Consider the following 53520-nt stretch of genomic DNA (forward strand, 5'->3'; position numbering starts at 1 on the left):
GGGGGGGTTTCTTTGTTTTGGTTTTTTTTTTTTTTTTTCCCTTCTTCGGGCTCTGTGGGGGGGCACCCCGGCGGGGGGGGGGGGGGTCCCCTCCTCCCCCCCCCCCCCACCTGGGGATCAGGACCGCGGGGCTTCGTCTCGCCGCGGTTCCCCTCCGTCGTCCTCGTTCGCGATGCGGATGCGCCGACCCTCTTCGATGTCCTTCCGCTCCTTCTCCGCCCGCTTGTCGCTCTGGCGGGTGTCGCGCGCGGGAAGCTGGATGTCGCGTTCGGCGGCGATCCCGGCCTGGAGCTGGCGGCCGCGTTCCAGTTCGGCGTCGAACTCGGCGCCGAACAGGAGGGCGAGGTTCGCGATCCACAGCCAGAGCAGGAACACGATGACCCCCGCCATCGATCCGTAGGTGCGCTCGTAGTTGGAGAAGGTGGTGACGTAGAGCACGAAGCCGAGGGTGGCGACGGCCAGCACCACGATCGCCACGAGGGCCCCCATGCTGATCCACCGGAACTTCGGCTGCTTGGCATTCGGGGTCGCGTAGTAGAGCATCGCCACGAGGAAGACGACGACGAACAGCAGCAGGGGCCACTTGGCGATGTTCCACGCGAGCTGCACGCCCTCACCCGCGCCGATCGCGTCGCCCAGTGCCGACACCATATCCCCGGAGAGCACGAGCACGATGGCGACGATCGTCAGGGAGACGACGGTGATGAGCGTGACGAGCAGCTGCATGGGGCGCAGCTTCCAGAACGGCCGCCCCTCCTCGATCTCGTAGATGCGGTTCATCACCCGGCTGAACGCTCCGACGTACCCCGACGCCGACCAGAGAGCAAGGAGTATTCCGAACACGAGCGCGATCCCGGCGCCTGGCGCCTGGGAGATCTGCTCGATGGGTCCGCGGAGGGCTTTCGCGGTCTCCGGCGGGGCCACGTCGCCGATGATGCCCAGCACCGCGTCGGCGGCGGCCCCGCCCTGGCCGAACACGCCGAGCAGCGAGAAGACGGCGATCATGGCGGGGAAGATCGAGAGCACCGCGTAGTACGTGAGGGCCGCCGCGCCGTCCATGCACTGGTCGGCGGAGAACTCCCGGACGCTCTTGACGAGGACGTACTTCCACGACCGCTTCTGCAGATCGGTCGGGCTGTCCGGCTTCTCGTCGTGCTCGGGCGGTGGAGCGGACGCGGATCCGCTGCGTGCTGTGGCTGCCTTCGACATGGTTCCTCCTCGCGCCGGCGCGAGCGCTGCTCCCGCGATCCAGTCCTATGAGGAGAGGAGGTGTTCCGGCACGGGGGTTGCGCGAACCCGAGTCGAGGGGGATCCTCTGCCGGCCTCCACTGACCCTTGCCCTGCCGCGGTCCCCGCACCTACGGTGAGGTGACGGGTGGGGATCCGCACCCGGGGCGGGGGCCGTTCGATGAGTAAAGTCCGATTCGGAGTTCTGGGCGTGCTGCTGGCCGCGGTCGTCGGCATCGGTGGTGCTCTTCCCGCCGTCGCCGCCGAACCCACTGCTCGGCTCTCGCTCTTCAAGGCGATCGAGAACCTCGACACGGGGGCCAGTCTCGGAGACCGCACGCTCTGGACGATGCACGCGGTCAACGTGGCCACGGGGGAGACCTTCACCGGCGACGGCCTCAACGGCATGCAGTCGCGCCTCATCCCACCCGGCACCTACCGCATCTTCGAGACCGGCGGCGTGGCCGGGTACGCCTTCTTCTCCTGGAACTGCGACGGCGACGTGACGACGCAGCCGGAGCGCACGATCACCATCACCGAGAACCAGTCGATGACGTGCACGGTGCAGAACAACGCGATCCGGAGCAGCCTCACGCTCGTCAAGAACGTGCAGGGCGGTGGCGCGGCCCCGTCGGAGTGGACGCTGCGGGCCCAGGGACCGTCGACCATCGAGGGGGCGGGAGGCTCCGCGGCGGTGCAGAACCAGCCGGCGCGGATCGGCACCTACACGCTGAGCGAGTCCGGCGGGCCGGGAAGCTATGTGGCAGGACCGTGGACGTGCGAGCGGCGGGATCTGACGACCGGCGCGATCACCGCCGTCCCCGTGGCCGGTGATCAGTTCGAGATGACCCTCGGCGGCGCGGTGACCTGCCAGATCACCAACACCGGGGATCTGCCCCACCTGACGCTCGTCAAGGAGGTCGTCGATCCGGCGGCGACCGGATACCCGCTGGCCGCCCCATCCGACTTCGTCCTGACCGCGAGCGGACCCGAGCGGATCTCCGGCCCTTCCGGGTCGGACGCCGTCGACCACGCCTCCATCGACCCCGGTGCCTACACGCTCGCCGAGAGCGGTCCCGCCGGATACAGCGGTGGCGCGTGGACCTGCGTCGACGCCACGAGCGACGGCGGGATCGACGGGGCGCTCCTCTACGTGCGGGAGAGCTCCGACATCACCTGCCGCATCACCAACACCTTCGCGGGCGGTTGGCTCACCCTCGTCAAGAACGTGGTGGGCAGCGACCAGCCGCCGTCCGACTGGACCCTGACGGCCGCCGGACCGGAGACGGTGACCGGTGCCTCCGGATCCGCTGCGGTCACCCGCGTCCCGGTGCCGGTCGGCGACTACGCGCTCGCCGAGGCGGACGGACCCGCCGGATACGCGGCCGGGCCATGGTCGTGCACGGGCGGCGCCCTGGCGACCGACACCGTGACCGTCGGCGCCGGAGCGGACGTGACCTGCACGGTCACGAACACCCTCGAGGTCGGCCAACTCACGCTCGTGAAGAACGTCGTGAACGCCGGCGGCGGTCCCCTCACCGCGCAGGACTGGGAGCTCACCGCGACATCGGCCGACACCGTCATCAGCGGCGTCTCCGGCTCCGGCAAGGTGAGCTTCGCGGCGGTGGCTCCGGGGACCTTCACCCTGTCGGAGGCGAGCTCCGCTCCGGAGGCGGGCTCCTATGTGAGCGAGGGCTGGTCGTGCGTCGATGACGAGGGCACTCCCGTCGGCTCCGGCGACACCGTCGAGGTCGTGCCGCTGGAGAGTGTGATCTGCACCGTCACGAACCGGTGGACCCAGTCGACTCTGACGCTGCGCAAGCAGGTCGCCTCCGCCTTCGGCACGCCGGCGTTGCCCTCGGCGTGGACCCTGACCGCAACCGACGGTGCCGCCACGGTGTCGGGACCCGCCAATTCCCCCGCCGTCACGCAGGCGGCCGTCGCCCCCGGCGCATGGACGCTGAGCGAGCAGGACGGCCCCACCGGCTACGATCCGCTCGGCTGGAACTGCTCGGGCGGGACGGTGACCGGCGACGTGGTCCAGGTGCCGCCGTCCGCAGACGTCGTGTGCATCCTCACCAATGCATCGATCACGCCGAGCCTGACTCTCGTCAAGCAGGTCGTGAACGGCGAGCGCGGACGCGCGGTGCCCGGCGACTTCGAGTTGAAAGCCCGTGGTCCGGGCAACGCGGCGCTCTCCGGCCCCAGCGGCTCGGAGTTCGTCACCGATATGCAGCTTCCGCCGGGGGAGTACATCTTCTCCGAGGACGGCCCGAGCGGCTATGAGGGTGAGTGGTCCTGCACCGGCACGACCTGGGACGGGACCACGGCGACGCTGGGATTCGGAGAGGACGCGATCTGCACCGCCACGAACACCTTCGTCGGCGGCACTCTGACGCTCCGGAAGACCGTCGTCGGGGATGGCCCGGGAGCCCCGGCCGGGCCCGCCGACGCCACGGACTGGACGCTGCGTGCGATCGGTGGCGGAGAGTTCCCGCGCCCGCGCATCGAGGGAGCGTCCGGCGAGACGGCGGTGACCCTGGCTCCGCTCGGGGCCGGTGCGTTCCGTCTCTCGGAGCGGGCGGTCGCGGGCGCGCCCACAGCGGACTACCGCAGCGACGGTTGGGAGTGCACCGGGGGCGTGCTGGAGGGCGACATCGTCCAGGTGACCGCAGGGGTCGACACCGTGTGCACGGTGACGAACGTCTACGACCCCCGCTCCGGTCCCGACCCCGAGCCCGAGCCGGAACCCGAACCCGAACCCGAGAATCCGGATCCGGGCACGGATGTCGACCCCGGGACGGCGACCGGGGCGGACGGTGGGGCGGCCTCCGACCTGGCCACGACGGGTCTCGCGCCGGGCGCGGCCGCGGCGGCAGGCGCCGGTGGTCTGCTCGTGCTCCTCGGTGCCGGACTCCTCGCGGCGCGGCGGCTTCGGCGCGCGCGGCACGGGCATCCCGGATCGCGCTGATCCGACCCCTCCGCCCACGCACGGCGGGTCCGCCCTCGAGAGGACGGACCCGCCGTGCCGAGGCTCAGCCGGCGGCCGGTGCGATCTCGTTCGGCGTGACCTCCAGTTCGGTGCTCGCGAGCACCTCGCCGGTGGTGAGGTCGACCGCGTGCACGCTGTCCGCGGCCGGCTCGGTCACGTACGCGATGTCGCCCGCGACGACGATGGCGGGGTGCGGGTCCTGCCACTCGGCGGGCCCTTCCCACGCCTCGATCACCGGGTAGGAGTCGGTGATCTCGCCGGTCTCCGGGTCGAGCACGTGGATCGCGCCGTCGGCGCCGAGGATGTAGGCCAGGTCGCCCGGGCCGCGCGCGACGTCCCGGAAGGTGTACTCGGCCCCTTCGGGCAGGGACACGACCTCGGACGTCATCGCCGCGGTGTCGATGAGCGTGACGGCGCTCAGCAGGTAGCCCTCGGCGTCGGGGTCGTTCTTGTAGTCCCCGACGATGATCGGGCTCGTCTCGCTCACGTACGCGTTGCCCATGCGGCCGTACGGCTGGTCGGGAGCGGCGAGCTTGGTGATCTCGCCGTCCTTGTACACGAGCGCGCCGTCCTCGCACCCGAAGACGACCACCTCGTCGGCCGCGGTCCCTTCGCCGTGGACGCCGGGGCACTGGTCGGACGAGGCGATCTCCGTACCGTCCGCATCGCGCACGACGATGCCGCTGCGACCGTCCGCATCGCCCACCGTGGTGAGGAACGTGCCGTCCTCCAACAGCACCGAGACGCCGTGGTGTGCCTCGACGCCGTCGACGGTCTCCACCTCCGGGAGACCGCCGTCGCCGAGGTCGGCGGTGTCGAAGATCGTGGTGTCGCTCGTGCCGTCGGCGTAGAGGATGGTCTTGCCACCGTGGCGGACGACGTGGCCGGGGGCGTCGGCCGCGAACACCGTGTCGGTCAGGACCGCCTGGTCGGCTGACCCGGCCCCGGTGTCGAGCACCTGGAAGCCTTCGCTCATCGTCACCATGACATGGCGACCGTCGCCGGCCGGGTTCAGGCGGGTGAACGGCTCGGAGTCGAAGTCGGCGACGGTGTCGAGGGTCTCGCCGTCGAGGACGAGGATGCCGCCCTCATACGAGATGGCAACCCGGGGGCCGGCGTCCGGTTCCGGGGCGTCGCTCGCGGCGGAGCCGGCTCCAGCCGTGGTCGAGCAGGAGGCGAGCGTCACGGCGGCGCCGAGGGCGACGGCCCCGACCAGCGCCCGGCGCAGGGGGAGTGTCTTCATGCGGTGCTTCTTTCTTGTGAGGGATGGTCTCAGCGGGTGAGACCGGAGGTGATGCGCTCGGTGTTGACGCGCATCATGGTCAGGTAGTCCGGTGCGCCGCCGTCTTCGGCGGTGAGCGACTCGGTGAAGAGCTCGATCACTTCGATGTGGACGTCGGCCTCGTCGGCGAGCGCCTGGACGAGCCGGTCGGGGGAGGAGGACTCCGCGAAGACGGCGGGCACGCCCGTCTCCTCCACGGCACCCACGAGATCGGCGAGGTCGGAGGCCGAGGGGGCCGCGAGCGTAGTGCCGCCCGGGATGACGGCACCGACGACCTCGAAGTCGAAGCGGTCGGCGAGGTAGCCGAAGACGTGGTGGTTGGTCACTAGCGCCCGACGGTCGTCGGGGATCCGGGCGAACGCGCTCGTCATCTCGTCGTCGAGCGCCGTCAGCTCCTCGCGGTAGCCGGCGACGTCCGCCGCGAGGGTGTCGGCGTCGACCCCGTCGAGCGCGGCCAGGGCGGGCTGCAGGGCGTCGACGACGTCGATCATCCGCGCCGGATCGGTCCAGAAGTGGGAGTCCGGCATACCCGCGGCGTCGCCGTCGCGGTAGTCCAGGACCTCGATCGCGTCGCCCGCGACGAAGGACGGCACCTCGGCCGCGACGGCCGCGTCGAGATGCTGCTGCAGGCCCTCCTCGAGCCCGAGCCCGTTGGAGACGAGCAGGTCGGCGTCCCGCAGCGTGGCGGCCTCCTGCGCCGAGATCTCGAACGAGTGCGGGTCGGCGTTCGGCTTCATGAGGGTGACGACGCGAGCCTGAGCGCCGATGAGCTCGCCGACCACATCGCCCAGGATGTTCGTCGAGACGACGACCACCGGCCGCGTATCGGCGGGAGGGGCGCAGGCGGTCAGAGCGGCGGCGGTGAGCGCGGCGAGAACGGCGGCGAGGGGGCGAAGGAGGCGCATGTCAGCGTCCCGTCTCGGCGACGAACGCCGGGGCGTCGGCGGTATCGAAGGTCCGCGCGAGGCGGGCGTCGTCGGCGTAGTCGATCTCGAACAGCCGGTGCTCCGCCGGGCCGCTCAGATAGGCGCGGTGCTGATCGGCGATGAGGGCCGGAGCCTCGCCCGCCGCCAGCGATGCCGCCACGAGCGGGGTGGTCTCCGCCCGCACCGTCCCGTCGAGCGCGCTGAGCACGAGCACGCGTCCGTCCTGCGTCAGCGCCAGGAGGGTGTCGTCCTCATCGCCGACCGCGGTGACCTGCGCGAGGGGAGTGGGGGCGGTGAGCACCGTCCAGGCCTGCGCGCGGGTGTCGAGGACCCGGATGTCGGTCGGTCCGGCGAGGCCGGCGACCGTGGGGCGCCCCTCGCGGTTGCGGAACGCGGACACGGCTCCGGCCGGCGCTCCGTCCGGGTACGGGATGCGGTCCACGGTGAGAGCCCCGGCCTCGACGCGGGCGAGCAGGGCACCGTCGGCGCAGCCGATGACCGCCCCGACCCTGGTCGTGATCGTGCCGGTCGGTGCGGCGCAGTCCTGCCGGAGGCCGGTGCGCTCGCCGTCCGCCGTGTAGCCGACGACGACTCCGCCCGCCTCCCCGTCGGCCTCGGTCACCAGTGCGAACGCCCCGACCGGCACCACCAGCCCCTCGTGCGGGGAGCGCTCGATGCGGAACAGCTCACGGATCTCCCCCTTCGACAGGGCCTCCGTGTCGAGGAGGACAGCGTCTCCGGATCCGGAGAAGGAGATGCCGGTGCCGCCGGTGGTCGAGCTGTTCGTCGTCGCGACCGTCGCCGCGCCGTCGCCCTCCACAGTGCCGAGCAGGGCGGGATCGGCGCGGTAGTAGTGGAAGTGGTCGACGTGGTCCCACGTCCAGACGCCGCTGTCGACGACCTCGACGCCGTCGCCGGTGTCGGCGAAGAGGTACCGGCCGTCGGTCGTCATGCCCTCCGGGGCGGCCACCGTGCCGATGTCGGTGACGCTCTCGTCCAGGAGGTCGAGGTGGGTGACCCGACCCTGCGCGTCGATGGTCGTGAGTCCGAGCTGCGGTTCCGCGACCTCTTCCGCTCCGGCGATCGCGCCGTGGCCGTCTCCGGCGGACGAGGAGGTGGCGGGGCTCTGCGCCGCGGGCCCGGCACAGGACGCGAGGGGGAGAGTCAGGGCGGCGACGGTGATGAGGGGAAGGAGGCGGGAATGCACGAAGAGCCTTTCGGGACGAGTCAGGAGGCGGCGACAGGGACGGGAGGGGCGATCGGCCGTCGGGTTCGCACGGCGACCCGCGCCGCCCAGGACAGACCGGCGAGGGCGATCGCGGCGGCGGCGACGGACGCTCCCGCGGCGGTGGCCGCATACCAGGACGCGAGGAGACCGGCGAGGACGGCAGCCACGCCGAAGGCGCACGCGAGCGCCATCCGCGTGGGCAGGCGCGACGTCCACTGTCCGGCGGCGACCGCGGGGGCGAGGAGCAGACCGACGACGAGCAGCGAGCCCACCGCCTGGTACGACGCCACCACCGCGAGGGTCACCAGTCCGACCAGGGCCGCCTGGGCCCACCGGGGGCGCAGCCCGAGCACCGTCGCGATGCGGGCGTCGAGGGCGAGCGCGACGAACGGCCGATGGCAGAGGGCGGCGACCGTCACTCCCACGACCGCGGCCGCGGCGAGCAGGAGGAGATCGGCGCGGGTGATCGCGAGGATGTCGCCGAAGAGGATCGCCGTGGCATCCGTGGCGAAGCTCCCGGAGTGGGAGATGACGATCACCCCCAGGGCCAGCATCGCGACGAAGAGCAGTCCGATGCTCGTGTCGTAGGAGAGCCGGGCGCGTCGTTGCAGGGCCCCGATGCCGATGCTCATCGCGACCGCGCTGACCGCCCCGCCGACGAGTACGGGTGCCCCGAGCACCGTGGCCAGCGCGACGCCGGGCAGCATTCCGTGCGCCAGGGCCTCACCGAGGAAGGCCATCCCGCGGACGACGACCCAGGTGCCGACGACCCCGCAGAGGACCGCGACGAGAGCACCGCCGATGAGTCCGCGCTGGAAGAACTCGAGCGTGAACGGGGTGAGCAGGGCGGCGAGCGAGGGGGTCACGGAACGCGAGCCTATTCGTAGTTGAGAATGATTATCAAATTCATAAACTGGAGACATGACGAGAACCCTCCGTGCTGCCGACCGCGCCCTGCGTCTCGACGGCGTCTCCGTCCGGCTCGGCGACCACGAGGCCCTGCGCGGCGTCACCCTGGAGGCGGAGGCGGGTGAGTTCGTCGTCGTCACCGGTCCGAACGGCGCGGGGAAGTCGACGCTCCTGGAGGTGGCCGCCGGGGTGCGCTCACCGACCAGGGGGTGGCGGAGTGCGACCGGTCCGATCGCCTTCGTGCCGCAGCGCGCCACGGTGCCCCCGGGCCTTCCGCTCACCGCGCGAGACGTCGTGACGGTCGGGACGTGGCGTCGGCTCGGGGCCTTCCGGCGGCGGGATCGGCGGGCGCGTGCGGCGGTGGCGGCGGCGATGGAGCGCACCGCCGTGTCGGCTCTGCAGCGCCTGCCGTTCGCGACGCTGTCCGGCGGCCAGCAGCAGCGTGTGCTCCTGGCTCAAGGGCTCGCGGGGGAAGCAGGCGTCCTGCTCGTGGACGAGCCGACGACGGCCCTGGACGCCGCATCGGTCCGTCGCATCCGGGCAGTGCTGCGGGAGGAGGCGGATCGCGGGGCGGTCGTCCTCTGCGTCACACACGATGCGACCCTGATCGCCGATGCCGACCGCGAGGTCGCGCTCCGCGACGGCATGAGGCTCTCTGCGTCGCGCTGAGGGGAGCAGCCGCTCAGCGGAGCGCGATCAGAGGCCGTGGCCCATGTCGAAGTCGGAGAGCGCGGGGACCTCGATGTCGCCGGGAGACGACGAGTCGCTCCGCGGCTTCGGGAACAGGCGGTGGGCCTGCAGCTCGTCGACCTCGGCGGAGAAGTCGGGATCGGGTTCCCCGGTGTGGTGGGGGCTGACGAGCACGTCGTTGCCGACGCCGACGAGGAGGTCGGCCCAGTCCTTCTCGCCCTCCAGGAGGATCGGGATCTCGACCGCTTCGGACTCGCCCTCCCTGGCGATGGCGGCGGCCAGGGCGAGCAGCGTCTCCGCGACGTCGTCAGAGGTGATGAGCTGCTGGCCGGCGTAGGAGACGAGTTTCATGAGGGCATCATCGCCTGCCCGCCGCCGTCGCGCACGGGGGTTGCGCTCGCGGGCGAGAGCGGTTAGATCGCTCCGCCTTCGAGTATCTAACTGGGTGAGGTACCGCACGTCAGCGCAGGTAGGCATCGACGAGGAGAGCGCCACGGATGTCGCGGAGCCGGTCGACCAGCCGGGTGATGCCGCTCGCACCGAGGGAGGTGAGCGGGAGGTCGAAGGGCCCGAGGGGCTCGAGCTTCCCCATCCGCACCCGCACGACCTCCCAGCCGGCGCCGCGCACCGCGCGATCCTTCCGGCGATCGGTCTCCTCCCTCTTCCCGACGTGCTCCAGCCCGTGTCGGCCGACCGTGTCGTACTCGATCGCGATCCGCAGTTCCGGGAGCAGGATGTCGGGCCACACCTCCGTATGCCGGAAGAACGGCCGCGCGACCTTGATCGCGTTGACGTCGTCGGGGAACACCAGTCGCGCCGCCAGTGCCTGCCGCAGCTTCCCCTCCGCCGCCGAAGCCGGCTTCGGAGCGCACGCGCTCAGGAACGCCGTGCCCGTCGGCAGCGCGGGAGTCTTCGTGCACAGCGCCGGCGCGGGCTTCTTCGGGCGAGCGGGGAGTGCCCGCGCCTCTCCGAGGATCACGGGCTGCGGACGCGCCAGCGCCGCGCATTCGGGGCACCAGGACGAGCGCCGTCGCACCCGCCCCGGGCGTTCGCGCTGCTCGGTCGGCGTCGCCGCGAACAGATGGCCGACGGCGCATTCCCAGCAGAGCAGCACATCGGCCGCCAACGGGATCTGCGAGAGCGTGATGCCGTGGTTGAGCTCCGGGTGATACTGCCGGATGAGCTCGGGGTAGGCCGCCCACGCCGCCCGGTAGGTGCCGACCGCGTAGGGCACGTCGAGTCCGCGCGAGAACTGGCGTCTCGCCCACCACTGCTGCACGGGCTCGGGCACGACAGCGACGGTAGGCGAGGCCACGGACATCGCCGCTGCGGAGTCACCAGGGTGAACATCGACGGCTGCTCTGTCGTGTCCGCAGGGGCGCGCCTAGGGTCGGTGGCGAAGACCGGTGCCTCTGCGCGCGTGGAGAGCATCTCCGATCGCAACCGAAAGCAGGAAACCATGGCTGAACTGATCGTCATCTCCTATGACACCGAGAGCGACGCGGAGGGTGCTTACAACCGCGTCCAGGCCCTGCAGGACGACCTCGTCGTCGAGCTCGCCGGCCTCGCGCTCGTGAAGGTGGACGGCGAGGGCAAGACGAAGGTGGAGTACCCGGGCGCCGGGAGCAGGATCGGCCTCGGCGTCGCCTCCGGCGCTCTGTTCGGTGCGCTGATCGGCATCCTGTTCTTCATCCCGGTCGCCGGCCTGGTGTTCGGCGGCCTCCTCGGGGCCCTGTTCTCCGGTCTCGACAAGACGGGAATCGACGCCGAGTTCCGCGACCGCGTGAAGGCCACCGTGACGGCCGGCAAGTCCGCCGTCGTCATCTACGCGCTCAAGCTCACCGAGGACAAGTTCGCCGAGGCGCTGGCCCCGTACAACGGCACCGTCGTGCAGACCTCGCTGTCCAAGGAGGACGAGGCCGAGCTGGTCAAGGACCTCGGCGGCCACTGACCGTCGACCGATGCGCCCGTCGTGGATCCGTCCGCGGTGGGCGCATCGTCGTGTCCGGTGTCGGAGGGGCGTGACAGGCTGCGAACGTGGACACGCTGAGCCTTCGGCCCTGGTCGGCCGACGATCTCCCTCTCCTGCACGCGGCGAACGCCCCGGAGATGACGGTGCACCTCAACGGGCCGGAGAGTGCGGCGGAGGTGCAGGCGCGTCACGAGCGGTACCTGCGTCTCGTCGCGGGGGACGAGGCCCTGATGTTCGCGATCATCGACGACGAGGGGCAGCCTCTCGGCTCGATCGGCGCGTGGCGGATCACGTGGCACGACGAGCCGGCGTGGGAGACCGGCTGGTTCGTGCTGCCTGCTGCACAGGGCCGGCGAGTGGCCGCCCGGGCTCTGGCTCTGCTCGTCGATGTCCTCCGCGATCGCGCAGGGGAGGGGCGTTCGCTGCTCGCGTTCCCCGCGGTCGACAACCCGGCGTCGAACGCGGTGTGTCAGCGGGGCGGATTCACCCGTCAGGGAACCCTCACGGAGCAGTTCCGCGGGGCCGAGCTCACGGTCAACGCGTGGGTGCTCGACCTTGCCGCCGACTCCTCGGCGGGATGACCTCGTCGGGTCAGCGGCGCACGCGCGCCCTGGTCTTCGCGACGCCGGCGAGGGTCGCTCGCACCGGCGTTCCGAGGTAGAGGCCGAGGGAGGCGCCGGAGGCGAGCGCGATGCCGATCACGGCGGCGTCGATCAGCGATCCGCCGACGGTGAGCATCCCGAAGGAGGTGCCCGCTGCGTGCACGACTTCGAGGAGGCCCTGGAACACCGCGACACCGGGCACGAGCGGGACGATCGCGGCGGTCGTCACCGCGACCGAGGGCACGTGCAGATTGTGCGCGATGAGCATGCCGACGAAGCTCGCCAGCAGCGCTCCCACCGCGCTCGCCGCGGCCGGGTGGAGCTGGAGGGCGATGGTGCCGGCGTACCCGGCGAGGGTGACGGCGCTGAGCAACGCGCTGACGAGGATGATGCGGATGCCGGCGCCGTTGAACACGGCCACGGCGATCGCGATGATGATGGCCCCCGCGAATTGGTTGAGCAGGGGCCCGAAGGGCGCGGGGTCGTCCGGCAGCTCCATCGTGAAGCCGAGCACGCCGCCGAGCTCCAGCCCGACGAGGATGCCGATCACCACCCCGAGCGTCTGCATCGTCAGGTCGAGGATGCGGCCACCGGCGGTGAGGGCGAAGCCGTCGATGGCATCCTGCGCGGCGCCCACCACCGTGAGCCCGGCGAGCATGAGCACGATGCCCGAGGCGACGATGATCGACGGGCGGATGCCGACGAACGGTTCGATCCCCGCGCTGCCGAGCGCCGAGACGGCGACCGCGACGACCGTGGTGACGAGGCCTCCCGCGATCTGGCTGAAGAACAGCGGCACCCGAAGCCGGGCCAGGCCCGCCTGGGTGAGCGCCGCCCCCAGCGCGGCGACGAAGGTGAGGCCCACGATGAGCGGGGAGGCGCCGAGCATGATGCTCACGCCGACCGCGAGGAGCGCCCGTGCGACGATCACCACGGACTGCTGATAGCGGAAGGGCACGCGACGGATGACCCGGAACGCGGTGCGTGCGGATTCCAGATCCAGGCCGCCGTCGATGTCGGCCACGAGCGCCTGCACGCGCTGCAGCTTGGCGTGGTCGGGGGCGGCCACGCGGACCACGCGGACGAGCGTCTCGGGCCACACCTCCCCGCTGAGGTGGAAGGACACCGTGATCGAGTTGTAGGTCACATCGACCTGGACGCCCTTGAGGCCGTACGCCTCGCAGACGCGCGTGATGGCGAGCGTGACCTCGTGCGCGGAGGCGCCGACCGCGAACATCGACTCCCCGATGCGCGTCGCCAGATCGAGGACCCGCGGCACCGTGTGCTCGTCGATCACGGGCATCGCCTCGGTGTGGGCGACGGAGGACGGATCCGTGTGCAGCAGCCGGCGGACGGACAGGAGCAGTCGCTGGGGGGAACGCGCGGGCATATCTCCCATTCTCCCGCGGACGAGGGCCACCCGATCGACGGCCCGTCTGTCAAGGCCCGAGACGGCCCCCCGGCCCTGCTTCTACAGTGGGGTCTCGCCGCGCCGCTCCCGACGCCGTGGCAGGAGGATTCGACGATGACGGATGACTCGCTTCCCACGGAGGCGCTGCTCGATGGGCGCTACCATCTCCGGGAGTGCGTCGGGCAGGGCGGGATGGCCCGAGTGTACCGCGCGGAGGATTCGCTGCTCGGGCGCACGGTCGCCATCAAGATGCTCCGCGCGGAGACCGAACAGGGTGCCGCCTCCGAGCGCGCCCGCGGCGAGATGACCGTGCTCGCCTCGCTCAACCACCCCGCGCTGGTCACGCTGTATGACGCGCAACTGCATCCGGGACGGGCGGAATACCTGGTGATGGAGTTCGTCGACGGCCCGACCCTCGCCGAGCGGATCGCCCAGGGGCCGCTGCCCTCGGACGAGGTGGCGGCGCTCGCGGCTGATCTGGCGGAGGCCCTCCATGTCGTGCACGGCGCGGGGATCGTCCACCGCGACATCAAGCCCTCCAATGTCCTGCTCACCGGGCGCTCCCTCGCCGGGAGCCGGTCGGGCGCCAAGCTCGCCGACTTCGGGATCTCGGTGCTCGTGGACGCGGCCCGGCTGACGTCTCCCGGAACCGTGATCGGTACCGCGGCATACCTGGCGCCGGAGCAGTTGAACGGCGCGGCGCCGGCGCCTGCCGCCGACATCTATGCGCTGGGCCTGGTCCTGCGCGAAGCGCTCACGGGAGAGCGCGCTTTCGCGGAGGCCGAGGGGATCGGTGCCACCCTTGCCCGCTTGATCGATCCCCCCGCGATTCCGGAATCCGTGGGTCCGGCATGGTCCGCGCTGCTGCAGCGGATGACCGCGACGGATCCGGAGGACCGGCCGAGCGCCGCCGGCGTCTTCGCAGCGGTGTCCGCCCTCGCGCACGACCCCTCGATTCCGCCGCGGCCCCCGGTTCCGGCTCCGATCGCCGCCGCAGCGCTCGCGGAACGGGAGCCGGCCGGTCCGTCTGCTCCGACACGAACCCTCGTGCTGCCCGCTCCTCCGTCTCCCGAGGTCGGGATGCTCCGCTCCCGGACTCCTCGCCTGCAGCGGGCTCGGCGACGCCGCGGACTCCTGACCGGAGCCGTGGCGGTCGCGGTCGCCCTCACCGTCGCCGGAACGCTCTGGGCGGCCGGAGCGCTCAACCCGAACCCTGTGGTGACCCCTGTCGACACCGAACCGACCCCGCGCTCGTCGCCCACGCCGGCGGTCGTCGTGCCCGTCACCGTGCCGGAAGAGGCGGACACGCCGGCGACCCCGGTCGAGGCCCCGGCTCCGGAACCGGCGCCCGACGTGCCGGACGACAAGAAGGCGGAGAAGGCTCAGGAGGCAGCTCAGAAGGCCGCCGACGAGCAGCGGAAGGCCGAGGAGGACGCGCAGAAGAAGGCCGAGAAGGCTCAGGAGCGCGCCGAGAAGGAAGCGGAGAAGGCCCAGGAGAAGGCCGAGAATGCGAAGGGGGAGGACACCGACCTCGAGGACTGAGTCCTCGGGCCTGTGCGTTCCTCTACGGCGGAGCCGGTGTCAGACGGCGAGATCCGCGAGCTGCCGGGAGGCGGTGCTCGTCTCCGTCGGCTCCGGCACCAGATACAGGCCGTTCGGCGTGTTCGCGGTGAACGCCAGCGCGTCCACCCACCGCCGGTTGATGGCCGGAGGCCTGCTGCCGAAGAACTTGAACACGATGTTCGAGTGCGCATGCACCCAGACCGTCGTCCGGCCGCCCCCGACGGAGGCGTCTTCCTTCCACGAGAACGGCATCGGTTCGCCGCGCCGGAGCTTCGTCGTCATGACGAGCTGGATATGTGTGAGAGCGCGGTCCTCGATCTCGATCTTCGGACCGCCCTCATAGATGAACTTGCCCATTCGATGGATCCTTCGTTCCATCTCCACAGGAACCCGTTGCCAAGAGGCGCAACCATGCCGATCGCTGGTGGGGATGTCTCCACGCTCTCACCGATCCGGGCTTTGTACCACCCCTCCTTCGTCCATCCGGTCGCGGCGGACGTCCCGGTTCTCAGATGCGGCGGGGGCCGGGGCCGCTCTCGCCGAGGGCGTCCTCCGGATTGAGCAGGCGGCAGGCCTTGAGGGACAGGCAGCCGCAGCCGATGCAGCCCGCGAGCTCGCGCTGCAGATGCTCGAGCTGGGTCCGCCGCTCCTCGAGCTCGGCGCGCCAGCGCTTGGCCACGCGGCGCCAATCGCCGTGCGAGGGCGGGGCGTCGACGGGCAGGGTCTGGAAGAGCTCTTGGACCTCGCTGAGCGGGATGCCGATGCGCTTGGCCACCACGATGATCGAGATCCGTCGCAGCATGTGGCGGCGATAGCGTCGCTGATTACCCGGCGTGCGCGTCGACGCGATGAGGCCGAGCTGCTCGTAGAAGTGCAGCGCGGAGGGCGCGACGCCCGTGCGTCGGGTGACCTCCCCGATCGGGAGGAGATCGTCCGGTTCCATCCGCCGCCCTTCCGTAGACCTCAACAATAGTTGAGGAACGGGCGGAACGGTCAGCGCGAGGTCGGCGGAAGCTTGTCGACGCCGTGGCGGTTCGGCTTGTCCGGCTCGGCCGCGGTCTCCGGCGTCACGTCCGGGCTGTCCGCCGGCGCGCCCGACGTCGGATAGTGCGGCTCGTCGATCTCGACGGCCTTGTCCCTCTCGTCCGCCGGGGGCAGGTGGTCCAAGGGCTGCTTGATGTCATCGGGGTGGTGGCTCATGGCCCCAGGGTGCGCTGTGCCGCGTGCGGCACCCAAGGGGGTTGTCATCCGGCCCGCCGTGTGGTCGGTGGGTGGCGCTACTACGGGTCGAGCGCCATGCTCCGCGCCGAAGGCGGTCCGGATCTCATGCTCTGGGAGGCGCCGGGGCACGCGCCGATGAAGCTCACGGTGTCGGGGGAGGAGCGGCCGCTCTTCTTCCTGCGCACGACCGAGATCCACGCGCTCGCCGAGCGGTTCGCGGCAGAGGGCGTCGAGGTGGTGAGCTTCGACGACGGCGGCTTCGCCCTCTTCCTGAAGTTCTTCGACCCGGACGGCACCCTGCTCGGACTCATCCAGCACGCCGCCTGAGCCCGGCGTCGCGAGCGGGTCGTCGGGCTCCGCGGCCCTGTCGGTGGGTGCCGGGCTGGGCTATCGTCGGGGCACGGCTCCGCGCGGAGGGGCTGCGAGGAGGGGCGCATGGAGCAGGTCGACACGGTGATCGTGGGCGCGGGCGTGGCGGGATTGACGGCGGCGCGGCTGCTGCAGGATGCCGGGCGGACGGTCGTGGTGCTCGAAGCGCGCGACCGGATCGGCGGCCGGGTGCACACGGATCGGACCGACGGCATCGTCGATCTCGGCGCCTCGTGGATCCACGGTGTCGACGGCAGCCCGGTAGCGGCGGCTGCCGAGGCCTTCGGCATGCGGACCGTGGAGTTCACCGTCGGCGGTTTCCAGGTGGACAGCCGGCCGATCGCCTATCACGGCCCCGACGGGCGCCCGCTCTCCGCCGAGGAGACGCGCGCCTTCGCCGCCGATGTCCACGCGGTGGACGCCGTGCTCCCGGACATCATCGCCGCCTCCCGCCCCACGGCCTCCTACCGCGACGTCACGGACGAGGCCCTCTCGCGCCAGGGATGGAGCGCCGAGCGTACGCAGCGGGTGCGGGAGTACCTGGAGCATCGCGCCGAGGAGCAGTACGGGGCGTGGATCGAGGACCTCGCCGCGCACGGCCTCGACGACGACGCGATCGAGGGCGACGAGGTCGTGTTCCCCGACGGGTACGGCGTGCTCCCGGAGCGCCTGGCCGAAGGCCTCGACATCCGGCTGGAGCACCTCGTCACCCGTGTCGACTGGAGCGACGACGGCGTCTGGGTGCGGACCTCGCACGGCGACTTCTCCGGGGACACGACCGTCATCACGGTTCCCGTCGGCGTGCTGCAGGCCGGAACCATGGAGATCGTCCCTCCGCTGCCGCCGGTGAACGCCGAGGCGCTGGGGCGGCTGCGCATGAACGCCTTCGAGAAGGTCTTCCTGCGGTTCCCGACGCGGTTCTGGGAGGACGGGGTGTACGCCCTCCGGCAGCAGGGCCCCGAGGCGCGATGGTGGCACTCCTGGTACGACCTCACCGCGCTGCACGACGAGCCGCTCCTGCTCACCTTCGCCGCCGGGCCCGCCGCGGCAGCCACGCGGGACTGGAGCGATGCGGAGGTGCAGGCCTCGATCATGGCGCAGCTCCGCCGGCTCTACGGCGACGGAATCCCCGATCCGATCGGGATGCGCCGCACGGCCTGGCAGGACGATCCGTTCGCGCACGGGTCGTACGCGTACATGACGGTCGGGTCGACCACCGCGGATCACGACGACCTCGCCACCCCGGTCGGCGGCGTGCTGCACCTCGCGGGCGAGGCCACGTGGACCGACGATCCGGCCACGGTGCCGGCGGCCCTGTTCTCCGGGCATCGTGCGGCGGAGCGCATCCTCGGGCGGGCGGTCCCGATCGAACGACTGTGGACACCGGAGTGACACGCCCCGGCGCGGGCAGTGTGGCCGTCGCCATACGTGCGGTCAACCCCCTGCGTCATTCCTCGCCGCCGCGCATATGGTCGTCGGACCGAACAGAGGAGGAGAGCATGAGCGACCCCCAGAACACGCAGGGCACCCCCGGCGCCGACGAGGAAGCCGACACGGCCTCCGGCGGCGCTCCCGACGACAGCGGTGAGAGCACCGACGACGTGCTCGAGCGCGAGACGACGGACGACGAGGGCAAGCCCCTCGAGAACCCGTCCGGCGGCTGACCGCCGCACCGCCCGAGGGTCAGCCGCGCCCCAGGTGGCGCGGCTACTCTCGGGTCATGCGCCGCATCGCTCTCGTCCCTCTGCTGCTCGCCGTCGGTCTCCTCGCCGGGTGTGCGCAGGTCACCCAGGCCGCGGGAGACGCGTTCGGAGTTCCGGTCGCGGAGACGTGCGCGACCATCGACGACGCGTACGCGCAGTATCAGGAGCTGCTGAGCCAGGGCGACGCGTCCGCGGAGCAGCTCGATGCCGCGCGCGACGACCTCGTCGCCACCCTCGACGGCGTCGCGGACGGAATGGACGGGCAGCTCGGCGACCTCATCCGCTCCGGCGCCGATCAGCTCGGCGGCATGACCGACCTTCAGGCCCCGGAGACGGTCGAGGCGATCGAGCGCCTCCACGACGGACTCTCCTCCTTCTGCGGCTGAGCCGGCTCGCGCGGTCGTGTCGCGACGTACCACTGCCGGAGCAGCAGCACGATGAGCAGTGCGTCGACGGCGTCACCCGCGTAGAACATCAGCTCCGCTCCGATCCGCGCGTCCCCGGGGTCGACACCCACCGGAGGGTGTGCCCACAGCCACTTGGCGAGGATCGAGTGCGCGGCGATGAAGACGATGAGGACGGACGCCCGTACGGTGACGGAGGCTCGATGCGGATCGGGATCGAGGGCGAGGATGCTCGCGGTGAACAGATACCCCGTCAGCAGGACGTGCAGGTGCACGGCAGCATGCAGCCACGGTGAGGCGTGCATGAGGGGGAACAGCGGCGTGGCGTAGAGGAGCCACAACCCGCCGATGTTGAGGGTGCCTGCGACCACGGGATGCGTGAGCACCCGGATCGGGGCGCTGCGCAGCACCCGGGAGAGCGCACGGGCCTCGGTGACGGGAAGGGCGCGGAGGGCCAGGGAGACCGGACGCCCGAGCACCAGGAGGAGCGGGGCCAGCATGCCCACGAGGACATGGTCGGCCATATGCACCGGGAAGCTGCTGTGGGCCAGGGCGGCGAACGGTCCGACGGTGCCGACCGCGGTGCACAGCAGACCGCTCATCCAGGCGGCCGTCCGTGGCCGCGGCCAGGGACTGCGGTCGCGGGTCCGCCGCAGCGCGACGAAATACAGCACGGCGGCGCCGAGGAGGAGGACGAGGGCGAGGAAGGGGAGGACGTCGATGCCCGCGCCCGTCGCGTCTGCATCGAGGCCCGGAAGCCGGGGCGGGTCGTCGTGCCCGTCGTGCACGGCTGTCACCCCCTCGGGGCGGGTCGGGTCCGCCACACCGTGAGGGCTCCGGCAGCGAGCAGCCCGATAGTTGCGAAACCGCAACTATCGGCGTATGGTTGATCTCGATCAACTTTCTATGCAGGAGCATTCCCCCGTGACACACACCTCATCCTCTTCCGAGACCGCGCGCTCGGCCCGCGAGGTCTTCACCGCGATCTCCGGCCTCATCGTCGGCATGTTCGTCGCCGTGCTCTCCGGCACGGTCGTCTCGACCTCGATGCCCGTCATCATCGCCGACCTCGGCGGCACCCAGTCGCAGTACACCTGGGTCATCACCGCGAGCCTTCTCGCCACCGCCGTCTCGACGCCGATCTGGGGCAAGCTCGCCGACCTCGTCGACCGCAAGGTCCTCATCCAGATCTCGCTCATCCTCTTCACGGTCGGCACGGTCATCGCCGGCTTCTCGACCGACACGAACATGCTCATCGCGGTCCGCGTCGTGCAGGGCATCGGCGTCGGCGGCCTCATGTCGCTCGTCATGATCGCCGTGGCCCTCATCATCTCCCCGCGCGAGCGCGGCAAGTACATGGGCGTCGTCGGCGGCATCATGGCCCTCGGCACGATCGGCGGCCCGCTGCTCGGCGGCGTCATCACCGACGCCTGGGGCTGGCGCGCCAACTTCTTCGTCGGCGTCCCGTTCGCGATCGTCGCGCTCGTCCTGCTGCAGTTCACCCTGCACCTGCCCAAGCCGCAGCGCGGCACCAAGGTGTCCATCGACTACTTCGGCATCGTCCTGCTCGCCGTGGGCGTCTCGACCCTGCTGATCTGGGTCTCCATGGGCGGCAACCAGTTCGACTGGGACTCCGGGACCAGCATCGCCCTCGCCGTCACCGCGGGCGTCGCCATCGCCGCCTTCGTCGCCGTGGAGTTCTTCGTCAAGGAACCCATCGTCCCGATGTCGCTGTTCCGCAACCGCACCTTCACGCTGTCGGTCATCGCCTCGATCGCGATCGGCGTCTCGATGTTCGCGACCTCGGTCTTCCTCGCGCAGTACTTCCAGCTGGCCCGTGGCGCCACGCCGACCGAGTCGGGCCTGATGACCATCCCCATGATCATCGGTCAGATGGGCGCGTCGATCATCATCGGACAGCTCGTCAGCCGCTTCGGCAAGTGGAAGGGCTGGATGGTTACCGGCTCCATCCTCGCCACCATCGGTGTGAGCCTGATGGCCACCCTGCGCTACGACACCCCGTTCACCCTGGTGGCCGTGTACATGTTCGTCCTCGGCGCCGGCCTCGGCATGGTCATGCAGAACCTCACCCTGATCGTGCAGAACGACACCGCGCCGCAGCAGCTGGGTGCCGCCTCGTCGAACGTCAACTTCTTCCGCACGATCGCCGGCACCATCGGCGTGACCGTCATGGGATCGCTGCTGTCGACCAGCGTGGCCGACTTCATGAAGGACGGCCTGAAGGGCTTCGTCCCGACCACGCCCGACGAGATCAGCGCCCTGGAGCGCCTGGGCTCCGGAGACGTGCCGAAGGTGGGCGAGCTGCCCGACACGATCCGCACGATCGTCGAGAGCGCCTACGGGCACGGCATCGCGGACGCGTTCATCCTCGCCATCCCGCTGGCCGTGATCGCGATCATCGCGATCGCGTTCATCAAGAACAAGCCGCTGTCCACCAAGAACGCCGCGGAGCAGCTGCGCGAGCAGGCCGAGGAGTCCGTCATCGAGGTCTCCGAGGCCGAGGTCGGCGCCAACCTCTCGACGGGGACGATCCGCACCGGGCAGGCCGGACCGGCGACCACCACGGGGTCGGTGAGCGTGCTCGAGCGCGACGATCGGAAGCAGGAGCGCTGACATGATCGCGTCCGAGGCGGTCGGCACCCCCGACGTCGACACCGCCCTCAGCGACCTCCAGGCGCATCTCAACCTCATCTTCGCGCGGACCCGGTCGCTGTGGAAGGAATCGGCGTCCCGGGTCCACCCGGAGCTGCAGGTGGCGGGGTACAAGCTGCTCACGTTCATCGACCGGGCGGGCTCGGCCAGCGCGCACGAGCTCGCCGAGCGCTTCGAGATGGACAAGTCCGTCGTCAGTCGCCAGGTGCGGATGCTGGAGGACCTCGGGCTGATCGCCTCCGTGCCGGACGAGCGTGACGGCCGGCTCCGGGTGCTCACCGCGACGCCCGCCGCGTGCACCGCTCTCACCGAGGTCCGGCGAGAGTACGGCACCCGGCTCCGCGCCGTGATCGACGAGCTCACGCCCGCCGAGATCGACGCCGCGTCCAAGGTGTTCCGGCTCCTCGCCGAGGTCTGAACCGGGCCCCGCGACCGCCTGCGGTCGCGGGGCTTCGCCGTACACTGGCGATATGCGCGCCTCGTCCGACGATCCCGCCGACGACGCTCCCCTCGACGATCTCGACCAGGCGGTCGCCCGCGTCGAGCACGAGCTCGGCCGTCTGTTCGCCCGCATCCGCGTCGGGTGGCGCGAGGCTGCCGCCACCGTGCATCCGGACCTCCAGCCGCTCGGGTACCAGGTGCTGACCTCGATCCTCGCCGGACGGGCGACCTCGGCGGGGGCTCTCATCGAGCGCCTGCAGACGGACAAATCCGCCGTGAGCCGGCAGGTGCGTCAGCTCGAGCAGCTCGGGCTCGTCGAGAGCATCCCCGATCCCGAGGACCGCCGCGCCCGGGTGCTGGTGGCGACCCCGCTGGCCGAAGAGCGCGTCGCTCTCGCCCGCTCCCGGTATGAGGGGCGCATCGGCGAGCGACTGCGCGGCTGGACGGCCGCCGACCTCGACCACTTCGCGAACCTCGTCGCCGATCTGGGCGGTTGATACACCGGAACACCTGGTCGATTCACGGGAATACAGCGGCCGGCCGTGTCCTTGGTCCCTCTGTGACTCTCTACGACTCCGCCGACTTCGGCTCGCTGCACCTGTCCAACCGCGTCGTCATGGCGCCGCTCACCCGCACGCGTGCGGACGCCGACGGCGTGCCGACCGCGATCATCGAGGAGTATTACCGTCAGCGCGCGGGGCAGGGGCTGATCATCTCCGAGGGCGTCTGGCCCGTCCTCGAGGGCAAGTCGTACCCCGGGCAGCCGGGGATCGTGACCCCCGCCCAGATCGACGGATGGCGACGCGTGACCGACGCCGTGCACGCCGAGGGCGGCACCATCGTCATGCAGCTCATGCACGGCGGCCGGGTGGGCCACCCGGAGATCTCCGGTGAGCCCCGCGTCGTCGCCCCGAGCGCCCTGGCCGCCCCCGGCCAGACGCGGACGCCCCAGGGCAAGGCCGACCTGCCGGTCGCGCACGCCCTCACCCTCGACGAGATCCCGGTGGTCGTCGAGCAGTTCGTCCAGGCCGCGCGGAACGCGATCGTGGCCGGCTTCGACGGCGTCGAGGTGCACGGCGCCAACGGCTACCTCGTCCACGAGTTCCTGTCTCCCGTGTCCAACGTCCGCGACGACCGGTACGGCGGCGCGCCGGAGAACCGCGCGCGCTTCGCGATCGAGGTGACCACGGCGGTCGCCGCCGCCGTGGGTGCCGACCGGACCGGCATCCGGCTCTCTCCGGCCCACGGCATCCAGGGCGTCATCGAGGACGACGCGGCCGACGTCCTCGCGACCTACACCGCGCTCGCCGAAGGGCTCGCGCCTCTGCGGCTGGCCTTCGTCGATGTGCTGCACCCCGAGCCCGCGGGAGAGCTCGTCCAGGCCATCCGCCGGGCGGCGGGCGCGCCGCTGATCGTCAACACCGGGTTCGGCGTCGAGACCACCCGTGCCGCGGCAGAGGAGCTGGTGGCCGAGGACTGGGCGGACGCGGTCGCGGCCGGGCGTCCCGTCATCGCCAACCCCGACCTCGTGGAGCGCTGGCGGACCGGGGCCGAGCTGAACGAACCGCGCCCCGAGCTGTTCTACGGTTCGACCGCCGAGGGGTACATCGACTACCCGTCCCTGGAGGTCGCGCGCGCCGGCGAGTGATGCGGAGCGCCCGCTGTCACACGACGATGTCGTCGGCCGTGTGCAGCGGGCGCCATCCGGTCTCGCGGATCCCGCGTCGGGGGAGGACGTCGGCGTCGGGCAGCGGGCCGAGGTCGACTCCGGTGAGGGTGGTGACCTCGGCGACGGGCACCTGGAAGGTGCGGAAGGCTCCGAGCGACGCGACGGCGAGGACACCCTCCCTGTTGTCGACGAGCTCTGTCTGGTCGAGGAGGAACGCGGCGGCGGCGAGTCGGCTCTCGGAGCTCCAGGCCGCGATCTTCCAGAACCGGAGGGGGATGCGGATGCCGCGGTACGGCGGGTCGGTGTCGGCGAGCACCGGGGCGGTGAAGACGGACAGGCGCCGTGCGGTCGTCTCGGCATACGCGAGCACGTGGTCCTCCAGCCCGAGCCAGAGGTCTTTCGACTGGTTGAAGACGGCCGCCTGCGGCGCCGCGTTGGGGTAGGTGAAGGTGGCTTCCATGGCCGCGCGGGCGTCGGCGCGCTCGCCCCAGCCCGGATCGCGGCGGCGCACGAGATGCCCGCGGTCGAGGTCGTTCCCCGCATAGACCGCTGGACCCGCCTGCTCCTCTGCGGGCACTCGCGGGTCAAGACGCCACTCACCCGTCCGGGGGAGATCCCGCAGGCGGGCGCCGTCGATGGTGACGGCCGTCACCGCGGCGAGCCGCCGCTCCGGGTCCAGCAGCACCGTGAACCGGGGAGCGGGGAGGGTGCGCACCGCCATCGGAGGCACGGGCAGGGGAAGCGGGATGCCGAGGAACCCGGGGTCGTAGCCGTCCGTCATGCCTCCATCGTGCCCCGGCCCGCCGACATCGGGTGGCCGCCGCTCAGGCCGGGCCGTTGTCCTCCGCGCGCCGTGCCGCGGCTTCCCGCATGCGGCGGCGGATGCGCAGCGCGATGAACACCAGGAGCAGCAGGATGAGCAGGCCGACGACCACGTCGGAGATCACGCCGCTCCACTGCTCGAGGATCGGCCGGATGGCGGGGCCGAAGGCGAACCCGAGGCCGATCCAGATGCCGTTCCAGACGGCCGACCCGAACAGGGTGTACAGCGTGAACTTCCACAGCGCCATGCGTTCGATCCCGGCGGGGATCGAGATGAAGGAGCGCACGAGAGGCACGCAGCGGCCGAACAGCACCGCGCCGCCGCCCCAGCGGGCGAAGAACGCCTCCGCCTTGTCGAAGTCGTCGTGGTCGAGGAGGGGGATGCGTCCGACGATGCGTCGGGTGCGGTCCCGGCCGACCGCCGCGCCGAGTCCGTACCAGATCCACGCGCCGACGAGCCCTCCGAGGGTGGCCGCGGCCCAGGCGCCCCAGGCGTTCATCCGGCCGTCGTAGGCGAGGAAGCCTGCCGCGGGCAGGATCGCCTCGGATGGGATCGGGGGGACGAATGTCTCGATGAGTACCGCGAGGCCGACGCCGACCTCGCCGAGGGTCTCTATCAGGCTGAGCACCCAGCCGATGAATCCGTCGTAGCCGGGGGCGGAAGCGGCGAGGGGCAGAGTGCCGGGGGTCATCGTGTCCTCTGTCGGGGGATCGCGGTGATCGTGCGGAGAGCGGGTCCGTCGGAGCGGACATCGCCTCTGCACGGTATCGCCCTTCCCTGGACCCCGCCTGCGTGCGCAGGGAGCGGGAGGAGCCGGCGTTGTCAAGGCGCTCGCCGCCGTCCGACGGTACGGAGATCATGGAACCCCATCGACCGAGGAGGCAGCATGACCGATCCGCGCCAGGACGAGACGACCGGGTTCCAGGGGGAGCCCCCGACCGCCAACAACGGAGAAGGCGACGCCCCGGAGGTCGACGTGACCGATCTGGAGCCGGAGGAGATCGAGGACGGCGTGGAGGTCGACGACCGTCCCTGATCGGTGGGGGAGGTTTTGACATAGGTCAAAATCTCCCCTACTGTCGAGTCATGGGCACGGCGGAGAGCAGAGACGGCGAGACCGATGCGATCAGCGGTGTCACCGCCGCCGAGATCTCCGAGAGCGTGCGCGACCTCGTCGAACGGGGAACCCTCGTCGCCGGCGACCGCCTCCCTCCTGTCCGCACCCTCGCACAGCGCCTCGGCGTCAACCGCAACACCGTGCTCGCGGCCTATCGCTCCCTCGTGACGGCGCGCATCGCGACCACCGGCGGGCGCACCGGCACGACGGTGCTCGGACCGGCTGCCACGCCGAATGAGGGCTTCACGCCCGGAACGGCCCTGCGTGACATCGCCAGCGGGAACCCCCAGGCGGCCCTGCTGCCCGATCTCGCCGCGGCCCTCGCGACGGTGCATCCCCGGTCCGTCCTCTACGGCGAGTCGGTGATCGACGCCGAACTCGCCGAGTGGGCGACGCGCTGGATCGCAGAGGACCAGCCGCGTCCCTTCCGGCTCTCGGTCACCGCGGGCGCCGTCGACGCCGTGGAGCGGCTGCTCGCCCAGACGCTCGTGCACGGCGACCGGGTGGGCCTCGAGGACCCCTGCTTCCTCTCCAGCATCCAGACCGCGCGGCTGGCCGGGTACACGCCCGTCGCCATCCCGGTCGACGAGGAGGGGCTGACCGTGGAGGGAGTGCGCGAGGCCCTGGAGGCCGGCGTGCGCGCGATCGTCTGTACGCCCCGTGCGCACAACCCCACCGGGGTCAGCACCAGCGCCGCCCGCGCTGCGGAACTGCAGGAGGTGCTCGCGCCCCATCCGCATGTCCTCGTGATCGAGGACGACCACTTCTCCCTGCTCGCCCCCACGCCCTACGCGAGCATCATCGGCCCGGCGCACGAACGCTGGGCCCTCGTGCGGTCGGTGTCGAAGTTCCTCGGGCCGGACATGCGCCTGGCGGTGACGGCCTCGGACCCGGTCACGGCGGAGCGGCTCGCCCTCCGGCTCAGCCCCGGGACGATGTGGGTGAGCCATGTCATGCAGCAGCTCGCCGCGGCCATGCTCCGTGACGAGGAGGTCCATCGGCTCATCGCGACGGCAGGCGCCCGCTACGTGGCCCGCAACCGGTCCTTCGTGGCGCTCCTCGCCGCCCGCGGAGTGGAAGCCTCCGGGGAGAGCGGCCTGAACGTGTGGGTCGACGTCCGCGACGACGCCGGCGTGGTCGCGGATCGGCTGGCGCGCCGTGGCTGGCTCGTCCGTCCGGGTTCCGAGTTCACCCTGGAGGACGATTCCGCCGGGGGGCGCCACGTGCGGGTGACCGTGCACGATCTCGACGACGCGGAGCTGCGCCGCCTCGCCGACGATGTCGCCGCAGCCGCCGGACCGGCCTCGACCGAGGAGGGCGCGTGACGCAGGGCGAGACGGCGGCTGTCTTCCGGGTCGGGCGGTCGTCGCGACTGGACGGCGTGCTCTACGACCTGCGCGGTCCGGTGGCGGAGCGGGCCGCAGAGCTGGAGGCCCGTGGCGAGCAGATCCTCCGCCTGAACATCGGCAATCCCGCCCCGTTCGGCTTCGAGGCGCCGCCGGTCATCGTGGAGGCGCTGCGAGCGGCGCTTCCCCGTGCCCACGGCTACTCCGAGTCCCCTGGTCTGCCGGAGACGCGCGAGGCGATTCGCGCGCACTATGCGCGCCGACCCGGATTCCCGGCCCTGGGGATCGATGCGGTGACCGTCGGCAACGGGGTGTCCGAGCTCGTGGACCTCACCCTGCAGGCGCTCCTGGAACCGGGGGACGAGGTGCTCGTCCCGAGCCCCGACTATCCGCTGTGGACGGCTTCGACCGTCCTCGCCGGAGGAGAGCCGGTCCACTACCCCTGCGTCGAGGAAGCCGGCTGGCGTCCCGACCTCGAGGCCATGGCTGCGGCGATCGGACCGCGCACGGTGGCCATCGTCATCATCAACCCGAACAACCCGACCGGGGCGGTGTACGACCGCGCGACGCTGGAGGGCATCGCCGACCTCGCCCGTCGTCACGGACTGCTCCTGCTCTCGGACGAGATCTACGACCGCGTCGTGTACCCGGGCTTCACGCACCTCTCCACGGCGCAGGTCGCGCCCGACGTGCCGTGTGTGACCTTCGCCGGACTGTCGAAGACGCACCGCGTCGCCGGATATCGGGCGGCCTGGGCGCTCACGACAGGGTTCGCCGCAGATGACGCCTTCCTCTCCGGAGTGCGGCTGCTCGCCTCGATGCGGATGTGCGCGTCCGTACCGGCGCAGCATGCGATCACGGCGGCGCTGGAGCACGACACGTCGCTCGACGCCCTCGTCGCGGAGGAGGGGCGTCTGACGGTGCAGCGCGACGCGGCGACGGCGGCGCTGCGGGAGATCCCCGGTGTCGAGGTGCAGGAGGCCGGTGGTGGGCTCTACCTCTTCCCGCGGCTCGATCCGGAGGTCTACGGCATCCAGGACGACGAGCGCCTGGTGCTCGACCTCCTCGATGCGGAGCGCATCCTCCTGGTGCACGGGCGGGCCTTCAACGGCGCGGACTCCGACCACGTGCGCGTCGCCTTCCTGCCCGAGACCGAGGTCCTCGTCGACGCCGTGCAGCGCTTCGGCAGGTTCCTGCAGGGGTACTCGCCGCCCCGGAACTGACGCCGCCCGAACCCGGTGGAGTGACCGAGTGGCCAGGTCGCGGTCCGCAAGACCGTGTACGCAGGTTCGATTCCTGCCTCCACCTCTGAGCGGACACCCGCGGCCGGCGGGTGAGTTCAGGCCGCGAGGCCGAGCCAGGCGCGCGGCGAACGGCCGAGCCGCTGGGCGAACGCGCGGGAGAACGCCGACGCGCTGGCGTAGCCCAGATCGGCGGCGACCGCGCTCACCGACATGCCGGCACGCAGCTGCTCCTGGGCGATCGTGAGCCGCCACTCCGTCAGGTAGTCGCCCGGCGCGCGGCCGACGACCTCTTTGAAGCGGGCGGCGAAGGCACTGCGCGACATGGCCGCGGTGCGCGCGAGCGTGTCGAGGTTCCAGGGCTCGCCGGGTGCTTCGTGCATCGCCACGAGCGCGGGTGCCAGACGCTCGTCCGAGAGACCGGGCAGCAGTCCCGGGGGAAGCGCCAGCTCGCCGGAGTGGTCGAGCATCCAGCGGAGGAGCTGGATGAGCACGACCTCGAACATTCGGTCGGCGAGCAGGGGACGACCGCAGCGCACGTTGTCGACCTCGGCGAAGAGGAGGTCGAGCGCAGGCGCGAGGGTGGACACCTCGTAGAGCGGCAGGACGATCACGGAGGGCAGGGTGCGCACGAGCGGGTGGGTGGCCCCGCCGTCGAAGTCGATCGTGGCGCAGGCGAAGTCGGACTCCTCGGTCGGGGCGTTGAGGAAGGTGTGATCGATCGGGCGGGGGAAGAACAACAGGCTCGGGCGGGTGATGGTCTCGCGCTCGATGCGTCCGTCCGGGCGCTGATGCGTCACCTCCATCTCGCCGCGCCGCAGCACGTGGAGGAAGCCGTGGCCGGCGCTCGCCGCGAAGACCGTGGTGCCGCAGAGCGGTCCGGTGTGGAACAGGCGACTGCGCACTCGGAAGCGGTCGAGCAACGGGGTGAGGCGGTCGAGCGGCGGCATTCCTCCATTCTCTGGACGATGTGTCATGAATGCAAGATCAAATGATACGTATCGTACTCACTGCCGCGGAAGACTGAAGGGGAAGCCGAACCCGGCTCGTCTCGAAACAAAGGAGCATCCCATGCCCAACGTCCCTCTCGTCGACCGTGAGACCGCTACCGGCCCCGTCAAGGACCAGCTCGAGCGGATCGGCTCCGCCTTCGGCGCCGTCCCCGCCATGTTCCGCGCGGTCGCGAACTCGCCTGCGGCCCTGACCAGCATGTGGAGCGCGTTCGGCGCCTACGGTGGGGGCACGCTCGGTGCGGCCCTGGGTGAGCAGATCGCCGTCGCCGTCGCGAACCGGAACTCGTGCGGGTACTGCCTCGCCGCGCACACCGCGCTCGGCAAGAAGGCCGGCCTCTCGACCGAGGTGCTCGCCGCCGCCCAGGATGGCACCTCCGAGGATCCCCGCACCGCGGCGCTGCTGGCCTTCGCTCTCAAGCTCGTCGACGAGCGCGGCCAGGTGACCTCGGCCGATGTCGACGCCCTCCGCGCGCACGGCTGGAACGACGAGCAGATCGTCGAGACCATCGGCCAGGTCGCGCTGAACCTCTTCACGAACTACGTGAACATCGCGCTCGACGTGCCGATCGACTTCCCGACGGTGCCGCTGCGTCGCGCCGCCTGAGGTCGAGGGGAGCAGGGGCCGGATTCGCTGGGGGTCCGGCCTCTTCCGCTGCCCCGGCCGGCTCGCTAGGCCTCGACCGCATCCAGCCAGTCGGTGAGGACGCGGGTGGCGAGCGTCTCGAGCCGGGGGCCGAGGGTGCGTGCCTGCTCCCGGATCACCCGCGGATCGATGCCGTGGTGATGCAGTTCATGGGCGTGGCCGATGAGCCAGCGCTCGATGACGCGGTGGTCGGCTTCCAGGTGGAACTGGAGGCCGAGAGTGCGCCCCACCGCGAAGGCCTGATGCGGGAAGCCCGGGGTGTGCGCCAGGGGCTGCGCCCCGGCGGGGATCGCGAACTCGTCCCCGTGCCAGTGCAGCACGGGCTCGCCGTCGAGCGGGGCCAGGACCGACTCCCGGCCCTCGGGCGTCAGCGTGAGCGGACCGAAGCCGATCTCGACCGCGCCGGTCGGCCGGACCGCTGCGCCCAGGGATTCGGCGAGGAGCTGCGCGCCGAGGCAGACGCCGAGCGTGGCGCCGCCGCTGTCGAGTCGCGCCGCGACGGCGGCCTTCGAGGAGCGCAGGAACGGGTAGCGATCGTCGTCGTACACCCCGATCGGACCGCCGAGGACGATGAGCAGGTCGGCTCCGGCGACGGCGTCTGCGTCGAGTTCGTCGATGCCGGCATCGAGGAGGGTGGTCTCGTAACCGCGCTCCGCCAGCAGAGGAGCGAGGATCCCGAGGTCTTCGAAGGGGACGTGGCGAACGGCGACGGCCGTGCGGGGCGTTCGGGACGCGGACATGCACTCTCCTCGGATAGATTTGACCTATGCCAAAAATAGCACAGGAGGTTCAGGGCTCCGAAGTGATCGTGCACGCCGCGGGGGTCCTGTTCGACTGCGATGGCGTGCTGGTGGATTCGGTCCCCTCGGCGGCGATCGCGTGGGACGCCTGGGCCCGCCGGTACGCCCCGGGATTCGACTTCCTCCGAGACGCCCCGCACGGCATGCGACCGAGTGAGGTGGTCGCGGCGATCGTCGGACCGGAGCGGGCCGCCGAGGCGACCGTCGATCTCCTCGCGCGAGAGCTCGCCGTCGCCCCGGCGACCACCGGGATCCCGGGGGCCGCTGCCCTGCTCGCTGCGCTGCCGTCCGAGCTCTGGGCGGTCGCGACGAGCAGCAACAGGGCGGTCGCGACCGCGCGGATGCGGGGTGCGGGCATCCCGGCACCCGCCCTGCTCGTGGCCGCCGAAGACGTGGACCGCGGCAAGCCCGCTCCCGACCCCTACCTCCGCGCCGCGCGTCTGCTCGGGCGGGACCCGCGGGACTGCGTGGTCTTCGAGGACTCGGCACCGGGGATCCGTGCGGCGCGGGCGGCCGGCGCGGGGCTCGTGGTCGGAGTGGGCGCCGGCGCTGCGGCGGCCCACCCCGACCTGATCGTGCACGACCTCGCCCGTGTGCGCTGGAGCGGCGAGGCGCTGTACCTGCGAGTGCTCAGCGGAGCGCGCTGAGGGCCTCGTCGATGACGTCCACCGCGACGTCGAGCTGCTCGTCCGTCGTCGTGAGCGTCGGCAGGAAGCGGATCACGTTGCCGTCGCTGCCCGCGGTGAGCAGCAGGATGCCGCGCTGGGCGGCGAACTCCGAGACCGTGGAGGCGGCCCCGGCCAGCGGTCGCGTCGTGCCAGGGGTGCTCAGCTCGAAGGCCTGCATGGCACCGATCCCACGGACGTCGCCGACGACGGCGTGACGGGCGCGCAGGCCCTCGAGCCGCGCGGACAGGTGCGCGCCGATCCGCCGGGCGTCCGCGAAGAAGGTCCCGTGCTCCAGCTCGTCGAACACCGCGAGGGCGGCGGCGAGCGAGACCGGGTTTCCGCCGAACGTGCCGCCGAGGCCGCCCGGGTCGGGTGCGTCCATGATCTCGGCGCGACCGGTCACCCCGGCCAGGGGCAACCCGCCGGCGATGCCCTTCGCCGTGAGCACGAGGTCCGGAACGAGGTCGAAGTGCGTGCTCGCGAACCATGTCCCGGTGCGCCCGAGGCCCGTCTGGATCTCGTCGGCGATGAACACCACGCCGTTCCGCGTGCACCACTCCTGCAGGGTCGGCAGGTAGCCCGCGGCAGGGACGACGAAGCCGCCCTCGCCCTGGACGGGCTCGGCGATGACGGCGGCGAGGTCGTGGACGCCGATGCGCTGTTCGAGATGGGCGATCGTGCGCGCCGCGGCCTCCGTCCCGTCGAGGCCGTCCCGGTAGGGATAGGAATTGGGGACACGGTGGATGTCGGGAGCGAACGGGCCGAACCCGGTTCCGTACGGCGCCGCCTTGTGGTTCATGGCGAGCGCGAGGTTGGTGCGCCCGTGGAACGCGTGGTCGAGGGCGGCGACAGCGCGCCGTCCCGTGTGTCTCCGGGCGATCTTCACCGCGTTCTCGACGGCTTCGGCGCCGGAGTTCGCGAAGGCCGTGCGGGTCTCGTGGGTGCCGGGCACCTTCTCCGCGAGCAGCTCCGCGAGGCGCACGTAGCCCTCGTACGGGGTGACGGTGAAGAGCGTATGCGTGACCCGATCGAGCTGCTCGGCCGCGGCGGTGACGGCGGCGAGGTTGGTGTGGCCGATCGTCGTCACGCCGATGCCGCTGCCGAGGTCGAGGAAGCGGTTGCCGTCGACGTCGGTGACCCAGGGGCCGTCGGCGTGCTCGATGTAGACGGGGAGCACGCTGCCGACGGCGCGGGGGACGACCCGTCGCCGGCGCTCGTGGAGCGCCCGGCTCCGCGGCCCTGGGATCTCGGTGCGCAGGCGCGGAGCCGTCAGTGCGGTGTCGGAGAACAGGCCGGGTGCGGACATGAGAGGGCTCCTTCGCGAAGGGGGTGTCGGCGGGCGCGCGACGTGGTCCCGAAGCTATGTTAGATTTTGACCTATGTCAAAGTCTGAGCCTGTCGGAGACGGCGCCGCGCGCTACCCGACGGCCGTCACCGCCGCGGATTTCCGTGCCAACCTCGCCGCCGTCCGCGCCCGTATCGACGCCGCCGCCGAGCGTGCGGGACGGGAACCCGGTGCGGTGCACCTGCTCCCGGTGAGCAAGACCGTCCCGACCGAGCGGGTGCGGGTGGCCATCGGCGCGGGGCTGCGTCGCCTCGGGGAGAACAAGGTGCAGGAAGCCGTGCGGAAGAACCGGGAGACGGCCGATCTCGACGTGGACTGGGTGGTCATCGGCCATCTGCAGACGAACAAGGCCAGGGACGTCGCCTCGTTCGCCGCGGAGTTCCAGGCGCTCGACCGGCTCCGGGTCGCCGAAGCCCTGGACCGGCGCCTGCAGGCCGCAGGGCGCAGCCTCGACGTGTACGTGCAGGTGAACACCTCGGCCGAGGACTCGAAGTTCGGGATGCCGCCCGACGAGCTTCCGGGCTTCCTGAAGGCCCTGCCGTCCTACGGTGCCCTCCGTGTCCGCGGGCTGATGACGCTCGCGCTGCTCACACCGGACGACGCCCGGGTGCGGGAGTGCTTCGCGCTGCTGCGCACTCTTCGGGACAGGGCGCGCGAGGAGACCCCCGAGCTCATCGGCGACGGCGCCCTCTCGATGGGCATGTCCGGAGACTATGAGATCGCCGTCGAGGAGGGGGCGACGTGCGTGCGGGTCGGGCAGGCGATCTTCGGTGCGCGTGCCGTCCCCGACAGTCACTACTGGCCGGAGGGTTGACCCCGCTCAGTCCTCGGTGCGGAAGCCGGCCGCCTTGTGCGTGCCGTCGCAGAAGGGCTTGAGCGCGGAGAGCCCGCAGCGGCACAGGGCCACGGTGCGTCGGCGCGGGTCGATCACCGTGCCGTCGCTCGCGTGCAGCTCGATCTCGCCGCGCACGAGCAGCGGGCCGTCGGGGTACGCGGTGACCGTGACCGGTTCGTCCCGGCCGCTCATGCGGTCGTCCTCTCTCGCAGTGCCGAGCGCCCTTCGCTCCAGGCGTCGAGGGTGTGGGCTCCAGCCCAGCCGTCGACCGTGAGGCACGCGGCCGCGCCGAACAGGATGTCCGCCAGCAGTTCCGGACGGTCCTCGGCGAGGCTGCCCGCGAGGTCACGGGCGGCGATCTGCTCGTGCACCGCGTCGGCCTCCACATGCTCCTCGAAGTACGCGGCGACCTCGTCGGCGAACCCCAGCCGGTGCAGGCCGTCGGCGTAGAACCGGCACGGGATGGACGAGGTCATCTCGTAGGCGGCGAGATGACCGACGATCGCGCCGACGAGCCGGCGGTTGAGTCCGAACAGGCTCATCATGTTGTGCGAGGCGAGCGTGATCGCCGGGGCGTCGTCGACATAGGCGCCGTAGGTGTCGTCGAGTCCTGCGGCGCGCAGGGCTCGGGCGTAGAGCTCCGCATGCACCCGCTGCGGGCGGCCGCCGCCGTACTCGTCCGACTGGATCTCCACGAGCGCGGCCTTGGGGCGCCCGGTCAGCCGCGGAATCGCCCACGAGTGCGGATCGGCCTCCCGCAGCGTGTACACCGATCGCAGGATCAGGGACTCCTCGGCCTGCTCGCGGGTGGCCTTCCTGGCGATGTGGCGCGACAGACTGGGGCCGGTGTCCGCGGCAGCGAGGGCGAACAGGGCGCGACCCACGGCGTCGACCGTGGGTTCGGGAAGCTCGGGCACCGGCACGGTGTCACGCACTGCGGCCTCGAAGGCGTCCTCGAGGATACGGCGTGCCGTGACCACCCCGGCATCCCACTCGAGACTCGCATCCAGCTGCGGAAGCGATCCGTAGGAGGACGCGTAGAGGACGAACAGGGCGAGCTGGATGTCGTCGTCCCTGACCACGTCGTCGCTCGCGGCGACGGCTGCGGCGGCGAGGTCGGGGAGGGTGGCGGCGTCGTCACCGCGACCCGTGAGGACACCGACGACGGCGCTCGACAGGGGGCCGCGCGGCGAGAAGGCGACGGCGGTGTCGGCGTCGAGGGCGGAAACGGTCATGAGGAGGGGCTCCCATCGGATCGATCACCCGCATCCTCACCCGCGCGAGCGGAGACCACCAGGGACTTGACGCCGAGGCGCTCGGCAGGCAAGCGCGCCCGCCGTCACGGGCACCCGGCGAACACGTACCCCTCCTCGTCCGGAGTGACGAGGTCGCGATCGCGGAGCACTGTCGACGCCGGGGTGTCCGGGTCGGCACACAGCTCCGCGAACGGCCGAGGGAGCTGATCCGTGTACTCGATGTCGATCACGTGCGGCCCGTAGACCGCGGTGTACGCGCCGCACTCCGCGTAGGCGGCGCACTCCTCCGTCACGGCGAAGTCGAAGCCCGCGCGCTCCTTCAGGGCGTCCGCATGTTCGGCCGCGTTCTTCTGCCCGGCGGCGAGCCCGACGCCGTGCGCCGCGTCGACGAAGAGCTCCGCGAGGGCGAGGTTGTCGTCCAGGCTCAGGGCGCCGTCCGCGCGCGAGAACGAGTCGAGGTTGTCGAACTCGACCGCCTGGAAGCCGGAGTCTGCACAGCCCTCGATCCACGGGATCACGATCTCGGCGATGCGGGACCGCTGTGCCGCGCTGCCGGTGTCCAGGAGGGCCTCGTCGGGCCAGTCGGGATCGACGACCACCTCGTCGCCGTCGTGCAGGAGCAGGTCGTCGGGCCAGGTGTCCAGCTCGCCCGGCTGGGTCTGGAAGCCGTTGACGTAGCAGACGGAATAGAGGCCGGCGGCGGGCTCCGCGCTGCGGTCGCGGGCGACGATCCCCACACCCTCGGGCGGGTCGTAGGCGCCGCCGAGCTGGTAGTCCGGGAGGGCGGCGGTCGGAGGCAGCGCGACAGCGGCCGACGGCGCCGTTCCCTCCGCGGGGAGAGTGGACGGAGCGGTGCAGGCGGAGAGGGCGAGGATCCCGACCGCGACGAGGGCCGTCGGCGCCAGGGAGACGCGTGCGCTGCTTCGACCGCGCGGGGGACGAGGGAGGCTCATCGCGGCTGAGGCGTCGGCTGGGCGGGGGCGTCGGCGGGCGGGGCCGCGGCCTCCGAGGGGTTCCGGCGGATCCCGATCCACGACACGACGCCCCCGAGCACGAGGAGCGCCGCCGTCACCCAGGCCGCGTTGTGGAACCCGTCGAGGTCGAGGGTGCCCCCGACGATGGTCGACAGCATCGCGACCACGAGCAGACCGGCGACGCGGGAGACGGCGTTGTTCACGGCGGAGGCGATGCCGGAGTGGTTCTCGTCGATGGCGCCGAGGATCGCGGCCGTCAGCGGGGCGACGGTGAGCGACAGGCCCAGGCCCATCACGATCATGGCCGGGAGCACCTGGGCCCAGTAATCGAAGGCGGCGTTCACGGTCAGCAGCATCAGCGCTCCGACGGCCATGATCAGCGGTCCGACCGTCATGAAGATGCGCGGGCCCCAGCGCCCCGCCCACCCGCCGGCACGGGAGCTCAGCAGGATCATGAGGATCGTCATCGGCAGGCTCGCGAGCCCCGCCGCCGTCGCGCTGAGTCCCGCCCCCTGCTGGAGGTAGACGCCGACGACGAAGCCGTTGAGGGAGAGCGCGGCGTACACGAACAGCGTGGCGAGGTTGCCCCACCCGAAGTCGCGCACCCGGAACAGCCAGAGCGGCATGAGCGGCGAGGCCGAGCGGCCCTGGCGCCACAGGAAGACGGCGAAGAGCGCGGCCCCGGCCACGGCGGGGATCCAGATCGCGGGGGAGGCCCACCCGAGGTTCGGCTGCTCGATGAGGGCGAAGACGATGGCGCCCAGCCCCAGCGCGCACAGTGCACCGCTCCACCAGTCCACGCGGACGCCCCGCGGGTGCTCCGGCAGATGCAGGCGGGCGAGCAGCACCAGCGTCACCCCGATGGGGAGGACGTTGATGAGAAAGACGAAGCGCCAGGACAGGAAGTCGACGAAGAGCCCGCCGAGCAGCGGACCGACCAATTGAGCGGCCGTGGTGAAGGCGGTCCAGACGCCGATGGCCCTCGCCTGGAGGTCGCCGCGCATGGTCGCGGTGATGAGCGCGAGGGAGCTGGGGACGAGCAGGGCCCCGGCCGCCCCCTGCGCCCCGCGGGCCACGATGAGCATGAGCGGGTCGATCGCGGCGGCGACCGCGACGGACGCGATGCCGAAGGCGATGAGGCCGATCCGCATCACCAGCACCCGTCCGTAGGCGTCGGACAGGGAGCCGGCGAGCAGGATCAGCGCGCTGAGGGTGATGAGGTACGCGTCGACGACCCACTGCTGCGTGGTGATCCCGCCGCCGAGCTCCTCGCTGATGGCGGGAAGGGCGACGTTCACCACTGTCCCGTCGAGGAACGTGACGAACGAGGCCAGCACGGCGATCGCGATGACGAGCCGCTGGAGCGGGGCGAAGGATGACACAGGCCGACCCTACTCCGGGCGACGGACGCGAGGGCCGGTCAGTCAGCCGGTGTTCCGGTACCTTCCTGCAGGAGCCGTCGGAGCGCGGGGAGCCCGTCCCGTGCGTGCGCCGCCCGCTGCCGTGCCGCGCCGGTCCCGTCGGCCCGTATCCGGGCGAGGCCCGCCCGCACCGCGTCCGCATCGCCGAGCTCGTCCAGCACCGGTCCGATGTCGTCGAGAAGGTGCTCCGCCACCGTCCAGGCCGGGGCGATCTCGCCCGTGAGCGGATCCAGGAGGCGGGCCGTCATCCCGGCTCGGGACGCCATCCAGATCGACGCGTCGATCGTCTCCGTCTCATCGGCGACGATCCGCTGCCCAGACGACAGGGCGATTCCGCGGGTCAGCAGCGCGGAGAGGACGGCGTCCTCCGCGGTGAGCTGCGTGTCCGCGACGCGCGCCTCCACGGTCGGGTAGCGCTCGGAGAGGCGCACCGCCCAGGAGAGGGAGGTCGCCTCGCCGATGGTCCCGAGGTCGAGGAGCTGGTCCACGCGCGTGCGGTAGTCGTCGACGTCGGCGAACCGGGGCGGACACCACGACGAGGGGAGTCGGCGGATGAGCATGCTCCGCCAGCTCGCGAAACCCGTGTCGAGACCGTTGCCGAACGGGCTGTTCGTGCTGAGGGCGAGCAGCAGGGGCAGCCACGCGCGAAGCCGATTCAGAGCGCGGACCCGCTCCTCCTCGTCCGGCACCTCCACGTGCACGTGCAGGCCGTTGACCTCGTGCTCGCGGGTGAGGTGCGCCAGCCGTCGCGCGACGTCGTCGTAGTGCGCCGACGGCGAGAGGCGCGGCGAGCGGAGAGTGGTGAACGGCGCGCCGGTCGGTGCCGCGATCGCGCGCCGGACGCGGGCCTGCCTCCCGATGGCCGCGCGCAACGCCGTCAGCTGCTGGACGGCCTCGGCGCCGGTGCGTACCGGATCGGTGAGGGCCTCGACCTGCGAGGCCAGGTACTCGGTGGTCACGCGTCCGGCGGTGACGTCATCGCCGATGCGCTCCAGGATGTCACCGCTGAGGGCGACGGGGACGAGCGAATCCTCATCGAGCAGAAGGAACTCCTCCTCGATCCCGAAGCGCGTCATCCGGGTCAGTGGTTTCGCAGTTCGGAGATGAGCTCGGCCTTGCGCTTGCCGCTGTAGCCGGTGAGACCCAACTCCTTCGCGCGCTTCCGCAGCTCGGGAACGGTCCAGTCCTCGTAGTCCCCGTGCTTCCCGCCGCGGCGGCCGACCGAGCTGCGGCCGTCTCGTGCGGCCGCGTTCGAGATGCGGGCGGCCTTCTCCTTCGAAGCCCCGTCGTCGCGGAGCTCTTCGTACAGCTCCGGATCCTTCAGCGAGTTGTTGCGTCGTCCTGGCATTGCTCTGCTCCTTCGCGCATCGGGAGGGTCCAAGTCAACCCCCTCCAGAGAGGGTGTGGTTCGGGTCTAGCGTGAGGTCACCGCAGTCGGGCGCCCGCGCCCCCAGAGAAGGGAAAGACCGATGAACATCCTCCTGATCATCGTCATCGTCATCGCCGTGATCCTCGCGATCACCGGAGGACTGGTGCAGTCGCTCCAGTTCCTGCTGTGGGTCGGTCTGGTGCTCCTGGCCATCGCCGTGATCGCCTGGCTGATCCGAGCGATCACCGGCAGCCGCAAGGTCTGACCCGAGTGCGGAGGGGGAGGCTCGCCATCGGCGAGCCTCCCCCTCTTCATGGGTTCAGCGGGTGGGGGATCAGCGGTTGAACGCGTCCTTGACGCTGTCGCCGGCCTTGCCCGCGGCGTCCTTCACGTTCTCGCCGGCCTGCTTCGCGTCGGCCTTCACCTGATCCGCCTGGCCTTCGGCCTCGAGCTTCTCGTTGTCGGTGAGCTTGCCGAAGCCTTCCTTGACCTTGCCACCCAGCTTCTCAGCGGAATTCTTCATGTCATCTGCGCCACTCATAAGAGGCTCCTCTCCTGGACGGATCGATTTCTCTTCGAGCGTCGCACCGGCGTCGCGGTCCGTCCACGGGATTGACATTCACCGACGGGCGTGTCAGCGTTCCGCCCCCATCGACTCCCGCCCGCACAGGGGTTAGCCTGGCGCCAGGCGGGTGTCCTGCCCGTCGTCCTGGACGAAGGGAGCGGTGTGCGATGGACGCGATGATGATGGGTGCCATGTCCAAGAACATGGAGTCGATGCCGGACATGGCGATGATGGACATGTCGGTGCTCCAGGCGTGTATGGACGCGTGTGCCGCCTGCGAGCAGGCCTGCACGGTGTGCGCGACGCAGGAGATGGACTGCGCCCCCGCGTGCATGAACTGCGCGGACATGTGCCACACGATGATGCGATCGATGCTCCGCATGCAGGGGATGACCCCGGCCACGATGATGGCGATGCTGGACGCCTGCATCGCGATGTGCCAGATGTGCATGGACGAGTGCATGCAGCATGCCGATCACAGCGACGTCTGCCGCCTCTGCGCTCAGGCGTGCCAGGCCTGCATGAACGCGTGCATGGCGGTCCGCGACATGATGATGGCGAGCGCCTGACCCGAGGGGATCAGGCCCTCGTCACACGACGGCGACGTTGAAGCGGGTGCGTCCCACGGCGAGCACGGCGTAGTCGAGGTGGAGGGCGACCGGGCTGCCGATGGTGGCCTCCAGCGCGGCGCCGGAGCCGTTCCACAGCGTGTGCGTGGTGCCGTCGAGCGTGCGGACGACGAGGTCTCCGGCGACCGGATCCGCCGCGATCACGAACGCGTCCGCCCATCGCGCCGGGGTCGCCGCGGCGAGACGCTCCTGGATCAGGTGCAGGGCGTGGCCGGGGGCCGACGAGGAGCAGCGGCCGCCGTTCCTGCACATGCACGTCGCACGCTCACGCACCTCGAGGGGCGGACGGCGGTGCAGCGGCGTGGACACGGGGACTCCTTCGGATCGGCGTCCGGCCAGAGTACGTCGACGAGGTCGGGATCCCGCAGCGCTCCCGACACGCGACGAAACAAACGGGTGTAGGCTCGCCGGGTGCTGTCGTCGATGAGTGCCCTCGGGGCGCGGAGCGGAGCTGCAGGCGCGTTCAGCGCCGCAGGCAGAGGCTGAGGACCGGCCGGAGGCGGAACCCCGTCCCCGGTGCTGCGTCGTACCCCGGCATCGTCCGGGTGATCCTCCGATCCGTCTCGCCGTTCCGGCGATCACACCGAAAGCTCTTCCCCTCATGCGTCCCATCGACGAGCGCGCCCTGCGCGCCTCCTTCTGCAACGCCTCCCGCAAGGAGGTCTCCGACATCACTCTGCCGCCCGGCTTCGCCGAGACCGATTTCGACCGGCTCGACTACCTCGGCTGGATCGACCCGAAGCTGCCCCGGCGCGCCTATGTCGTCGTGTGGATCGACGACGAACCCGTGGGCGTCGTGCTGCAGCGCGCCGAGCAGCGCGTGCTCGCCCGCGCCCAGTGCTCGTGGTGCGAGGACGTGACGCTCCGCAACGACGTGCAGCTGTACGTCGCCCGACGCGCCGGGGCCGCCGGCCGCAAGGGCGACACGGTCGGTGTGCTCGCGTGCGCGGAGTTCGGCTGCAACGCGGCGGTGCGCAAGCTCCCGCCGCTGGCCTATCCGGGGTACGACCGCGAGCTCGCGCGCGAGATGCGGATCCTGCGGCTGCAGGAGCACGTGACCGGATTCGTGCGCGAGGTCGCCCGGACCGACTAGGCCGTCACGGCGCGGACATGCGCGAGGGCGGGTGCCGCCCACGCCGCCGACAGCCGGGCGAACGCCTCGAAGCTGCGTCCGCCCGGCCAGTCGGCCGGCAGCATCGCCGGGGGCAGTCCCGGATCGGTGTAGGGCAGCACCCGCCAGCGGTCGATGAGGTGCACGTACGCGGGGAACGGCGCATCGGGGAGCGCGGTGAGCGAGGCCTGGAAGGCTTCGTGCTCGCCGCGCAGCGCGTCCAGGTCCCACCACGCCGCCGCGGCCTCGGCCAGCGTGCCGGCCGGGGCGGGGGCCGACGCGTCGAACAGCGTCGCCCAGCGGCGGGCACCGAGCTCGTCGAGGATCTGCTCCGCCTCCGCCCTGAGGTGCCCGGGGCAGATCCACAGGGCGGGGGAGACGACGCCGGCGCCGATCCACTGCAGGCGCCGGCGCAGCTGATGACGCACGCTGCGCGCACTCTCCGGGATCGAGAACGACACGAGGCACCACGGATCGTCGTCGGTCATCTCCTGCATCCGGAAGATCCGGCGGTCGCCGCGCTCCAGCATCGGCACGGCCGCCGGGCTCAGCCGGTAGCCGACGGCGTCGCGGCGCTCCGGCAGGAGCAGGCCCTTCTGCTTGAGACGGGCGATGCCCGTCCGGGCGGGAGCGGCGGGGATGCCGAGGTCGGCGGCCAGCGCCACGAGATCGGCGGCCGAGATCCAGCCTCCGAGCGGGCGCAGATACAGGCCGATCAGGGTGCGCAGGAGCGAGGCGGTGCTGCCGGGGCGGGCGTCGATGTCATCGAGCACGACCGGCGCCGCGGGGTCAGGAGACACCGGACTCCAACGCATCCCTGACCGCGAGCACCCCGGCGACGGTCTCGGCGTGCGAGGTGCTCAGCGGCGACAGCCCGAGCCGGATCCCGTCCGGGAAGCGGAAGTCGGGGATGACGCCGTCGGCCCAGAGCCTCCGGGTGACCTCCCGGAAGTCGGGGTGGCCGATCGTGATGTGTCCGCCGCGTCGCGCCGGGTCGCGAGGGCTGAGCAGGCGGACGTCCAGCGGCGCGAGCAGCTCGTCGTACGCCCGGACCGCGAGCGCGGTGAGCGACTCCGACTTCGCGCGCACGCCGTCGATCCCCGACTGCTCGATGAGATCGATCATGCTCTGCATCGCGAGCATCGAGGTCACCGGCGGCGTGCCGCTGAGGAGCTGTCGGATGCCGTCGGCAGGGACGTACTCCGGGCCCATGGCGAAGATGTCGGCTGCGCTCCACCAGCCCTGGATCGGCTGCCGCAGCAGGCCCTGCAGGTCGTGGCGGAGGTAGGCGAACGCGGGCGATCCCGGGCCGCCGTTGAGGTACTTGTAGGTGCAGCCGACGGCCATGTCGACGCCCCAGTCGTCGAGCTGCATCGGCACGACACCCGCCGAATGGCAGAGGTCCCACAGCATGAGCGCCCCCGCGTCATGGGCGACGGCGGTGATGGCGGGCATGTCGGCGAGGGCGCCGGAGCGGTAGTCGACGTGGCTGAGAGAGACGAGCGCCGTCCGTTCGGAGACCACGGCGGCGACGTCGTCGACCGTGACGCCGTGTACCGGATCGGGCGTGATCCAGCGCAGCGTGGCCCCCATCTCCGCCGCGACGCCCTCGGCGAGGAACCGGTCGGTGGGGAAGTTCCCCTCCTCGATCACGAGCTCCGTCCGCCCCGCGGGTCCCTGAGCCGCGCCCCTGGGTCCCTGAGCCTGTCGAAGGGCCCCCCGCATGAGCTTGTACAGCAGGACGCTCGTGGAGTCCGACACGACCGTCTGCCCCGGCCCCGCGCCGAGGGTGATGGCGCCGATGCGGTCTCCGAGCTCCATCGGCAGGGCCATCCACTGTTCGTCCCAGGAGCGGATGAGGCGTGTGCCCCAGTCCTCGCGCACGAACGCGGCGAGCTTCTCCGGCACGTCGCGCAGCGGGCGGCCGAGCGAGTTGCCGTCCAGATAGGCGGTGACGCCCGGGGCCTCGACGAACGCGTCGAGGTGCGCGGCGAGCGGGTCGGCGGCGTCCAGGGTGCGGGCGGCGTCGAGGAGGGCGGTGTCGGCGGAGCGGTCGGTCATGTCACACCTTCAGGTCGGCGGCGGTGAGGGGGCGGGCGGCCAGGGGATCGGCGGATCCCGGTGGCAGCAGGAGCAGGAGAGAGCGGGGATCGAGCGGGTCGACCGGCGCGAGGGCGCGGAGGAGGGTCTCGTCGTCGAGCCCGGCGGTGCGGAGGGCACGGACCTCGTCGGGGTTCAGGTCGACGGGGGTCGGGCCGTTGCCCATGTCGGTGCCGTAGCGGACGGTGCCGCCGGCGGCATGGAAGCGGGCGACGTTGTCGATCGCGATGGCCCTCGCGGCGGGGTCGTGGATGGCGAGGGTGCTGATCCAGGAGGCCCGGACGGCCTGCTCCGCGATCTCCTCGTCATCCAGACGCTCGGTGAACGGGGCGTGCGCGAGCTGCGTCGCTCCGAGGCGGACGACGCGCTGCGCCTCGCCGGTGCCCTCCGCATGGGCGACGACGGGGAGGCCGTGCGCCACGGCGAGCTCGACGATCGCGCGGAAGAGGGCGTCGGAGAAGACCGGGCCGGCGGTGCTGTTGCTCGCGACCTTGATGAAGGACGCGCCCGACGCCGCCATCTCCGCCACGGCGGCCGCCGCCCCGGCGGGGTCCGCGATCTCCCGCACCGATCCGGCCGGAGCCCATGCCCGATCCGAGGGGTAGCCACCCGGCGAAGTGAGGAAGGCGCCGGCGTACCGGACGGTTCGCAACTCAGGAGAATCCGGCCCCACCGTGCGCGAAACCGCGCCGGCGCCGCCTCCGTCGGCCAGTTCTCCTGCATTGTGGACGGCGATAGACGCGACGGTCGACGGGTCGCCGCCGAGGTCGACCACCCGCCCGAGGCGCGACGAGGCGAGGAGCGTGTGGTCGACGAGTTGCAGATGCACGTGGTGGTCGGTGAAGCCGCCGACGATGCGTCCGACCAGGGCTGGGGTGCCGGGGGAGGGCGCCTCGTCGCGGAGCTGGGGGCGCCCGTCCGCGCCGAGCCCGACGACGCCGTCGCGCCAGCGCTCGCCGTCGAAGAACGTCGCCGCGAGCATCAGGAGCCGATCTCGGTGCGGACGGTGTAGAGCTCCGGGAAGAACGTCAGGTCGAGGGCGCGCTGCAGGAAGCCGACGCCGCTCGATCCACCCGTGCCGACCTTCATCCCGATGGTCCGGGACACGGTCTTGAGGTGACGGAAGCGCCAGAACTGGAAGTTGTCCTCGAGGTCGACGAGGTCCTCGCAGGCCTCGTAGAGGTCCCAGTGGGTGCGCGGGTCCTGGTAGATCGCGCGGATGGCGGGCACGAGGGCCGGGGTCTCGCGGTACGGCTCCCGCACGTCCCGGTCGAGGATCTCGCGCGGGACGGGGAGGCCGCGGCGCGAGGCGTAGCGGAGGAACTCGTCGTACAGCGTGGGCTTCTCCCACTCGGCGGTGAGGAGCGCGAGGTTCGCGGGGTGGTCGCGGAAGACGCTCAGCATCTTCTCGTTCTTGTTGCCCAGCGCGAACTCCACGGCGCGGTACTGCACCGACTGGAAGCCGGACGAGTTGCCGAGCGCGCCACGGAACTGGGCGTACTCCGTCGGGGTCAGTGTCGCGAGCACCGACCACTGCTGCGTCATCACGTCCTGGATGCGCTTGACCCTGGCGATGCGCTTGAGGGCGTCGCGCAGGTCGTCGGCCGCAAGCAGCTCCCGCGCCGAGCTGAGCTCATGCAGCAGTTGCTTCAGCCAGAGCTCCGTCGTCTGATGCTGGATGATGAACAGCATCTCGTCGTGGTGCTGCGGGTCGCTCACCGGGTGCTGTGCCGTGAGGAGCTGGTCGAGCGCGAGGTACGAGCCGTAGGTCATGCGACCGGAGAGGTCCGTGACGATCCCGGACTCGAGTGCGCGTTCGTTCTCGGTGTGCATCTCGTGAACATATCATTTCCGTGCCGGTCGTCACAGAGACGTTATGTCCGAATCCCGACGCATCAGCACGACCCGGCGACGGTGGCACGGGTATCCGGAGGGTTCGGTCGTGCACCCGTGCCCGGCTCGTGCATCCGTGTCGGAGCCGAGGTCGGACGAAAGGGGCCGGGTCAGCGGGTGTGCGCGTCGAGGAAGGCGATGGTGTCCGCGAGCGCCTTCCGGGCCTCGGAGAGATCGAGGTGGAACTGGTACTCGTGCGGCAGCTCCGGCTCGTGCGGCGCGGGCCAGAACACCGGCGTCACGTCGACCCCGAGCTCCTGGAGCCGCTTCGACATCGGGATCGACTGGAGCCAGGTGAGCCCGTCGCCGTTGCCGCCGGAGATGTAGGTCGCGGGGAAGTCGGCCGTGACCCAATCGACGGTCGACATCGTGGCGCCTGTCGAGTCCTCCGCCCAGGTCTTCGTGCCGGAGTACGCCCACATCGCCGACTTGAAGCCCCATCCGGCGACCCCGTCGAGTTCTGCCAGTGCGGCGAGGTCGTAGACGCCGCAGTTCAACACGGTGGCGACGAGCTGATCGGCGCGGATCGACGGGCGGATGCCGAGGATCTCCGCGTAGTCCGGATTCGTGATGAGTGTCGCCATCTGGCTGGCGAGCTGGGCCCCGGCGGAGTCTCCTGCGAGCACGATGCGGCGCGGATCGACGCCCAGTTCCGCCGCGTGCGCGTCGATGTAGGCGAGGGCCTCGTCGAGCTGGTGGACGGCGAGCGGATACACGCCCTCGGGTCCGCGGGTGTAGTTCACGCCGATGGTCGTGTAGCCCTCCGCGGCGAGGATGCGGAGGTACGGATCGACGTCCTCCTTCGAGCCCGAGATCCAGGCGCCTCCGTGGATCCACACCACGGTCGGCAGTGCGCCGTCGGCGGAAGCGGGGCGGAAGACGTCCATCGTCGTGTCCGCGCCGGCGTCACCGTAGGCGACATCCTTCCGCTCGTCGAGGGCGGTGTCCGGGACATGCTTGGTCATCTCGGCGGCGGTCTCGTCGCCGCCCTTCGTGAACACGGAGCGGATGATCATCGCGGACGGCCACGGGGTGAGCGCGCCGACGATCGCGACGACGGCGGCGACCGCGGCGAGGGTGCCCACGGCGATCTTCGTGCGACGCCAGGGCGTCCGACCGGTCTTCGCGGCCACGGTTCCGGCGGTGCTGCGGGAGTCTTCCACGGCCTCAGTGTGCCAGCATCCGCCGTCATGGACCGGGAATGACGAGCGTCCTCACCCGGCGAGGCTCGCGAGGAGACGCCGGAGGCCGTACTCGAAGGCGCGGTCGACGTCACCCCCGAGTCGGAACGCCCCGGACAGTTCCATCTGCAGGAATCCGGTGGCCCAGGCGGTGAAGAGACGCGCGGCGTCGAGAGCGTCCGTCTCGCCGACCGCGGTGGCGCAGGCGCGGATGACGGGGGCGGCGGAGCGTTCCAGGGCCTCGCGGGAGACCGCGGCGTTGAACATGAGGCGGAAACCCTCCGGATGCGCATGAGCGAAGGCGCGATAGGTCCGGGCGAGCGTGGAGAGGTCGTCGCCGGCCGCCTCGAGCTGGGTCGCGAGGGCATCGACGGATGCCGTGGCGACCGCGACTCGCAACGCCTCACGATCGCGCACGCGCTTGTAGAGGGAGGGGGCCCGCACGCCGACACGCTCCGCGACCGCCTGCATCGTGAGCCCCGCAGGACCGTCGGCCTCGATGATCTCCTGGCCGGCCGCGACGATGGCATCGATCGACGTGCGTTCGGGGGTGGGCATGGATCCTCCTCGATGGCTATTGACAGTAGCCATGATAGCTACGTAACGTAGCCATCGCAATCGCCCGAGAGGATCATCATGAAGCTCGCCCCTCACCTCCACCGCCTCGGCAACGACATCGTCGCCTCGTACCTCATCGACCTGCCCGAGGGCATCACCCTCGTCGACGCCGGGTTGCCCGGGCACTGGCATGACCTTCAGCGGGAGCTCGCCGTGATCGGCCGCCCGCTGTCCGACATCCGCGGACTCGTGCTGACCCACGGCGACAGCGACCACATCGGATTCGCGGAACGACTGCGTCGCGAGTCCGGCGTTCCGGTGTACATCCACGGCGCCGATGCACACCGCGTGCGTACCGGGGAGAAGCCGAAGACCCCGATGGGTCCTTCCCGGATCGGTCCCATGCTCGGGTTCCTCGCCTACGGCCTCCGCAAGAGTGCGCACCGCACGCGCTACGTCACCGAGGTTTCCGAGGTCGCGGACGGTGACGTGCTCGACCTCCCCGGGGCCCCGGTCGTCGTGGGTCTTCCGGGGCACTCGCCGGGGAGCATCGCGGTGCACGTCCCGGCGGTCGGCGCGGTGTTCGTCGGCGACGCCCTGACCACGCGGCATGTGCTCACGGGGGAGGAGGGCGCGCAACCCGCCCCGTTCACCGACGAGCCCGCGGAAGCCCTGGCCTCGCTCGACCGCCTCGCGGCGCTCGACGCCGAGTGGGTCCTTCCTGGCCATGGTGCTCCGTGGCGCGGAACTCCCGCCGACATCGCCGCCGCGGTCCGCGCCTACGCCTGACGCTCGCCCCTGTCAGGTTCGATAAAGCTCCTCACCGCCTCTGCCGAGGTGCACTTTCCGTCCCGCCCGAACGCCGCACCACGGTGCCGGATCGATAACGCACCGCCGTCGCGCGGCGGAGGTGCATTTCGCGTCCCGCGGCGGGGACTCCGTGCGGGATCGAAAACGTGCCCGGTGGGCCCGCGCGAGGTGCGGGATCCGTCCCGCTGGGAGGGCTCGCCGGCGTGCGGGATCGAGAACGGGCGCGAAACGGTGTGCGGAGGTGCGATTTCCGTCCGGCACGGGCGCGGGATGCGGGCCCGGGGGAGGGGGTCAGGGGGAGAGGAGGGTGGCGGTGTCGGTCACGGTGATCTGCGGGGGATACAGGGACATGACCTGCACGGCGGCGGAGTGGTTCTCGGCCGTGGAGCCGGCGCAGGCATCCGCCACGAGCGTCACGCGTGCCCCGGCGTCCGCGGCGGCGAGAGCGGTGGACACGACGCAGCAGTCCGTGGACACCCCTGCGAGCACGATCCGACCACCGCGCCCCACGATCGCCTCCAGCTCCGGACCCCACTTGCCGAACGTCGGGAGGTCGACGGTGGGATGAGGCGACAGGCCTTCCGCCTCGGGGACCAGCGCGTACAACGGGTCGTCAGCGGGGCGGTCGGCGAACGGCCACGCGGCGAAGTACTCGCCCCAGGAGGTCGAGCGGTCGGCCGTCGGCAGCCACCGGGTCACGAGCACGCGCTCGCCGAAGGCGTCCGCGAGGCGCCGGATGTTCGTCATCGCGGCGGCGAAGAACGGCGAGCCCCAGGCCGAGTCGGGCGACGCGAAGATCACCTGCGGATCGACCACCACGAGCCAGCTCTCGTCTGCGGAACCGGCCGCCTCCTCGGCCCCGCGGCCTGCCGCCCCCTGGGTCCCTGAGCCTGCCGCCCCCTGGGTCCCTGAGCCTGTCGAAGGGCTCACGACTCCTGCCGCCGGATCTTCCCGGCCCGCGCGAACCAGGTCACGAGGAACGAGAGCACGAGCGCCACGAACACCCCGAGGTTCGCGTACGCCCAGTCCCCGTCCGTCCCGCCGACGAGGAACAGGAGGTATCCCTGCCAGTTGTTCCACGGCGCCGAGTCCGCGAAGCCGTTGAGGACGAGGCCCCACCCGATCACGCTCGCGACGACCATGGTGCCGATCGAGGTCCAGTCCCAGGCGCCGTAGCGGCCGCGGCTGTCGAACAGGGCCGCCTCGTCGTAGTCCTTCCGGCGACGCAGGATGTCGGCGATGAGGATGCCGGCCCAGGAGGCCAGCGGCACGCCGAGGGTGATGAGGAAGCTCTGGAACGGGCCGAGGAAGTCGGTCGCGAAGAAGACCACGAAGATGGTGCCCGCGGTGAGGATCGCGCCGTCGATCGCCGCCGCCGACGGCCGCGGGATGCGGATGCCGAGGCTGAGCAGGGTCAGGCCCGAGGAGTAGATGCCGAGCACTGCGCCGGAGACGAGCGCGAGCACGGCCGTGAACAGGAACGGCACGAGCACCCACACGGGCAGGATGCTCGCCAGCGCGCCGATCGGATCGGCGGCGATCGCGACCATGAGCTCCTCGTCCGATCCCGCGAGCAGCAGACCGAAGACGACGAGGATGACCGGTGCCACCGAGCCGCCGATGGTGTTCCAGGCGACGATCGCCCCGTCGGACGCGGTGCGCTTCTGGTAGCGCGACCAGTCCGCGGCGATGTTGATCCACCCCAGCCCGAATCCGGTCATCGCCATCACGAGCGCGCCGACGACCTGGCCGATGCCCCCGTCAGGACGGGCCAGCACCGCGGCGAGGTCGATGGTCGGCGCGGCGAGGATGATGTAGACGATCGTCACGACGCCGGTGATCCACGTCAGCACCGACTGCAGCCGCATGATCGTGTGGTACCCGAGCACGGAGGCGGCGACGATCAGCGCGGCGACGATCACGGTCGCGAGGATCTTCAGCCACAGACTGTCGCCGTCGCCGCCGAGCTGCGTGATGACGGTCGCCGTCGCGAGCACGGCCATGATCGCGAGGAACGTCTCCCACCCGATCGACGTGAGCCAGGACACGATCCCTGGCACCTTCTGCCCCTGCACGCCGAACGCGGCCCGGGAGAGCACCATCGTCGGCGCCGACCCCCGCTTGCCCGCGATCGCGATGAGTCCGCACAGCAGGAACGACACGACGATGCCGACGACCGACACCACCGTCGCCTGCCAGAACGAGATGCCGAAGCCGAGCACGAACGAGCCGTACGACATCCCGAACACCGAGACGTTCGCCGCGAACCACGGCCAGAACAGGTCGCGGGGCTGGGCGGTCCGCTCGGACTCGGGGATGATCTCGATGCCTGCACGCTCGATGAGAGCCGGCCTGATGTCGGTCATCCTCACATCCTGGCACTCCGGGGGCGCACTCCGCGCGGCCCGATTCAGCCGGCGAAGAAGGCCCCGGCCACGCGGGTCAGGTCGTGCAGGTCCGAGACCCCGGCGAGCTCGCGGGCGGAGTGCATCGAGAGGATCGGGATGCCCACGTCGACCGTCCGGATGCCGAGCCGGGTCGCGGTGATCGGGCCGATCGTCGAGCCGCACGGCACGCTGTTGTTCGAGACGAACTCCTGCGTCACGACCTCGGCCCGATCGCACCAGTTCCGCCAGGACGCGGCGCCGACCGCATCGGTCGCGTAGCGCTGGTTGGCGTTGAGCTTGAGGATGGGTCCGGAGCCGAGCACGGGCTGCACGACGGGGTCGTGCCGGCCGATGTAGTTCGGGTGCACGGAGTGCCCCACGTCGCTGGACAGGCACCACGACGACGCGTACGCCTGGCGGCGGGCGGAGCCGTCGGCGCCGAGCCCCGCGTAGAGACGCTCCAGAACGTCTTCGAGGAAGGGGCCTGCGGCGCCGGAGCGCGACTCGGAACCGAGCTCTTCGTGATCGAACGCGGCGAGGATCGCGATCGGCGCGCCCGCCACGGGGGCGTGTGCCGCGAGGGCCACGACGCCCGCGTGCACCGAGGCGAGGTCGTCGAGCCGGCCGGAGGCGAAGAACGCGTCGTCCTTGCCGAACACGGCGCCCGGTGCGGCGTCGGCGACCACGACGTCGTAGCCGCGGATCTCTGCGGCGTCCACGCCGGCGGAGTCGGCGAGCTCGGCCAGCAGATCGGCCTCGGTCGGATCGCCCAGACCCCACACCGGCTGCGTCTCGGTCTGCTTGTCGAGCGCGAGGCCGTTGTTGACCCCGCGATCGAGGTGGATGGCGAGCTGGGGGAGGCGCAGCAGGGCTCCGGTGTCGGCGAGGACGACCCGTCCGTCGGCCAGGGCGAGCCGGCCGGCGAGGCGCAGCTCCCGGTCGAGCCAGGAGTTCAGCAGCGGACCGCCGTACACCTCGACGGCGGCCTGCAGCCAGCCGCGGGCTCCGGTGGTGGGCTGCGGCTTGAGCTTGAAGCCGGGGGAGTCGGTGTGCGCTCCGAACACGTGCACGGGCGTCGTGGCGGTCGCGTCCTCCGGCACCACCCATGCGATCGTCGCGCCGTCGCGGACGACGAGGTACCGGCCTCCGGGCTGCGCAGACCAGGCGTCCTCCTCCTCCAGCCGTGTGAAGCCGGCCTCCTCCAGACGGCGGGCGGTCTCGGCGGCGGCATGGTAGCTCGACGGGGATGCGGCGACGAAGTCGGCGAGGTCTTCGGCGTGGGTGAGGGCGTCCGGGGTGACGGGCATGGCATGACCTTCCTGCGCAGGGTGTCCTTCGAGCGTAGTCGCGCCCGGTCGCCGCGCCCCTCCCGGTCGGGGATAGGGTGGTGGCGATAGCGCCTAGGGTTCCGGGGTCTGCACCCGTCTGGTCCGAGCGGCGCCACGGTCCTCCTCCGCAGGAGGGCCGTCATCTGACAGGACAAAAGCCCGGAGGACCCGATTCGTCGCGCCCGCGGCGGAGGGAAGGGTCTGCCGTGTCCGCTGTCGCTCTCGTCCTCGTCCTCGCCGCCGCGATCGCCCACGCGTCCTGGAACGTCATCGCGCACGGCATCAGCCGCGCCGGCTCGCCGTTCCTGTGGTGGGGTGCGGTCGCCAGCACCGCCGTCTGGATCGGGGCCGTGCCGTTCACGGGCGGACTCGGTGCGGCCGACCTCGGCTCGTTCGCACTTGGGGTCTCCGTCTCCGCGGTCCTGCACGTCGCCTACATGGCCGTGCTGCAGCGCGGCTACCGGGAGGGCAGCCTGTCGACCGTCTATGCGACGGCACGCGGCACCGGCCCCTTCCTCTCCGTGATCGTCGCCGTGCTCCTGCTCGGCGAACGCCCCTCGGCCCTGGCGCTCGTCGGCGTCGCCGCGGTGATCGCCGGTGTGGTCGCGATCGGGTTCGTCGACCGCCGTCCGGCGGGCAGCGGGCGCCGCATCGACCCCGGCCTCCTGTTCGGTGCTCTCACCGGCGTGGCCATCGCGGTCTACACGATCTGGGACGCCCACGCGGTGCGGGAGTGGGAGCTGTCACCCGTGGCGTTCATGGTCGGGACGACGCTGCTGCAGGTGCCGTTCTATTCCGTGGCGGTGCGCGGACGATGGGGTGCGGTCGTGGCGCTGGGGCGCACGCAGTGGCGGCGCATCCTGGCCTTCGGCATCCTGTCGCCGCTGTCCTACATCCTCGTGCTGACCGCCATCCAGATCGCTCCGGTGGCGCTCGTGGCGCCGCTGCGGGAGGTCAGCGTCGTGCTCGTGAGCCTGTTCGGCGCCTTCGTCCTGCGCGAGTCCCGGCCCGGCTGGCGGATCGGCGCCTCGCTGGTCGTCCTCACCGGGATCGTGCTGCTCGCGCTCTGAGGCCGCGGCTCACCGGAAGGTGACGAGGCCGGCGTGGGCGGCCGTGACGAGGATCTGCACGCGGTCGCGCAGGTGCCACTTCGACATCATGCGACCGAGGTGGGCCTTCACGGTTCCCTCCGAGACGATGAGCGCCTTCGCGATCTCGGCATTGGACATGCCCTTCGCGAGGCACTGCAGCACCTCCTCCTCGCGCTCGGTGAGCGGTTCGAGGGTCTCCGCGGCCGCGGTGGGAGTGGAGTCGCGCACATGGCGGATGAGCATCGACGCGATGCGGGGCGACAGCGAGCTCGCTCCCGCGAACACCTCGCGCACGCCCGTGACGATCTCCTCCGCGCTGGAGTCCTTGAGCAGGTAGCCGGAGGCGCCTGCGCTCAGCATGGGCAGCACCGTGTCGCTGCCGTCGAGTGTGGTGACGGCGAGGATGCGCACGTCGGGCCACCGTTCGGCGATCGCCGCAGTCGCCTCGATGCCGTTCATCTCCGGCATCTGGACGTCCATCATCACGACGTCGGGCTTCTCGCGCTCGACCGTCGTGAGGGCCTCCACACCGTCCTCCGCCTGCGCCACGACCGTGATCTCGGGCGCGCGCGACACGAAGTGCGACAGCGCCGAGCGGACCAGAGGATCGTCATCGACGATCACCACGCGGATTTCCTGCATGGAGGAAGCCTAACGGCGTGAAGCGGGCGCTCTGAGGATGTAGACCTTTGGCTATCGAGGTCTGGACGAACGCCAGATGTGCGCTCCGCGCGCCGCCGAGAAGATGAATACAGACATCGACAAACGGCACTGGAACGGAGGTGAATGTAATGACTTTCTGGCAGCAGGTTGGCAAGTTCTTTGGTCTCGTCCGCTAGAGTACCTGGCGAATAGGAGATAGTGAACCATGGCCTTCGACCATTCGATTCGCGGTTCCGCGGATTCGCTCCGACTGGTTCGAGGCGAGAAGCTCACTGCCATCGAGCGCATCGTCGTTCTGGCGATCATCTCCATCACCGTCGCCGTCGACGTCATCGGCCTCATCGTCGCCCCGGGTGTGAATCCCGCGGCCGTCCTGGTGAGCATCGCGTCGTCGGCAGTGTTCGCCCTTTATCTCTGGAAACCCCTCATCGCGACATGCGCCCTCGGCGTCGTGTTCGCCCTCTCTTTTCTGGCAGGAACCGAATCCCAGGTCTTGACCGCCGCCGCTGTCGCGGCCGGGCTGGTCATGCGACTCGGGTGGACCGCGTTGATCCTGTCCTACACGGGGGCCTTTCTCGTCTCTGCCGCTATCGTCGCCTTCGGCGATGCGGATTCCGGCGTGAATGTCGCCCTCTATCTCGTCTTCGCCGCAGTCGCGGGTGCCGTCGGCTTCGCCCTCCGATTGGCGTTCGCCCGCGGCAGCAGACTCGAGCGTCAGCTGGAGGCTGCGGCGGAGCAGGAACGGGAAGCCGTCCTCGCCGAGCGACGATGGATCGCCGGCGAGTTGCACGACAGCATCGCGCACCACCTCACGGTGGTGTCGCTGCACGTGCAGATGCTCGAAGACCCCGACGCCAGCGATGGCTCCCGGGAGGCGATCCGTGTCGCCGCCCGGAAGGCCATGACCGACCTCCGTTTCGTGATCGACCTCGCCGACGACGGCCCCCGTGCCGCGGGTATGCCGACGGGCGACCTCGTCGCGGCGGTCGAGGAGGCGCAGACCGAGTTCGAAGCGGCCGGGCACGAGGTCATCCTCGATGGCGACCCCGGCGACGAGCGCATCCCCCGGGC

The 53520-nt window shown here is 71.2% G+C and carries 60 protein-coding genes and 1 tRNA gene (1 of these 61 cut by a window edge); 26 read left to right on the plus strand and 35 right to left on the minus strand.

What is annotated here, in order from left to right; translation table 11 throughout:
* Window positions 1-117: 117 nt before the first annotated feature.
* On the minus strand, window positions 118-1209 hold the full coding sequence (locus tag ACFU8V_RS13485) for a YihY/virulence factor BrkB family protein (protein WP_378872029.1): 1092 nt from the start codon (window positions 1207-1209) through the stop codon (window positions 118-120).
* A gap of 199 nt (window positions 1210-1408) precedes the next feature.
* On the opposite strand from ACFU8V_RS13485, the gene ACFU8V_RS13490 reads away from it, so the two are divergent.
* Window positions 1409-4198 carry a hypothetical protein gene (locus ACFU8V_RS13490; protein WP_378872032.1) on the plus strand — a complete coding sequence of 930 codons (2790 nt, stop codon included), beginning with the start codon at window positions 1409-1411 and terminating at the stop codon, window positions 4196-4198.
* A gap of 64 nt (window positions 4199-4262) precedes the next feature.
* Here ACFU8V_RS13490 and aztD read toward each other — a convergent pair whose 3' ends face one another.
* From aztD to aztB, 4 genes are read right to left on the minus strand one after another with little or no spacing between them, the layout of a single operon-like run.
* Window positions 4263-5462, minus strand: a complete 1200-nt coding sequence (gene aztD / locus ACFU8V_RS13495; protein ID WP_378872035.1) for a zinc metallochaperone AztD — start codon at window positions 5460-5462, stop codon at window positions 4263-4265.
* 29 nt (window positions 5463-5491) lie between these two features.
* Window positions 5492-6406 (minus strand): zinc ABC transporter substrate-binding protein AztC, encoded by a 915-nt coding sequence (aztC, locus tag ACFU8V_RS13500; RefSeq protein ID WP_378872038.1) that lies wholly within the window; start codon window positions 6404-6406, stop codon window positions 5492-5494.
* 1 nt (window position 6407) lies between these two features.
* Window positions 6408-7634, minus strand: coding sequence for an ABC transporter (locus ACFU8V_RS13505; RefSeq protein ID WP_378872041.1), 1227 nt, complete (start codon window positions 7632-7634; stop codon window positions 6408-6410).
* A 20-nt stretch (window positions 7635-7654) separates the two neighbouring features.
* The gene (gene aztB / locus ACFU8V_RS13510) at window positions 7655-8521 is read right to left on the minus strand and encodes a zinc ABC transporter permease AztB (protein ID WP_249521643.1); all 867 of its coding nucleotides are present in this window, start codon (window positions 8519-8521) and stop codon (window positions 7655-7657) included.
* A 55-nt stretch (window positions 8522-8576) separates the two neighbouring features.
* Here aztB and ACFU8V_RS13515 point away from each other — a divergent pair, with 55 nt between their 5' ends.
* Complete coding sequence (locus ACFU8V_RS13515; protein ID WP_378872044.1) at window positions 8577-9233, plus strand: metal ABC transporter ATP-binding protein; 657 nt, start codon at window positions 8577-8579, stop codon at window positions 9231-9233.
* A 27-nt stretch (window positions 9234-9260) separates the two neighbouring features.
* Here ACFU8V_RS13515 and ACFU8V_RS13520 read toward each other — a convergent pair whose 3' ends face one another.
* The gene (locus tag ACFU8V_RS13520; protein WP_025102549.1) at window positions 9261-9605 is read right to left on the minus strand and encodes a hypothetical protein; all 345 of its coding nucleotides are present in this window, start codon (window positions 9603-9605) and stop codon (window positions 9261-9263) included.
* A gap of 109 nt (window positions 9606-9714) precedes the next feature.
* Entirely contained in the window at window positions 9715-10545 is an 831-nt protein-coding gene (locus ACFU8V_RS13525; protein ID WP_378872047.1) for a zinc-ribbon domain-containing protein, read from the minus strand.
* A gap of 168 nt (window positions 10546-10713) precedes the next feature.
* On the opposite strand from ACFU8V_RS13525, the gene ACFU8V_RS13530 reads away from it, so the two are divergent.
* Window positions 10714-11205, plus strand: coding sequence for a DUF1269 domain-containing protein (locus ACFU8V_RS13530; RefSeq protein WP_025102547.1), 492 nt, complete (start codon window positions 10714-10716; stop codon window positions 11203-11205).
* Between the two features lie 86 nt (window positions 11206-11291).
* The gene (locus tag ACFU8V_RS13535) at window positions 11292-11807 is read left to right on the plus strand and encodes a GNAT family N-acetyltransferase (protein ID WP_378872050.1); all 516 of its coding nucleotides are present in this window, start codon (window positions 11292-11294) and stop codon (window positions 11805-11807) included.
* Between the two features lie 10 nt (window positions 11808-11817).
* On the opposite strand, the gene ACFU8V_RS13540 is transcribed toward ACFU8V_RS13535, so the two are convergent.
* Window positions 11818-13218, minus strand: coding sequence for a threonine/serine exporter ThrE family protein (locus ACFU8V_RS13540; RefSeq protein WP_378872053.1), 1401 nt, complete (start codon window positions 13216-13218; stop codon window positions 11818-11820).
* Window positions 13219-13353: 135 nt separating this feature from the next.
* Between ACFU8V_RS13540 and ACFU8V_RS13545 the strand changes: the two genes are divergently transcribed.
* A complete protein-coding gene (locus tag ACFU8V_RS13545) occupies window positions 13354-14781 on the plus strand; it encodes a protein kinase (RefSeq protein ID WP_378872056.1) in 1428 nt (475 codons plus the stop codon).
* Window positions 14782-14820: 39 nt separating this feature from the next.
* Here ACFU8V_RS13545 and ACFU8V_RS13550 read toward each other — a convergent pair whose 3' ends face one another.
* The 3 genes from ACFU8V_RS13550 to ACFU8V_RS13560 all read right to left on the minus strand — a co-directional run bounded on the left by ACFU8V_RS13550 (window position 14821) and on the right by ACFU8V_RS13560 (window position 16002).
* Window positions 14821-15159, minus strand: a complete 339-nt coding sequence (locus tag ACFU8V_RS13550; RefSeq protein WP_025102543.1) for a hypothetical protein — start codon at window positions 15157-15159, stop codon at window positions 14821-14823.
* A 151-nt stretch (window positions 15160-15310) separates the two neighbouring features.
* Window positions 15311-15745, minus strand: a complete 435-nt coding sequence (soxR, locus tag ACFU8V_RS13555) for a redox-sensitive transcriptional activator SoxR (protein WP_025102542.1) — start codon at window positions 15743-15745, stop codon at window positions 15311-15313.
* Between the two features lie 50 nt (window positions 15746-15795).
* The gene (locus ACFU8V_RS13560; protein WP_025102541.1) at window positions 15796-16002 is read right to left on the minus strand and encodes a hypothetical protein; all 207 of its coding nucleotides are present in this window, start codon (window positions 16000-16002) and stop codon (window positions 15796-15798) included.
* Window positions 16003-16098: 96 nt separating this feature from the next.
* On the opposite strand from ACFU8V_RS13560, the gene ACFU8V_RS13565 reads away from it, so the two are divergent.
* The 4 genes from ACFU8V_RS13565 (at window position 16099) to ACFU8V_RS13580 (ending at window position 18481) form a co-directional block, all read left to right on the plus strand.
* Window positions 16099-16350, plus strand: a complete 252-nt coding sequence (locus tag ACFU8V_RS13565) for a VOC family protein (protein WP_085605767.1) — start codon at window positions 16099-16101, stop codon at window positions 16348-16350.
* A 108-nt stretch (window positions 16351-16458) separates the two neighbouring features.
* Window positions 16459-17784 (plus strand): flavin monoamine oxidase family protein, encoded by a 1326-nt coding sequence (locus tag ACFU8V_RS13570; protein WP_378872062.1) that lies wholly within the window; start codon window positions 16459-16461, stop codon window positions 17782-17784.
* A gap of 107 nt (window positions 17785-17891) precedes the next feature.
* Complete coding sequence (locus tag ACFU8V_RS13575) at window positions 17892-18056, plus strand: hypothetical protein (protein ID WP_164498166.1); 165 nt, start codon at window positions 17892-17894, stop codon at window positions 18054-18056.
* Between the two features lie 56 nt (window positions 18057-18112).
* Window positions 18113-18481 carry a hypothetical protein gene (locus ACFU8V_RS13580; protein ID WP_025102538.1) on the plus strand — a complete coding sequence of 123 codons (369 nt, stop codon included), beginning with the start codon at window positions 18113-18115 and terminating at the stop codon, window positions 18479-18481.
* Here the strand turns inward: ACFU8V_RS13580 and ACFU8V_RS13585 are convergent.
* Entirely contained in the window at window positions 18415-19323 is a 909-nt protein-coding gene (locus tag ACFU8V_RS13585; RefSeq protein WP_378872067.1) for a cytochrome c oxidase assembly protein, read from the minus strand. The two genes, ACFU8V_RS13580 and ACFU8V_RS13585, sit on opposite strands and share 67 nt — an antisense overlap.
* An 82-nt stretch (window positions 19324-19405) precedes the next feature.
* On the opposite strand from ACFU8V_RS13585, the gene ACFU8V_RS13590 reads away from it, so the two are divergent.
* The 4 genes from ACFU8V_RS13590 to ACFU8V_RS13605 all read left to right on the plus strand — a co-directional run bounded on the left by ACFU8V_RS13590 (window position 19406) and on the right by ACFU8V_RS13605 (window position 23261).
* A complete protein-coding gene (locus ACFU8V_RS13590) occupies window positions 19406-21133 on the plus strand; it encodes an MDR family MFS transporter (RefSeq protein WP_060922712.1) in 1728 nt (575 codons plus the stop codon).
* A 1-nt stretch (window position 21134) separates the two neighbouring features.
* Entirely contained in the window at window positions 21135-21590 is a 456-nt protein-coding gene (locus tag ACFU8V_RS13595) for a MarR family winged helix-turn-helix transcriptional regulator (RefSeq protein ID WP_025102534.1), read from the plus strand.
* 52 nt (window positions 21591-21642) lie between these two features.
* Window positions 21643-22110, plus strand: a complete 468-nt coding sequence (locus ACFU8V_RS13600; protein WP_025102533.1) for a MarR family winged helix-turn-helix transcriptional regulator — start codon at window positions 21643-21645, stop codon at window positions 22108-22110.
* A gap of 62 nt (window positions 22111-22172) precedes the next feature.
* Entirely contained in the window at window positions 22173-23261 is a 1089-nt protein-coding gene (locus ACFU8V_RS13605) for an alkene reductase (RefSeq protein WP_378872072.1), read from the plus strand.
* 16 nt (window positions 23262-23277) lie between these two features.
* Here ACFU8V_RS13605 and ACFU8V_RS13610 read toward each other — a convergent pair whose 3' ends face one another.
* Both ACFU8V_RS13610 and ACFU8V_RS13615 read right to left on the minus strand, forming a co-directional pair.
* A complete protein-coding gene (locus tag ACFU8V_RS13610; protein WP_378872075.1) occupies window positions 23278-24063 on the minus strand; it encodes a DNA/RNA non-specific endonuclease in 786 nt (261 codons plus the stop codon).
* A 43-nt stretch (window positions 24064-24106) separates the two neighbouring features.
* Window positions 24107-24796, minus strand: coding sequence for a DedA family protein (locus tag ACFU8V_RS13615; protein WP_378872078.1), 690 nt, complete (start codon window positions 24794-24796; stop codon window positions 24107-24109).
* Between the two features lie 195 nt (window positions 24797-24991).
* Between ACFU8V_RS13615 and ACFU8V_RS13620 the strand changes: the two genes are divergently transcribed.
* The 4 genes from ACFU8V_RS13620 to ACFU8V_RS13635 all read left to right on the plus strand — a co-directional run bounded on the left by ACFU8V_RS13620 (window position 24992) and on the right by ACFU8V_RS13635 (window position 27876).
* Complete coding sequence (locus tag ACFU8V_RS13620; RefSeq protein WP_153245002.1) at window positions 24992-25141, plus strand: hypothetical protein; 150 nt, start codon at window positions 24992-24994, stop codon at window positions 25139-25141.
* 50 nt (window positions 25142-25191) lie between these two features.
* Complete coding sequence (locus tag ACFU8V_RS13625; RefSeq protein ID WP_378872082.1) at window positions 25192-26547, plus strand: aminotransferase class I/II-fold pyridoxal phosphate-dependent enzyme; 1356 nt, start codon at window positions 25192-25194, stop codon at window positions 26545-26547.
* Complete coding sequence (locus ACFU8V_RS13630) at window positions 26544-27791, plus strand: aminotransferase class I/II-fold pyridoxal phosphate-dependent enzyme (RefSeq protein WP_378872085.1); 1248 nt, start codon at window positions 26544-26546, stop codon at window positions 27789-27791. The genes ACFU8V_RS13625 and ACFU8V_RS13630 overlap by 4 nt, the downstream gene beginning before the upstream one ends.
* 14 nt (window positions 27792-27805) lie before the next feature.
* A tRNA-Cys gene (locus tag ACFU8V_RS13635) sits at window positions 27806-27876 on the plus strand.
* A gap of 31 nt (window positions 27877-27907) precedes the next feature.
* Here ACFU8V_RS13635 and ACFU8V_RS13640 read toward each other — a convergent pair.
* On the minus strand, window positions 27908-28759 hold the full coding sequence (locus ACFU8V_RS13640; protein ID WP_378872088.1) for a cupin domain-containing protein: 852 nt from the start codon (window positions 28757-28759) through the stop codon (window positions 27908-27910).
* A gap of 121 nt (window positions 28760-28880) precedes the next feature.
* Here ACFU8V_RS13640 and ACFU8V_RS13645 point away from each other — a divergent pair, with 121 nt between their 5' ends.
* Window positions 28881-29426, plus strand: coding sequence for a carboxymuconolactone decarboxylase family protein (locus ACFU8V_RS13645; protein ID WP_374460427.1), 546 nt, complete (start codon window positions 28881-28883; stop codon window positions 29424-29426).
* Between the two features lie 65 nt (window positions 29427-29491).
* Here the strand turns inward: ACFU8V_RS13645 and ACFU8V_RS13650 are convergent, their stop codons facing one another.
* Window positions 29492-30205 (minus strand): glutamine amidotransferase, encoded by a 714-nt coding sequence (locus tag ACFU8V_RS13650; RefSeq protein WP_378872091.1) that lies wholly within the window; start codon window positions 30203-30205, stop codon window positions 29492-29494.
* Between the two features lie 26 nt (window positions 30206-30231).
* On the opposite strand from ACFU8V_RS13650, the gene ACFU8V_RS13655 reads away from it, so the two are divergent.
* On the plus strand, window positions 30232-30912 hold the full coding sequence (locus tag ACFU8V_RS13655) for an HAD-IA family hydrolase (protein WP_378872094.1): 681 nt from the start codon (window positions 30232-30234) through the stop codon (window positions 30910-30912).
* Here ACFU8V_RS13655 and gabT read toward each other — a convergent pair.
* Entirely contained in the window at window positions 30896-32239 is a 1344-nt protein-coding gene (gene gabT, locus ACFU8V_RS13660) for a 4-aminobutyrate--2-oxoglutarate transaminase (RefSeq protein WP_378872097.1), read from the minus strand. The genes ACFU8V_RS13655 and gabT overlap by 17 nt on opposite strands.
* Window positions 32240-32312: 73 nt before the next feature.
* On the opposite strand from gabT, the gene ACFU8V_RS13665 reads away from it, so the two are divergent.
* Window positions 32313-33092 (plus strand): YggS family pyridoxal phosphate-dependent enzyme, encoded by a 780-nt coding sequence (locus tag ACFU8V_RS13665; protein WP_025102522.1) that lies wholly within the window; start codon window positions 32313-32315, stop codon window positions 33090-33092.
* A gap of 6 nt (window positions 33093-33098) precedes the next feature.
* Here the strand turns inward: ACFU8V_RS13665 and ACFU8V_RS13670 are convergent, their stop codons facing one another.
* From ACFU8V_RS13670 to ACFU8V_RS13695, 6 genes are all read right to left on the minus strand, one after another.
* Window positions 33099-33305: a CDGSH iron-sulfur domain-containing protein gene (locus ACFU8V_RS13670; RefSeq protein ID WP_025102521.1), complete on the minus strand. Its 207-nt coding sequence runs from the start codon at window positions 33303-33305 to the stop codon at window positions 33099-33101.
* Window positions 33302-34348 (minus strand): iron-containing redox enzyme family protein, encoded by a 1047-nt coding sequence (locus ACFU8V_RS13675; RefSeq protein WP_378872102.1) that lies wholly within the window; start codon window positions 34346-34348, stop codon window positions 33302-33304. Before ACFU8V_RS13675 ends, ACFU8V_RS13670 begins: the two co-directional genes overlap by 4 nt.
* A gap of 104 nt (window positions 34349-34452) precedes the next feature.
* Window positions 34453-35322 (minus strand): endo alpha-1,4 polygalactosaminidase, encoded by an 870-nt coding sequence (locus tag ACFU8V_RS13680; protein ID WP_378872105.1) that lies wholly within the window; start codon window positions 35320-35322, stop codon window positions 34453-34455.
* Window positions 35319-36725: an MFS transporter gene (locus ACFU8V_RS13685; RefSeq protein WP_378872108.1), complete on the minus strand. Its 1407-nt coding sequence runs from the start codon at window positions 36723-36725 to the stop codon at window positions 35319-35321. Before ACFU8V_RS13685 ends, ACFU8V_RS13680 begins: the two co-directional genes overlap by 4 nt.
* A 38-nt stretch (window positions 36726-36763) precedes the next feature.
* Window positions 36764-37840 (minus strand): YbdK family carboxylate-amine ligase, encoded by a 1077-nt coding sequence (locus tag ACFU8V_RS13690; RefSeq protein ID WP_378872111.1) that lies wholly within the window; start codon window positions 37838-37840, stop codon window positions 36764-36766.
* Window positions 37841-37845: 5 nt separating this feature from the next.
* Window positions 37846-38112, minus strand: a complete 267-nt coding sequence (locus tag ACFU8V_RS13695; RefSeq protein ID WP_025102516.1) for a Rho termination factor N-terminal domain-containing protein — start codon at window positions 38110-38112, stop codon at window positions 37846-37848.
* 121 nt (window positions 38113-38233) lie between these two features.
* Between ACFU8V_RS13695 and ACFU8V_RS13700 the strand changes: the two genes are divergently transcribed.
* On the plus strand, window positions 38234-38398 hold the full coding sequence (locus ACFU8V_RS13700; RefSeq protein ID WP_164498167.1) for a hypothetical protein: 165 nt from the start codon (window positions 38234-38236) through the stop codon (window positions 38396-38398).
* A 69-nt stretch (window positions 38399-38467) separates the two neighbouring features.
* Here ACFU8V_RS13700 and ACFU8V_RS13705 read toward each other — a convergent pair whose 3' ends face one another.
* Window positions 38468-38656 (minus strand): CsbD family protein, encoded by a 189-nt coding sequence (locus tag ACFU8V_RS13705; RefSeq protein WP_370670658.1) that lies wholly within the window; start codon window positions 38654-38656, stop codon window positions 38468-38470.
* 233 nt (window positions 38657-38889) lie between these two features.
* Between ACFU8V_RS13705 and ACFU8V_RS13710 the strand changes: the two genes are divergently transcribed.
* Window positions 38890-39267 carry a hypothetical protein gene (locus ACFU8V_RS13710; RefSeq protein WP_231729507.1) on the plus strand — a complete coding sequence of 126 codons (378 nt, stop codon included), beginning with the start codon at window positions 38890-38892 and terminating at the stop codon, window positions 39265-39267.
* A gap of 21 nt (window positions 39268-39288) precedes the next feature.
* Here ACFU8V_RS13710 and ACFU8V_RS13715 read toward each other — a convergent pair whose 3' ends face one another.
* Complete coding sequence (locus ACFU8V_RS13715; RefSeq protein WP_217316524.1) at window positions 39289-39636, minus strand: hypothetical protein; 348 nt, start codon at window positions 39634-39636, stop codon at window positions 39289-39291.
* Between the two features lie 292 nt (window positions 39637-39928).
* Between ACFU8V_RS13715 and ACFU8V_RS13720 the strand changes: the two genes are divergently transcribed.
* Window positions 39929-40420 (plus strand): FBP domain-containing protein, encoded by a 492-nt coding sequence (locus ACFU8V_RS13720; protein WP_025102512.1) that lies wholly within the window; start codon window positions 39929-39931, stop codon window positions 40418-40420.
* Here ACFU8V_RS13720 and ACFU8V_RS13725 read toward each other — a convergent pair.
* From ACFU8V_RS13725 to ACFU8V_RS13750, 6 genes are all read right to left on the minus strand, one after another.
* Complete coding sequence (locus ACFU8V_RS13725) at window positions 40417-41238, minus strand: PaaX family transcriptional regulator C-terminal domain-containing protein (RefSeq protein WP_249521629.1); 822 nt, start codon at window positions 41236-41238, stop codon at window positions 40417-40419. The genes ACFU8V_RS13720 and ACFU8V_RS13725 overlap by 4 nt on opposite strands.
* Window positions 41228-42499 (minus strand): aminotransferase class V-fold PLP-dependent enzyme, encoded by a 1272-nt coding sequence (locus ACFU8V_RS13730; RefSeq protein ID WP_338566710.1) that lies wholly within the window; start codon window positions 42497-42499, stop codon window positions 41228-41230. Before ACFU8V_RS13730 ends, ACFU8V_RS13725 begins: the two co-directional genes overlap by 11 nt.
* A 1-nt stretch (window position 42500) precedes the next feature.
* Window positions 42501-43520 (minus strand): hydrolase, encoded by a 1020-nt coding sequence (locus ACFU8V_RS13735; RefSeq protein WP_378872117.1) that lies wholly within the window; start codon window positions 43518-43520, stop codon window positions 42501-42503.
* Entirely contained in the window at window positions 43520-44371 is an 852-nt protein-coding gene (locus ACFU8V_RS13740; protein ID WP_025102508.1) for a tryptophan 2,3-dioxygenase, read from the minus strand. The genes ACFU8V_RS13735 and ACFU8V_RS13740 overlap by 1 nt, the downstream gene beginning before the upstream one ends.
* Before the next feature lie 170 nt (window positions 44372-44541).
* The gene (locus tag ACFU8V_RS13745) at window positions 44542-45594 is read right to left on the minus strand and encodes an alpha/beta hydrolase (protein WP_378872119.1); all 1053 of its coding nucleotides are present in this window, start codon (window positions 45592-45594) and stop codon (window positions 44542-44544) included.
* A 51-nt stretch (window positions 45595-45645) separates the two neighbouring features.
* Window positions 45646-46170 (minus strand): TetR/AcrR family transcriptional regulator, encoded by a 525-nt coding sequence (locus tag ACFU8V_RS13750; RefSeq protein ID WP_025102506.1) that lies wholly within the window; start codon window positions 46168-46170, stop codon window positions 45646-45648.
* A gap of 78 nt (window positions 46171-46248) precedes the next feature.
* Between ACFU8V_RS13750 and ACFU8V_RS13755 the strand changes: the two genes are divergently transcribed.
* Window positions 46249-46959, plus strand: a complete 711-nt coding sequence (locus tag ACFU8V_RS13755; RefSeq protein ID WP_378872122.1) for an MBL fold metallo-hydrolase — start codon at window positions 46249-46251, stop codon at window positions 46957-46959.
* Between the two features lie 312 nt (window positions 46960-47271).
* On the opposite strand, the gene ACFU8V_RS13760 is transcribed toward ACFU8V_RS13755, so the two are convergent.
* The 3 genes from ACFU8V_RS13760 to ACFU8V_RS13770 form a co-directional block, all read right to left on the minus strand.
* On the minus strand, window positions 47272-47799 hold the full coding sequence (locus ACFU8V_RS13760) for a cysteine hydrolase (RefSeq protein ID WP_249521683.1): 528 nt from the start codon (window positions 47797-47799) through the stop codon (window positions 47272-47274).
* 107 nt (window positions 47800-47906) lie between these two features.
* Window positions 47907-49346, minus strand: coding sequence for a purine-cytosine permease family protein (locus ACFU8V_RS13765; protein ID WP_378872124.1), 1440 nt, complete (start codon window positions 49344-49346; stop codon window positions 47907-47909).
* Between the two features lie 44 nt (window positions 49347-49390).
* Window positions 49391-50674, minus strand: coding sequence for a M18 family aminopeptidase (locus ACFU8V_RS13770; RefSeq protein ID WP_378872126.1), 1284 nt, complete (start codon window positions 50672-50674; stop codon window positions 49391-49393).
* A 227-nt stretch (window positions 50675-50901) separates the two neighbouring features.
* On the opposite strand from ACFU8V_RS13770, the gene ACFU8V_RS13775 reads away from it, so the two are divergent.
* Entirely contained in the window at window positions 50902-51765 is an 864-nt protein-coding gene (locus ACFU8V_RS13775; protein WP_025102501.1) for an EamA family transporter, read from the plus strand.
* 9 nt (window positions 51766-51774) lie between these two features.
* On the opposite strand, the gene ACFU8V_RS13780 is transcribed toward ACFU8V_RS13775, so the two are convergent.
* Entirely contained in the window at window positions 51775-52428 is a 654-nt protein-coding gene (locus ACFU8V_RS13780) for a response regulator transcription factor (RefSeq protein ID WP_231729504.1), read from the minus strand.
* A 226-nt stretch (window positions 52429-52654) separates the two neighbouring features.
* On the opposite strand from ACFU8V_RS13780, the gene ACFU8V_RS13785 reads away from it, so the two are divergent.
* Window positions 52655-53520, plus strand: the 5' portion of a protein-coding gene (locus tag ACFU8V_RS13785) for a sensor histidine kinase (protein ID WP_378872129.1). Its footprint extends 277 nt past the window's final position; 866 of the gene's 1143 nt are visible here — the first part of the coding sequence; it begins with the start codon at window positions 52655-52657; its stop codon lies beyond the right edge, outside the window.

The sequence above is a fragment of the Microbacterium sp. NPDC057658 genome (genome assembly GCF_042799975.1).
Taxonomy (GTDB): domain Bacteria; phylum Actinomycetota; class Actinomycetes; order Actinomycetales; family Microbacteriaceae; genus Microbacterium.

Coding starts and splice junctions, on each gene's coding strand:
- ACFU8V_RS13625 (WP_378872082.1), top strand. CDS start 25,192: ATGGGCACGGCGGAGAGCAGAGACGGCGAGACCGATGCGATCAGCGGT.
- ACFU8V_RS13720 (WP_025102512.1), top strand. CDS start 39,929: ATGCGTCCCATCGACGAGCGCGCCCTGCGCGCCTCCTTCTGCAACGCC.
- ACFU8V_RS13640 (WP_378872088.1), bottom strand. CDS start 28,759: ATGCCGCCGCTCGACCGCCTCACCCCGTTGCTCGACCGCTTCCGAGTG.
- ACFU8V_RS13750 (WP_025102506.1), bottom strand. CDS start 46,170: ATGCCCACCCCCGAACGCACGTCGATCGATGCCATCGTCGCGGCCGGC.
- ACFU8V_RS13675 (WP_378872102.1), bottom strand. CDS start 34,348: ATGACCGTTTCCGCCCTCGACGCCGACACCGCCGTCGCCTTCTCGCCG.
- ACFU8V_RS13690 (WP_378872111.1), bottom strand. CDS start 37,840: ATGACGCGCTTCGGGATCGAGGAGGAGTTCCTTCTGCTCGATGAGGAT.
- ACFU8V_RS13770 (WP_378872126.1), bottom strand. CDS start 50,674: ATGCCCGTCACCCCGGACGCCCTCACCCACGCCGAAGACCTCGCCGAC.
- ACFU8V_RS13515 (WP_378872044.1), top strand. CDS start 8,577: ATGACGAGAACCCTCCGTGCTGCCGACCGCGCCCTGCGTCTCGACGGC.
- ACFU8V_RS13595 (WP_025102534.1), top strand. CDS start 21,135: ATGATCGCGTCCGAGGCGGTCGGCACCCCCGACGTCGACACCGCCCTC.
- ACFU8V_RS13695 (WP_025102516.1), bottom strand. CDS start 38,112: ATGCCAGGACGACGCAACAACTCGCTGAAGGATCCGGAGCTGTACGAA.
- ACFU8V_RS13545 (WP_378872056.1), top strand. CDS start 13,354: ATGACGGATGACTCGCTTCCCACGGAGGCGCTGCTCGATGGGCGCTAC.
- ACFU8V_RS13665 (WP_025102522.1), top strand. CDS start 32,313: ATGTCAAAGTCTGAGCCTGTCGGAGACGGCGCCGCGCGCTACCCGACG.
- ACFU8V_RS13485 (WP_378872029.1), bottom strand. CDS start 1,209: ATGTCGAAGGCAGCCACAGCACGCAGCGGATCCGCGTCCGCTCCACCG.
- ACFU8V_RS13600 (WP_025102533.1), top strand. CDS start 21,643: ATGCGCGCCTCGTCCGACGATCCCGCCGACGACGCTCCCCTCGACGAT.
- ACFU8V_RS13700 (WP_164498167.1), top strand. CDS start 38,234: ATGAACATCCTCCTGATCATCGTCATCGTCATCGCCGTGATCCTCGCG.
- ACFU8V_RS13610 (WP_378872075.1), bottom strand. CDS start 24,063: ATGACGGACGGCTACGACCCCGGGTTCCTCGGCATCCCGCTTCCCCTG.
- ACFU8V_RS13620 (WP_153245002.1), top strand. CDS start 24,992: ATGACCGATCCGCGCCAGGACGAGACGACCGGGTTCCAGGGGGAGCCC.
- ACFU8V_RS13530 (WP_025102547.1), top strand. CDS start 10,714: ATGGCTGAACTGATCGTCATCTCCTATGACACCGAGAGCGACGCGGAG.
- ACFU8V_RS13650 (WP_378872091.1), bottom strand. CDS start 30,205: ATGTCCGCGTCCCGAACGCCCCGCACGGCCGTCGCCGTTCGCCACGTC.
- ACFU8V_RS13575 (WP_164498166.1), top strand. CDS start 17,892: ATGAGCGACCCCCAGAACACGCAGGGCACCCCCGGCGCCGACGAGGAA.
- ACFU8V_RS13560 (WP_025102541.1), bottom strand. CDS start 16,002: ATGAGCCACCACCCCGATGACATCAAGCAGCCCTTGGACCACCTGCCC.
- aztD (WP_378872035.1), bottom strand. CDS start 5,462: ATGAAGACACTCCCCCTGCGCCGGGCGCTGGTCGGGGCCGTCGCCCTC.
- ACFU8V_RS13740 (WP_025102508.1), bottom strand. CDS start 44,371: ATGCACACCGAGAACGAACGCGCACTCGAGTCCGGGATCGTCACGGAC.
- ACFU8V_RS13710 (WP_231729507.1), top strand. CDS start 38,890: ATGTCCAAGAACATGGAGTCGATGCCGGACATGGCGATGATGGACATG.
- ACFU8V_RS13705 (WP_370670658.1), bottom strand. CDS start 38,656: ATGAAGAATTCCGCTGAGAAGCTGGGTGGCAAGGTCAAGGAAGGCTTC.
- soxR (WP_025102542.1), bottom strand. CDS start 15,745: ATGGAACCGGACGATCTCCTCCCGATCGGGGAGGTCACCCGACGCACG.
- gabT (WP_378872097.1), bottom strand. CDS start 32,239: ATGTCCGCACCCGGCCTGTTCTCCGACACCGCACTGACGGCTCCGCGC.
- ACFU8V_RS13565 (WP_085605767.1), top strand. CDS start 16,099: ATGCTCCGCGCCGAAGGCGGTCCGGATCTCATGCTCTGGGAGGCGCCG.
- ACFU8V_RS13540 (WP_378872053.1), bottom strand. CDS start 13,218: ATGCCCGCGCGTTCCCCCCAGCGACTGCTCCTGTCCGTCCGCCGGCTG.
- ACFU8V_RS13670 (WP_025102521.1), bottom strand. CDS start 33,305: ATGAGCGGCCGGGACGAACCGGTCACGGTCACCGCGTACCCCGACGGC.
- ACFU8V_RS13730 (WP_338566710.1), bottom strand. CDS start 42,499: ATGACCGACCGCTCCGCCGACACCGCCCTCCTCGACGCCGCCCGCACC.
- ACFU8V_RS13780 (WP_231729504.1), bottom strand. CDS start 52,428: ATGCAGGAAATCCGCGTGGTGATCGTCGATGACGATCCTCTGGTCCGC.
- ACFU8V_RS13655 (WP_378872094.1), top strand. CDS start 30,232: ATGCCAAAAATAGCACAGGAGGTTCAGGGCTCCGAAGTGATCGTGCAC.
- ACFU8V_RS13570 (WP_378872062.1), top strand. CDS start 16,459: ATGGAGCAGGTCGACACGGTGATCGTGGGCGCGGGCGTGGCGGGATTG.
- aztC (WP_378872038.1), bottom strand. CDS start 6,406: ATGCGCCTCCTTCGCCCCCTCGCCGCCGTTCTCGCCGCGCTCACCGCC.
- ACFU8V_RS13490 (WP_378872032.1), top strand. CDS start 1,409: ATGAGTAAAGTCCGATTCGGAGTTCTGGGCGTGCTGCTGGCCGCGGTC.
- ACFU8V_RS13765 (WP_378872124.1), bottom strand. CDS start 49,346: ATGACCGACATCAGGCCGGCTCTCATCGAGCGTGCAGGCATCGAGATC.
- ACFU8V_RS13755 (WP_378872122.1), top strand. CDS start 46,249: ATGAAGCTCGCCCCTCACCTCCACCGCCTCGGCAACGACATCGTCGCC.
- ACFU8V_RS13580 (WP_025102538.1), top strand. CDS start 18,113: ATGCGCCGCATCGCTCTCGTCCCTCTGCTGCTCGCCGTCGGTCTCCTC.
- ACFU8V_RS13520 (WP_025102549.1), bottom strand. CDS start 9,605: ATGAAACTCGTCTCCTACGCCGGCCAGCAGCTCATCACCTCTGACGAC.
- ACFU8V_RS13615 (WP_378872078.1), bottom strand. CDS start 24,796: ATGACCCCCGGCACTCTGCCCCTCGCCGCTTCCGCCCCCGGCTACGAC.
- ACFU8V_RS13590 (WP_060922712.1), top strand. CDS start 19,406: ATGCAGGAGCATTCCCCCGTGACACACACCTCATCCTCTTCCGAGACC.
- ACFU8V_RS13645 (WP_374460427.1), top strand. CDS start 28,881: ATGCCCAACGTCCCTCTCGTCGACCGTGAGACCGCTACCGGCCCCGTC.
- ACFU8V_RS13735 (WP_378872117.1), bottom strand. CDS start 43,520: ATGCTCGCGGCGACGTTCTTCGACGGCGAGCGCTGGCGCGACGGCGTC.
- ACFU8V_RS13680 (WP_378872105.1), bottom strand. CDS start 35,322: ATGAGCCTCCCTCGTCCCCCGCGCGGTCGAAGCAGCGCACGCGTCTCC.
- ACFU8V_RS13550 (WP_025102543.1), bottom strand. CDS start 15,159: ATGGGCAAGTTCATCTATGAGGGCGGTCCGAAGATCGAGATCGAGGAC.